The organism is Paenibacillus sp. FSL H8-0282 (genome assembly GCF_037963825.1).
GTDB lineage: Bacteria > Bacillota > Bacilli > Paenibacillales > Paenibacillaceae > Paenibacillus_AQ > Paenibacillus_AQ odorifer.
Genome location: NZ_CP150146.1, coordinates 3,114,256 through 3,171,926, shown reverse-complemented (window position 1 = coordinate 3,171,926; position 57,671 = coordinate 3,114,256). Strand labels below are relative to the sequence as shown.

General features: G+C 40.6%; 52 protein-coding genes, 1 pseudogene and 1 riboswitch (1 of these 54 running past the window's edge). Of the genes and pseudogenes, 11 read left to right on the top strand and 42 right to left on the bottom strand.

The features are described from left to right. Positions 1-26 precede the first annotated feature (26 nt). The 3 genes from NST94_RS13990 to NST94_RS13980 form a co-directional block, all read right to left on the bottom strand. Positions 27-1,826, bottom strand: a complete 1,800-nt coding sequence (locus tag NST94_RS13990) for a peptidase (protein WP_076302037.1) — start codon at positions 1,824-1,826, stop codon at positions 27-29. Positions 1,827-1,828: 2 nt separating this feature from the next. Continuing rightward, on the bottom strand, positions 1,829-2,890 hold the full coding sequence (locus tag NST94_RS13985; protein WP_076190418.1) for a MoxR family ATPase: 1,062 nt from the start codon (positions 2,888-2,890) through the stop codon (positions 1,829-1,831). Positions 2,891-3,024: 134 nt separating this feature from the next. Further along, complete coding sequence (locus tag NST94_RS13980) at positions 3,025-3,507, bottom strand: hypothetical protein (RefSeq protein ID WP_339282089.1); 483 nt, start codon at positions 3,505-3,507, stop codon at positions 3,025-3,027. A 205-nt stretch (positions 3,508-3,712) separates the two neighbouring features. Between NST94_RS13980 and NST94_RS13975 the strand changes: the two genes are divergently transcribed. Further along, entirely contained in the window at positions 3,713-4,141 is a 429-nt protein-coding gene (locus NST94_RS13975; RefSeq protein WP_036678010.1) for a MarR family transcriptional regulator, read from the top strand. Positions 4,142-4,170: 29 nt separating this feature from the next. Then, positions 4,171-5,805 (top strand): MDR family MFS transporter, encoded by a 1,635-nt coding sequence (locus NST94_RS13970; protein WP_076276465.1) that lies wholly within the window; start codon positions 4,171-4,173, stop codon positions 5,803-5,805. A 92-nt stretch (positions 5,806-5,897) separates the two neighbouring features. On the opposite strand, the gene NST94_RS13965 is transcribed toward NST94_RS13970, so the two are convergent. Next, positions 5,898-6,449: a YdhK family protein gene (locus NST94_RS13965; protein ID WP_076184534.1), complete on the bottom strand. Its 552-nt coding sequence runs from the start codon at positions 6,447-6,449 to the stop codon at positions 5,898-5,900. A gap of 223 nt (positions 6,450-6,672) precedes the next feature. Here NST94_RS13965 and sleB point away from each other — a divergent pair, with 223 nt between their 5' ends. Continuing rightward, on the top strand, positions 6,673-7,266 hold the full coding sequence (sleB, locus tag NST94_RS13960; protein ID WP_248548334.1) for a spore cortex-lytic enzyme: 594 nt from the start codon (positions 6,673-6,675) through the stop codon (positions 7,264-7,266). A gap of 190 nt (positions 7,267-7,456) precedes the next feature. Here the strand turns inward: sleB and NST94_RS13955 are convergent, their stop codons facing one another. Beyond that, complete coding sequence (locus NST94_RS13955; RefSeq protein ID WP_076184532.1) at positions 7,457-8,008, bottom strand: GNAT family N-acetyltransferase; 552 nt, start codon at positions 8,006-8,008, stop codon at positions 7,457-7,459. 326 nt (positions 8,009-8,334) lie between these two features. Here NST94_RS13955 and NST94_RS13950 point away from each other — a divergent pair. Beyond that, positions 8,335-8,975: pseudogene (locus NST94_RS13950) on the top strand (DUF2935 domain-containing protein). 53 nt (positions 8,976-9,028) lie between these two features. Then, positions 9,029-9,175 carry a hypothetical protein gene (locus NST94_RS13945; RefSeq protein WP_179089400.1) on the top strand — a complete coding sequence of 49 codons (147 nt, stop codon included), beginning with the start codon at positions 9,029-9,031 and terminating at the stop codon, positions 9,173-9,175. Between the two features lie 64 nt (positions 9,176-9,239). Here the strand turns inward: NST94_RS13945 and NST94_RS13940 are convergent, their stop codons facing one another. From NST94_RS13940 to NST94_RS13905, 8 genes are all read right to left on the bottom strand, one after another. Then, positions 9,240-9,506, bottom strand: coding sequence for a CD3324 family protein (locus tag NST94_RS13940; protein ID WP_076184530.1), 267 nt, complete (start codon positions 9,504-9,506; stop codon positions 9,240-9,242). Between the two features lie 187 nt (positions 9,507-9,693). Continuing rightward, the gene (locus NST94_RS13935; protein WP_076302035.1) at positions 9,694-11,088 is read right to left on the bottom strand and encodes a protoporphyrinogen oxidase; all 1,395 of its coding nucleotides are present in this window, start codon (positions 11,086-11,088) and stop codon (positions 9,694-9,696) included. 143 nt (positions 11,089-11,231) lie between these two features. Beyond that, on the bottom strand, positions 11,232-13,835 hold the full coding sequence (locus NST94_RS13930; protein WP_076302034.1) for an FtsX-like permease family protein: 2,604 nt from the start codon (positions 13,833-13,835) through the stop codon (positions 11,232-11,234). Next, the gene (locus NST94_RS13925) at positions 13,832-14,515 is read right to left on the bottom strand and encodes an ABC transporter ATP-binding protein (RefSeq protein ID WP_076125806.1); all 684 of its coding nucleotides are present in this window, start codon (positions 14,513-14,515) and stop codon (positions 13,832-13,834) included. The genes NST94_RS13930 and NST94_RS13925 overlap by 4 nt, the downstream gene beginning before the upstream one ends. A 95-nt stretch (positions 14,516-14,610) precedes the next feature. Next, complete coding sequence (locus NST94_RS13920; RefSeq protein ID WP_076302033.1) at positions 14,611-15,612, bottom strand: HAMP domain-containing sensor histidine kinase; 1,002 nt, start codon at positions 15,610-15,612, stop codon at positions 14,611-14,613. Next, complete coding sequence (locus NST94_RS13915) at positions 15,613-16,296, bottom strand: response regulator transcription factor (RefSeq protein WP_076125811.1); 684 nt, start codon at positions 16,294-16,296, stop codon at positions 15,613-15,615. A 35-nt stretch (positions 16,297-16,331) separates the two neighbouring features. Further along, complete coding sequence (locus NST94_RS13910) at positions 16,332-17,132, bottom strand: GNAT family N-acetyltransferase (RefSeq protein ID WP_076302032.1); 801 nt, start codon at positions 17,130-17,132, stop codon at positions 16,332-16,334. A gap of 212 nt (positions 17,133-17,344) precedes the next feature. Further along, entirely contained in the window at positions 17,345-18,112 is a 768-nt protein-coding gene (locus tag NST94_RS13905; RefSeq protein WP_076302031.1) for an SDR family NAD(P)-dependent oxidoreductase, read from the bottom strand. A gap of 257 nt (positions 18,113-18,369) precedes the next feature. Here NST94_RS13905 and NST94_RS13900 point away from each other — a divergent pair, with 257 nt between their 5' ends. Next, complete coding sequence (locus tag NST94_RS13900) at positions 18,370-18,978, top strand: TetR/AcrR family transcriptional regulator (RefSeq protein WP_076302030.1); 609 nt, start codon at positions 18,370-18,372, stop codon at positions 18,976-18,978. A gap of 99 nt (positions 18,979-19,077) precedes the next feature. Here the strand turns inward: NST94_RS13900 and NST94_RS13895 are convergent, their stop codons facing one another. The 5 genes from NST94_RS13895 to NST94_RS13875 all read right to left on the bottom strand — a co-directional run bounded on the left by NST94_RS13895 (position 19,078) and on the right by NST94_RS13875 (position 22,310). Continuing rightward, positions 19,078-19,395, bottom strand: a complete 318-nt coding sequence (locus NST94_RS13895; protein ID WP_076302029.1) for an iron-sulfur cluster biosynthesis family protein — start codon at positions 19,393-19,395, stop codon at positions 19,078-19,080. Between the two features lie 121 nt (positions 19,396-19,516). Next, positions 19,517-19,975 carry a DMT family transporter gene (locus NST94_RS13890; RefSeq protein ID WP_076125820.1) on the bottom strand — a complete coding sequence of 153 codons (459 nt, stop codon included), beginning with the start codon at positions 19,973-19,975 and terminating at the stop codon, positions 19,517-19,519. Between the two features lie 31 nt (positions 19,976-20,006). Further along, entirely contained in the window at positions 20,007-20,432 is a 426-nt protein-coding gene (locus NST94_RS13885) for a DMT family transporter (protein ID WP_076302027.1), read from the bottom strand. A gap of 190 nt (positions 20,433-20,622) precedes the next feature. Next, a complete protein-coding gene (locus NST94_RS13880) occupies positions 20,623-21,024 on the bottom strand; it encodes an NUDIX domain-containing protein (protein WP_076125824.1) in 402 nt (133 codons plus the stop codon). A 56-nt stretch (positions 21,025-21,080) separates the two neighbouring features. After that, on the bottom strand, positions 21,081-22,310 hold the full coding sequence (locus NST94_RS13875; RefSeq protein WP_076302026.1) for an MFS transporter: 1,230 nt from the start codon (positions 22,308-22,310) through the stop codon (positions 21,081-21,083). Between the two features lie 133 nt (positions 22,311-22,443). On the opposite strand from NST94_RS13875, the gene NST94_RS13870 reads away from it, so the two are divergent. Continuing rightward, positions 22,444-23,340 (top strand): LysR substrate-binding domain-containing protein, encoded by an 897-nt coding sequence (locus NST94_RS13870; protein ID WP_076302025.1) that lies wholly within the window; start codon positions 22,444-22,446, stop codon positions 23,338-23,340. Positions 23,341-23,366: 26 nt separating this feature from the next. On the opposite strand, the gene NST94_RS13865 is transcribed toward NST94_RS13870, so the two are convergent. Then, entirely contained in the window at positions 23,367-25,172 is a 1,806-nt protein-coding gene (locus NST94_RS13865; protein WP_081383274.1) for an ABC transporter ATP-binding protein, read from the bottom strand. Further along, on the bottom strand, positions 25,123-26,679 hold the full coding sequence (locus NST94_RS13860; RefSeq protein WP_339282088.1) for an ABC transporter ATP-binding protein: 1,557 nt from the start codon (positions 26,677-26,679) through the stop codon (positions 25,123-25,125). The genes NST94_RS13865 and NST94_RS13860 overlap by 50 nt, the downstream gene beginning before the upstream one ends. 315 nt (positions 26,680-26,994) lie before the next feature. On the opposite strand from NST94_RS13860, the gene NST94_RS13855 reads away from it, so the two are divergent. After that, complete coding sequence (locus NST94_RS13855) at positions 26,995-27,795, top strand: polysaccharide deacetylase family protein (protein WP_076125834.1); 801 nt, start codon at positions 26,995-26,997, stop codon at positions 27,793-27,795. A 74-nt stretch (positions 27,796-27,869) separates the two neighbouring features. Here the strand turns inward: NST94_RS13855 and NST94_RS13850 are convergent, their stop codons facing one another. The 16 genes from NST94_RS13850 to NST94_RS13775 all read right to left on the bottom strand — a co-directional run bounded on the left by NST94_RS13850 (position 27,870) and on the right by NST94_RS13775 (position 48,366). Next, on the bottom strand, positions 27,870-29,012 hold the full coding sequence (locus tag NST94_RS13850) for a copper amine oxidase N-terminal domain-containing protein (protein WP_076302022.1): 1,143 nt from the start codon (positions 29,010-29,012) through the stop codon (positions 27,870-27,872). Positions 29,013-29,080: 68 nt separating this feature from the next. Further along, positions 29,081-30,241 carry a DHHA1 domain-containing protein gene (locus NST94_RS13845; RefSeq protein ID WP_076302021.1) on the bottom strand — a complete coding sequence of 387 codons (1,161 nt, stop codon included), beginning with the start codon at positions 30,239-30,241 and terminating at the stop codon, positions 29,081-29,083. A gap of 128 nt (positions 30,242-30,369) precedes the next feature. Further along, positions 30,370-30,597 carry a hypothetical protein gene (locus NST94_RS13840; protein WP_076190427.1) on the bottom strand — a complete coding sequence of 76 codons (228 nt, stop codon included), beginning with the start codon at positions 30,595-30,597 and terminating at the stop codon, positions 30,370-30,372. An 89-nt stretch (positions 30,598-30,686) separates the two neighbouring features. After that, positions 30,687-32,312, bottom strand: coding sequence for a DUF4179 domain-containing protein (locus tag NST94_RS13835; RefSeq protein WP_076302020.1), 1,626 nt, complete (start codon positions 32,310-32,312; stop codon positions 30,687-30,689). Beyond that, positions 32,290-32,880 carry a sigma-70 family RNA polymerase sigma factor gene (locus NST94_RS13830; RefSeq protein WP_076302019.1) on the bottom strand — a complete coding sequence of 197 codons (591 nt, stop codon included), beginning with the start codon at positions 32,878-32,880 and terminating at the stop codon, positions 32,290-32,292. Before NST94_RS13830 ends, NST94_RS13835 begins: the two co-directional genes overlap by 23 nt. A gap of 169 nt (positions 32,881-33,049) precedes the next feature. Next, entirely contained in the window at positions 33,050-34,339 is a 1,290-nt protein-coding gene (locus tag NST94_RS13825; RefSeq protein ID WP_076302018.1) for an amidase, read from the bottom strand. A gap of 95 nt (positions 34,340-34,434) precedes the next feature. Beyond that, entirely contained in the window at positions 34,435-36,000 is a 1,566-nt protein-coding gene (locus NST94_RS13820; RefSeq protein WP_076302017.1) for an ABC-F family ATP-binding cassette domain-containing protein, read from the bottom strand. Positions 36,001-36,446: 446 nt separating this feature from the next. Next, a complete protein-coding gene (locus NST94_RS13815) occupies positions 36,447-37,757 on the bottom strand; it encodes a voltage-gated chloride channel family protein (protein ID WP_076302016.1) in 1,311 nt (436 codons plus the stop codon). Between the two features lie 67 nt (positions 37,758-37,824). Further along, positions 37,825-37,887: riboswitch (Fluoride riboswitch) on the bottom strand. Between the two features lie 7 nt (positions 37,888-37,894). Next, on the bottom strand, positions 37,895-38,617 hold the full coding sequence (locus tag NST94_RS13810) for a YebC/PmpR family DNA-binding transcriptional regulator (RefSeq protein WP_036678376.1): 723 nt from the start codon (positions 38,615-38,617) through the stop codon (positions 37,895-37,897). A 164-nt stretch (positions 38,618-38,781) separates the two neighbouring features. Continuing rightward, on the bottom strand, positions 38,782-39,909 hold the full coding sequence (locus NST94_RS13805; RefSeq protein ID WP_076302015.1) for a 5-methyltetrahydropteroyltriglutamate--homocysteine S-methyltransferase: 1,128 nt from the start codon (positions 39,907-39,909) through the stop codon (positions 38,782-38,784). A gap of 139 nt (positions 39,910-40,048) precedes the next feature. Further along, a complete protein-coding gene (locus tag NST94_RS13800) occupies positions 40,049-41,164 on the bottom strand; it encodes a 5-methyltetrahydropteroyltriglutamate--homocysteine S-methyltransferase (RefSeq protein WP_339282087.1) in 1,116 nt (371 codons plus the stop codon). Between the two features lie 16 nt (positions 41,165-41,180). Next, positions 41,181-42,113: a LysR family transcriptional regulator gene (locus tag NST94_RS13795; protein ID WP_339282086.1), complete on the bottom strand. Its 933-nt coding sequence runs from the start codon at positions 42,111-42,113 to the stop codon at positions 41,181-41,183. A 120-nt stretch (positions 42,114-42,233) separates the two neighbouring features. Next, the gene (locus NST94_RS13790) at positions 42,234-43,361 is read right to left on the bottom strand and encodes a phosphodiester glycosidase family protein (RefSeq protein ID WP_076125850.1); all 1,128 of its coding nucleotides are present in this window, start codon (positions 43,359-43,361) and stop codon (positions 42,234-42,236) included. 175 nt (positions 43,362-43,536) lie between these two features. Then, positions 43,537-45,069, bottom strand: coding sequence for a TPM domain-containing protein (locus tag NST94_RS13785; RefSeq protein ID WP_339282085.1), 1,533 nt, complete (start codon positions 45,067-45,069; stop codon positions 43,537-43,539). 1,229 nt (positions 45,070-46,298) lie between these two features. Further along, positions 46,299-47,231, bottom strand: a complete 933-nt coding sequence (gene cysK / locus NST94_RS13780; protein ID WP_076129370.1) for a cysteine synthase A — start codon at positions 47,229-47,231, stop codon at positions 46,299-46,301. Positions 47,232-47,343: 112 nt separating this feature from the next. After that, positions 47,344-48,366, bottom strand: a complete 1,023-nt coding sequence (locus NST94_RS13775) for a LacI family DNA-binding transcriptional regulator (protein WP_076185862.1) — start codon at positions 48,364-48,366, stop codon at positions 47,344-47,346. 315 nt (positions 48,367-48,681) lie between these two features. Here NST94_RS13775 and NST94_RS13770 point away from each other — a divergent pair, with 315 nt between their 5' ends. Then, positions 48,682-49,734: a 2,3-butanediol dehydrogenase gene (locus tag NST94_RS13770; protein WP_076129368.1), complete on the top strand. Its 1,053-nt coding sequence runs from the start codon at positions 48,682-48,684 to the stop codon at positions 49,732-49,734. 686 nt (positions 49,735-50,420) lie between these two features. Here NST94_RS13770 and NST94_RS13765 read toward each other — a convergent pair. Further along, the gene (locus tag NST94_RS13765) at positions 50,421-51,008 is read right to left on the bottom strand and encodes a GNAT family N-acetyltransferase (RefSeq protein ID WP_256721003.1); all 588 of its coding nucleotides are present in this window, start codon (positions 51,006-51,008) and stop codon (positions 50,421-50,423) included. Positions 51,009-51,013: 5 nt separating this feature from the next. Beyond that, positions 51,014-51,694 (bottom strand): HAD family hydrolase, encoded by a 681-nt coding sequence (locus NST94_RS13760; RefSeq protein ID WP_076185867.1) that lies wholly within the window; start codon positions 51,692-51,694, stop codon positions 51,014-51,016. Between the two features lie 129 nt (positions 51,695-51,823). Here NST94_RS13760 and NST94_RS13755 point away from each other — a divergent pair, with 129 nt between their 5' ends. Beyond that, a complete protein-coding gene (locus NST94_RS13755) occupies positions 51,824-52,318 on the top strand; it encodes a DUF6803 family protein (RefSeq protein WP_339282084.1) in 495 nt (164 codons plus the stop codon). Between the two features lie 78 nt (positions 52,319-52,396). Here the strand turns inward: NST94_RS13755 and NST94_RS13750 are convergent, their stop codons facing one another. Then, a complete protein-coding gene (locus tag NST94_RS13750; protein WP_076302010.1) occupies positions 52,397-53,845 on the bottom strand; it encodes an MDR family MFS transporter in 1,449 nt (482 codons plus the stop codon). Between the two features lie 153 nt (positions 53,846-53,998). Here NST94_RS13750 and NST94_RS13745 point away from each other — a divergent pair, with 153 nt between their 5' ends. Continuing rightward, complete coding sequence (locus tag NST94_RS13745) at positions 53,999-54,547, top strand: PadR family transcriptional regulator (protein WP_076302009.1); 549 nt, start codon at positions 53,999-54,001, stop codon at positions 54,545-54,547. Between the two features lie 60 nt (positions 54,548-54,607). Here the strand turns inward: NST94_RS13745 and NST94_RS13740 are convergent, their stop codons facing one another. The 3 genes from NST94_RS13740 to NST94_RS13730 form a co-directional block, all read right to left on the bottom strand. Beyond that, positions 54,608-56,005 carry a HAMP domain-containing sensor histidine kinase gene (locus NST94_RS13740; RefSeq protein ID WP_339282083.1) on the bottom strand — a complete coding sequence of 466 codons (1,398 nt, stop codon included), beginning with the start codon at positions 56,003-56,005 and terminating at the stop codon, positions 54,608-54,610. Further along, entirely contained in the window at positions 56,002-56,709 is a 708-nt protein-coding gene (locus tag NST94_RS13735; RefSeq protein WP_179086327.1) for a response regulator transcription factor, read from the bottom strand. Before NST94_RS13735 ends, NST94_RS13740 begins: the two co-directional genes overlap by 4 nt. Positions 56,710-56,806: 97 nt before the next feature. After that, on the bottom strand, positions 56,807-57,671 hold the 3' portion of the coding sequence (locus NST94_RS13730) for a cell wall-binding repeat-containing protein (RefSeq protein ID WP_339282082.1). Its footprint extends 326 nt past the window's final position; only the last 865 of its 1,191 coding nucleotides appear in the window; its start codon lies beyond the right edge, outside the window — the gene reads right to left on this strand; its stop codon occupies positions 56,807-56,809.

The following is a 57,671-nucleotide window of genomic DNA, read 5'->3' as shown; positions in this document are numbered from 1 at the left end:
ACCTCGCTCTAAATTTATTCTAAGCCCTAATTTATTCTGAATACAGGTCCTTTGGGTGAGAAAGGCAAGTCATTTCCCTTGGGCAAAATATAAGCATGGTCTCTTTTAATGGTCAGCTTGTCACAATAACCATCTGTAATAATTAGAAGTGGTCCTTTTTTCGGAAAATCCTCAGCTTGTTGAATCAAATCAATAGCTGGTTGTAAGATCGTTCCCCCTCTTCCCTTCACTTGTACCCGATCCGCGATAGCCTCCGGGGGCATGAAACCTGCATCATAAGGACAAGCATCACAAAAGATAATCCGTGCAAAAGGAACATCACGAGCCTGCGCATAACTTGAAATGGCTCCTAATGCTTTGGCCAGAAGCTTTTTATCCATTGAGCCTGAGGTATCTAAAATAACTCCAAAAGTACGGCCATCATCTGCAGCACCGCTATGAACCCACTGTGGTCGAGGGATATCAGGTGTAGAAGATTGACGTCTGCTAATTCGTGAATAAGATCTGGTCTTCTCAAGCGGTGAAAAATAATGATCAAACCACCGAGCAAGCTCTACATCCCATTTAATAGGTGGCTGGCCTAGCGCTCTAATCTCTTCAACTAGGCCTGATGGCAAAAGACCGCGGCTTTGCTCTTCATGATACATCAGTCCTTGTTGCATAGCATTTTTACAGAAATCATCTAACGTCTGTCCTTCTCTCGCATCCCAAAAACTTGATGAACCGTTATCTAAAATGTCACCAAGTCCATTCCCTCTCAAGGTCGCCAGTTTCTTATAAGTGCGGATATCTCCGACCATACGATCATAAATCGTTTCAGCAGATAAACCTTTAAGCTCAGGATCTAATAAGAGTCCAATTCGCGGATACTCCCCTACACTCATTTCTACTAGCCATAGATTTATTACGTAGTCACAAGCCACATTCCAAAGATAATGATCCCGGCCAAGACATCGCTCGTGATGCTGAAGCCCCGCGTGCAGAAGCTCATGCGCCATCACGAAAATACACTCCTCATCGTTTAGTCCGGCTGCAGGGTTCATAAATATTTTGCGCTCAATAACGTCAATGGCAGCTATGGAAATATCAAATCGCCGACATATCGCTGGATCTTCTATAATCTCAAAGCCGGCGGCAAGCGCACCTAATAAAGGATATCTGTCCATAAACCATCGTTTTGCACGTTGTGGAGCGGTTAATGAAAGTGCAGGGTCACTAATAGTATTAGCATGGCCTCCAGCAACACTTACTGCATTCGTCACAGCATTAGATAACCCATAAGCAAAATAGGCTTCCCAATCCGGTGCTTTTCCCCAGTATCTTTTGGTGGTTTCTCTAACATTCATATCCAGTTTTGAAACACCCGCAGTCCCAAAATATCTGGAGGTGTCCGGAATTCCTTTTATCATAAACTGCTCGTAAAGCTGTTGTTCATCTTTAATTGTAAGATCAATTCGCGACTCCATATCTGCGGGTACTTTCCCAAGCTTCAAGTCATTTAAAAACTTTGCTATGTACACATCACATGCAACGTTCCACGCCACTTGATTCTCTTTAATCTTTAAATGTCCAAGACCTAAATGAAGAAAACAATGTGCCAAAACGTACATCCATTCAGCAACCTCGCCACGCCTTTTAGGATGAGTGTAAATATAACCGTTATTAGTGACAATTGCCCAGCCGTCTTCAGGATAGGGACTATTTTCATTATGAATAATCGAAGCTCGAACAGATAACGGCGCAAAAATAGGATGATCCGCGATTAACGAACATGCTTCATTAAAATTTTTCAAAGCGGGATTATCTGGAGTTGTTTTTTTAGCCATATTTACCCCCGCTCTTTTATTGCAAGACGTGGTAAATCACGTACAATTTCAACCATTAACCAATCTGGAATATTATCACTTTGCTCCTGCTTAGCAACTACTAGCTGTGCAATTTCGAAGCTAATGACGGACAAGTCTTTAATCAGCTTTTTAACAGTGTGTGCAAATTGGCGATGTCCATCTCGTACGTTATCTTTAATCGGAGGGAGTTCTTTGATAATCTGGGCACGCAAGGATTGCGCCAGGAAATACAGGAGATCCCGATCTTCTGGAGCCGTTGGAAATGAGGATTTACCATCTATAATTTGATTAAGTTCATATTTTCCAGTTAGATTTTTATAAAAAGCCCTGAATTGTGTGGCGTGAGCAGGTGTCAGTGAACCATTCGCTAAAATCCCCACGGTATCCGCATTTATATCATCGCCAAACTCATGTAGTGCATCACTAAGCATATGCCAAGAGCGTGGCGTGGAGAAAGGCTCTTCAGTCTTTGGAGGTGCACTCCACAAATGATCGGGACGCAATTCCAGATATTCAATAACCATAGGATGAATGTTATGCTCATATGCCCAAGAGATCCAATTTTGAAACGATACATTTAACTGTATATGGAACATCCGATTGATAAGCGCGGAGGACATAGGTTTAACAATTGCACTATCTTGTGCACGGTTACCAGCTCCTATTACTATAGAGCCCTCAGGTAGGTGATAATCGCCTATGCGGCGTTCGTGGATGAGACTATAAAAAGCTTTTTGCACTTCTTGAGAACAGGCATTAAGCTCGTCCAGGAACAAACAATAAGGTTCATCCCGAGCAATCATTTTTGGAGGACAGAATTGGCTCTTACCGTTAACGATTTGCGGGACTCCAATGATGTCTTCAGGTGCTAATTGAGAACCTAATAGAGACACACAAGGAAGACCCACCTGATCAGCAAAAGCTTCTACTAGCGAAGATTTCCCAATACCAGGCGCCCCCCAGATAAAAACAGGGCGAATCACAGAAACGTTTAGAAGTACTTGCATAAGTTGAATAGGTGTTACAGGAGTTGCTAGATTCAAATAAATGCTCCTTTTTTAATGAAATGATAATAACGATAACTATACACAGTATAACAAATAATTCATTAGCTCAGGAACGAACTTCAACAACAGATGAATAACCCCACATCCTAAGTCGAGGGTTACTATTTATTTCAGGGGAGTCGTTGCGCAGATTTTAATAATTTCCCACCGTCATAATGTTTCCCATATTTTTTCACTATTTCTTTAATTTCATTATCTTCAGGAATTGAGTTTGAGATTTTCCATGTTAAAAAGTAAGCCTGTACTTTCCCGCCATAAAAAACCCATGAAAAAAATCTCATAGCAAATTTATGTGCACCTTTTTTCCTGAAATTATTCATGGAGCTTCCTTTTTTCCACACCGTTATAGTCTGCCCGACACCTCCCTGAAGTTGTCCAGAGAGCTCGGCATATAGGAGATTTTCATTTTTCTGAAGTTGCTTCTTAACGAAATTATTAATAGTTCCATTAATCATAATTCTGAATATATTGAAATTTTCTCCTCGTGTTACTGAGATAATCGCCGTTTGGGGTAACTCTACATCTCTATCGCCTAAAGTGAACTTTGCACCGTACTTATTGTTTGGATCTTGATGCTTAACCCATTCTCTCAATATAAACTCCCCCGATCCTTTCCCTATATATATTATCAACCCACTCTATTTCATTCGAAAAAACAAACCTTTTCTTGACGAGATATAAAAAAGGATGATATATTGTTTCACGCTTTAATAATTAAGTAGTTAATCATTTAGTTGTTATCTAAAATTTAATGGAATTACTTATTCCGCCCTATTTCATAACTTTAGGAGGCGTGATTTGGCTAATAATGAAGATTTTCTTCAGATTTCTACTATGTTCAAATCCTTTTTAAAAGGAATCTCTCAAGATTGGAACAAACAAGACTACCCCCTAAATATTACACAGTTCAAGACCCTCAGGACTTTATCTAAGAACGGTCCACAAAACGTATCACAGATTGCTGCAGCTCTTGGTATTACCTCAGCAGCAATTACAGGCGTAACAGACCAATTAATCGCTGAAGATTACGTAAATAAGGAACGCGCCAAGGATGATCGAAGGGTGGTACACATCACCATTACGCAGAAAGGAGAAGCAACGATTAAAGAGGTGCAGGAACGCCATCAAGAACTTATGGAATCTTACTTTAAGATACTGCCCGATGAAGATATTGAGCATTTAAGAAGAATTTTCGCAGTTATAATTTCTGATTTAGACAAGAGATAAAATTTAAAAAGTGGCGGGGAAACAATCGAATGGAACATTTATCCAGCAAACGAAAACTTAGTATTATGATAGCTATTATGGCTGCAATGCTGTTCGCAGCGATTAATCAGACAATTACAAGTACTGCTATGCCGCGTATAATCGCAATTCTTGATGGCATGGATTACTATACTTGGACTATTAACATTTATTTATTAACATCAACAATAGCAACCGTTCTTGTCGGTAAGTTATCTGATATGTTCGGACGTAAACCCTTTCTATTAGCAGGTATTCTATTATTTATGGTTGGGGCTTTTCTGACAGGAACATCTTCCGATGTTTATCAATTTATCATTTACCGTGGGATTCAAGGGGTAGGTGCAGGTATTATTCAATCCACCGCATTTACTGCCGTAGGCGACTTATTCCCTCCGCGTGAACGTGGTAAATGGATGGGGTTGATGATGGCAGTATTCGGCTTCTCCAGTGTGCTTGGACCAACGCTAGGAGGCTTTTTGATTGACAATATGGATTGGCATTGGCTGTTCTGGATCTTCCTACCGCTAGGTGTAGTAGCCTTCGTGATGATTCTTACCTTATTTCCTAAAGGCAAACGCGGGGAGTCAACCAGCATCGACTATTTAGGTTCCTTGCTAATGACAACCACCATCGTGCCTCTACTGCTTGCCTTCACCTGGGCAGGTACAGAATATGATTGGGGTTCTTCGCAAATTCTCGGCCTGTTGGCGGGAACTGTCGTTTCGGCACTTCTCTTTATTTTTGTCGAATCCAAAGCTAAAAATCCAATCCTTCCGCTTCATCTATTTAAGAATAGTGTAGTTACCATATCTAATATTATTGGTTTTATTATGAACTTCGGTATGATGGGAGCTATGATCTATCTTTCCTTCTTCGTACAAGGTGTTCTGGGGATCTCCGCGACATATGCAGGGTATGTTACTATGCCAATGTCGATCGTTATGGTTGTAGCCAGTGCCCTTACCGGACAAAAGATGGCAAAAAAAGGAAAGTATAAACGTTACGCATTAATTGGAATACCCATTATGATTGCTGGTATGACAATTATGGTATTTATGAATAATGTACCGATGGCTGTCCTAAGTATGATTGTGTTTGGTCTTGGGTTAGGATTGGGGATGCCAGTATTCTCACTAGCTACTCAAAATGCGGTTTCACACACAGAACTAGGTGTAGTAACGGCCTCCTCACAATTATTCCGTAATTTAGGCGGTACGATCGGTATCGCAGTCATGGGTACCGTTATGTCCAATAGTCTTACCAAAAACTTGAAGGAAGCTCTGCAATCGTCATCAGCGCCGGATTTCACACAGATAGATCCAAAACTTGCTGAGCAAATGCTCTCCTTCGCTAATCCACAGGCATTAATGAACAAACCATTGCTTGAACAGACTCAAGCTAGTCTGCCAGCCGATGTACAGCCTGTCTTCTTACAAATGATTGAGGGTATCCGTGATGCTTTAGGACAGACATTGTCATCCGTGTTCTTAACCGGGACCATTGTGCTTGTTGTAGCTTTCGTGCTTGTCTTCTTCCTGAAGGAGCTTCCACTTCGTACTTCTAACCAAATGCCAGTTCCTGAAGAAGCTGAACAGGACCTGTCAAACATGAAATCTTCAAAACTTGCAGTGGATAAAGCCTAACCGCAAATTATTTTTGAAGCTGACTATAAAACAACAAAAACTGCAACGTACTCATGCGTAACTGAGTAAGTTGCAGTTTTTGTGTTGATCTATTATTTTACAGGTGAAAGCTCATCTTCTGTTACCCACTTATGATTTTTCACTTCATCTCCACCCGTAGTAGGTTTGTAATTAATCATATAGACAGTGGTTTTTTCTGCTGAGTTAATCTGAGCCGTTGCACCCTTCATATCCTTCATATGATCAGATTCCATAATGACCTCTGAGCCTGGTTGATAGGATATATCCTCTGCTTCTTTTATTTCTTCATGAATAATCCACTTATGATTTGTGACCGGCTGACCTCCTGTAGTAGGTCTATAGGAAACATTATATGCTGTCGTCTCATAAGCTCCCACAATTGTCGCAATGGCTCCCTTCATCCCTTCCATATGGTCAGTTTGGATCACAGCTTCACTTCCTTCTTTGTAAGTAGGATTCTCCGCTACCCTCAGATCTTTTGGAACTTCACCTGAACTTGAATGTGAGTTATGTTCCATTTGTGTATCGTTAGAAGACATTTGATTGCCATAGCTATTGTCATTACTACAAGCACTTAAGCTGAAAGCAGCTGCGACGACTAGTAGAAATAATTGCTTTTTCATATAAAAGACCTCCGAAATTTTATCTGCCTATAAGTATTATTTTACCCATTTCAGAAAATCACAAACGGAACTAAGGATTCACAGTTTGTAAAACAGTAATTTATTTTCCATTAAATGAGTATTGTCTCAATGCTTAAACTATATTTATAATGTTTTCTGAAAGGAGGCTGCTATAATGAAGACTAAAATATTCACTTTGTTGCTTCTTTTGGGTCTGGTGAGCATGGCTACTATGATCGGTTCTGCTAATGCAGCTCCGGTATTAACCATAGGAAGTTCTTCAGGAGATGTATGGGATCTACAATATAGATTAAAAACCCTTGATTTCTATACTGAGCCCTTAGATGGGGTATACGGATCACAAACGAAAGCAGCGGTTGCTAAATTTCAAAAGGCCTATGGCATAAGCGCTGATGGGATTTCGGGGACAAAAACTTGGAATATTTTAAAAAAACACACGCTTAATATTAATGAAATGGATATTTTGGCTAAAGTTATCTACAGTGAGTCTCGCGGTGAGCCTTATGTTGGACAAGTTGCAGTGGGTGCAGTAGTCATGAATCGTATACAATCTAGTCAATTTCCTGACAATATCAAAGAAGTTGTATTCCAAAAAGGAGCTTTCACAGCCGTATCTGACGGCCAGTATTGGCTTACACCAAATCAGACAGCTTATTTAGCTGCTCTTGATGCTGTTCGAGGTTGGGACCCGACAAACCATTCAATCTATTATTTCAATCCCGATACAGCAACTAGTGCATGGATTTGGTCACGTCCGCAAAACTTAAAAATTGGTAAGCATATATTTGCAAGTTAAACGCATCAAATAGCTAAGATCAACAAAAGCCGATCTAACTACGATAGTTAGATCGGCTTTTATTATTAAACCTATTCGGTTGTGTTAGAATCCATTCCAAGCACTAAAGCCACCAAATATTGCAGTGAATTGTACTTATAAGCTTTTGCCTTTAGGAATGAATTCTTAAACATAACTTCGAAATCCCCTTTTATGGATTCGATAATTTTGTTTGGTTATTGAATGTAAAAATCATCTTTAATTCATCATCATATGACTTCCCGCATTCCTCTAAATAACTATCACCAGTGTATTCTTTTAAAGTTTTCCTCCAAAAATGCTGTGCTCTCCTATTTGTATCCGTGGGATTCGTTTGCAGCTCCCAGTTACCCAAATGAAGCTTAAAGACTTCCTTAGCCGCATATTCAGCGATCCCCTTACCACGGAAGGGCCGTAGAATAAAAAATTCATTCAAATAGAATTCACAAGCAGACGGTGTGTATGGTGGTGTAGCAACTAATGCAAACCCTACTGGAATATCATTTTCTTTTATTAAATAAGGATACAAAATGCCAGCTTTCTCCCACCAAATGTCGAAGACTTTATTCTGTTCCTGCAGTGACTGTGTCTCGTCCTCCTCGAATATCCCATATCGATTAGGAATCGTCCCCCATATTTCTGATAGATCGTGTAAGTATAGTGGGTAAAGGTTGTTAATAATAAACTTCGAGGCACTGTCAGTTAAGGTTATTGTGATATTCATGTCGTTCCCTCCTTACCTTCTGTCGAATTCCTGAATATATTTATGGAGATCACTCAAATATTATGGTTACTGGAACAAGCTTAATCTCCATCATACCTCCACAATTTCTTCTCAATAATTACTTCTTTTCTCAGTATAATTAGGACCTCACTCTAGTTATATGCCATATTCGATTAGAATTAATTTTTATATAATGTCACCATTTATATTTGATAATTAAGTTAAGCGTACCTACTGTACTTCTATATACTCGTCTTAACTTTTGCGGATATAGTACAAACCTCACGCATATTATAATTGTATGAAAATGGGGGGTGTACTCAGATATGCCGGATCCTTTTGTTTCGAGACCTCTAGATGAAATAAGATTCTGGTCACGAATCATCAAAGAACACTCTTTTTTTCTTAAACCTTGGGTTTCGTTGTGAAGACACGCAACTAATTAATGAAGCAAACCATTTCTATGCCACATTCGAAGCCATAGAGAATAAATCACTCGGATTTACTGTGGATTCTGATCCAGCTGTAATACGGAAGTTTAATGAGGAAGTTCATAGTGCAGCTTCACATATCTGGGCGTTTAAAAGGAAAATACTAGGTCTAATTCTACAATGTAAGCTTCCAGGCGGAACGAACTTTCCCTTACTAGTGGATCATGTCAGTGGGGAAGCCAACTATTTTCGAAATCGACTGGAAGAACTGAATCAGGGTAGGTTAGATCTTTTATCAGACGCAATTATTAATGAAAACCAAACCCCTGCTCAGTCAGCAACTTGACGAGAATAAAGTCTCAGTTAAATCTCTCCGTGACTTTAAGAAAACGGCACGTGATCTTATTGAGGAATGCCGAATAAAGAGCATCATCCATCCATTGCTTGCGGATCATGTATTCCGAGAAGCAGAACGATTCCTGTATATAATTGATGCATTTGAAGCCTCTTTGAATATGAATAAACAAATCGTATAGCATTACATGAAATCTATTTAAAAGCGATTAAGTTGCAATTAGAAGCAATGACAATGATGAAAGAAGCACTATACAAAACAAAGGTTTCTAGTACAGCTATTAATGCCGCAAATAAAAAGATGGAAGAAGGTGTGAAGTATGAAGGACAGTTTGTAGATGGGATCAATAAATATCGGAAAAAGTATGGTATTTCAGATTAAATTATAATTAAATTCCAAAAACCACGTCAGAGTTTCCTCTAACGTGGTTTTTTTGGATGATAAGCTATTTTTTTGAATAAATGATTTTCTTAATACTATCCCTAGATAGGCAATATTCATCTGAAAGCTGGTCAACCGTTGCACCCACAGCAAACCTTAGACAGATTTCGATGTTTCTAGATCTTAAGTATTTTCTGCTCCCTGACTTTTCGCCCCATTTTACATGTGATTCTTCAGGTTTAGGGATATAAACCATACCCCCGTTGATATATTTCTGAATTTCCTCTAATAATTCTTTTGGGAAAATCGTATCTGCATTTACATATTTCATAATCGCTCTGCTCCTTAAACTTTTTATGAGTTTGAAGGTAGCAAAGTCTATTCTTTAAACAACCCATGCACACTGCACTAGCGGTAAAATCAATTTTTCGCTCTATACAAACAACCGCCGTTGTTTATAAGTCTAGACTTTGCATAGAGCTGATCGCTAATCTTCTCACGATTGTACACCCTCCTTTTTAATGTGTAATTACTTGTTCCAAAATACGCTCTGCTGTTTTTTCTCCATTCGCAATACAATCTGGAATGCCTACACCATAATAGGAGCATCCAGCAAGGATAACATTAGGATACCTGTCTGTCATCTTCTTCTCTAAGGATACTACAATTTGATGATGAAGTTTATGGTAATTTGGCATTACATCATGCCATTTGGTCACATCGTAGGTAGCTGGCTGTCCTGTTATCCCGAGACTGGTCTGTATATCTTTCAAAGCCACCTTCAATAGTTCCTCTTCAGATAGCTTGATCAACGAATCATAATGAGGGTTTGAGCTTTTATAAAAGAGTCTGACAAGCAGACGCTGTTGTCCTGACGTATGCTCCCACTTGCGACTTGTCCACGTACACGCATTACATAGAACATCATCGCTGTTGGCAGTGATGAACCCTGTGCCATTCGCAGGCAGCTGACTGTCGGGGATATCAAATCCTAAATATACACTAATCATAGAACTATTATATAACTGATTGAAATCTTCATTTAGTTCTTCGTCTTGAAGTAGCGCTTGTGCAGTAGAATGCATCGTTCCAAGTACGACAACATCGGAGTCTATGATTCGTCCATCTGCCAAAGTTACCTGGTACTGCTCTCCACGCTTCTCAATTCTTTCGGCACGAATCCCTTTGATGACCTCCGAATTAGAAAGATGTTCTTCCATAGAGTCGATCAAGGCAGATACACCTCCCTTGAATGACATGAACTTCTTATCACCATTCCCTTGAAATTTGGCTTTATTTGCGGATAAGCCTTGAATAATACTGCCGTATTCATTCTTATAATCAATCAAATAAGGCAGCGTCGAGGCAATTGTAAGTTCGCTTAGCTTCCCGGAATATACACCTGAAAGAACAGGTGAAATTTGCTTCTCGACAAGTTCTTTTCCAAAAAAAGCTTCTAGAAAATCACCCACGGAATCGTTTTTCGTAAACTTATTATTGGGAGTGTAGAAATCTTTGAGTGCTTCAACCTTTCCTTCAGCTGAGATCAGTTCTGTTGTAGCAAGCGACTCCATACTGAGCGGAATGCCAAAGACTGCATCTTTAGGAATTTGCTTCAGTTTACCTTCTGTATAAATAAAGGATATTCCTGTCGCGTTATATACAACCTCATTTTGTATACCCAACTCTTCAATCAGAGGTGCAACATTCGTTTTACGGGTGACAATAGAATCTGCCCCAGACTCCATAATGAAGTCTTCTTGTTTTAGTGTTCTGATTTTGCCGCCCAGTCTATCGCTGGCTTCAACCAAAATGATTTTTACATCTAGCTTGTTATGCTCTATAGATTTCTGTAAATAGTAAGCGGTAGACAATCCAGTAATTCCCCCGCCAATCACGACAACTGTTCTCAATTCGTTGACACCTACCTCGTGGTTATAATCTGTTCAATTCAATTGTGTACATTATATCATAGGAATTTATAAGAATTTACATACCAACGTGTCAGATATGACACAAAAAAGCCGCGTTAAACGCGGCAATGTTGGGGTAATAGTTATATATTTTCCTGTTTCAATGCATCGATAATGTTCTCTTTTTTCACTTTTGAGCTTGAATATAACATGGCTGCGCTAACGATGATAAACACTGCCAATATGACACACAAGATACTCATCCACGGAAGTGTGAATCCATAAGAGAAGCTGCTCATCATTGATCTATAAATCAAGTACATAATAACGATACTAATCGGAAGCCCATATAGTAGTGACTTTATTCCATAAAAAACACTTTCGTAATTAATCATTTTATTAAAACCATTTGGCGTCATGCCCACAGACTTCAGCATCGCAAACTCTCTTTTACGAAGAGATATGCTAGTTGATATCGTATTAAAAATATTCGCAATTGATATTAAAGTAATCAAAGCAATAAAACCATAGGTGAAAATAGACATTAACATGATCATCTGCTCACTATTTTGTCTATTTTGATACACATTTTGAACATAGATATTCCGCTCTTTCATTTCCTCTATGGCTTGTTGTGTTGCTAATGGGTTTGTGCTGTTCAAGTTAAGCCGGCTTTGAATATCTTTGCTCATCGCATCATTTGTTAGTTTATCGAAGACTTGTTCAGAGACGATGATGTTTATTCCACCAACCATTGCTGAATGTACTCCCATTGGACGTTTATCAGTTAAAGCGACAATTTTTACTGGTGATAAATCCGTCTCTTTTTTGGTATCCCAATCCGTATAAATAAGCTCAAGCTTTTGGCCGACTTCAGAGTGAAAAGCTTTGGTCTCAACAATTTTTTTGGCTTTCTCATCCTCAAAGGTAACCGTATCATTCACAATAGCAGTCATCTGATCAAGCTTCGTTAGATGTTCATAATTTATACCGACCGTTTCTGCATAGGTTTTCAAACTCTGTTCATTTAGTGCAAAGATCTGAATATAGTAAGGATATTTCCCGTTCTTTAGAACACTCTTATCCGCCTGCACAATCTCTTGCAATTCTTTTGCCATATTTTTCTCATCAATCCATGAACTCACACTGAGTTCCCTAGTCACATTATATTCCGTTATATTAGGTAATTTGGATATCGAGTTCGTCAACCGGTCCACTTTTTGAGCGTCCTCAGTCCCCATATATACTTGAATATCATAGTTCAAACCATCCTGTGAGAGTTCTACCGACCTTCTCATATTAGAAGTGAACGCTGATACAGATAAAAACAAAACAATACTAATGACAAGTGAGAACACGGTTGCTTGGTACCTGCGTTTATTTCTCTTTAAATTCTTCAAACCAATTTCTGCTTCAATACCAAACAATCTGCGCACGAACTTGGATGTTTTCACCGCTTTACCTGAGAGCTTAACATCGGTTGTTTGTCTGATCGCATCAATTGCCGAGATCTTTGAAGCCTTTCTGGCTGGAAGATAGGTGGATATAAAAATTGTCAGTATTGAAACTAAACAAGCGGTTAGTAGAGACAGAGGTGTAACAATCAACGTTAATCTCTCAGTTATCCCTAATACATCTTGAATCATCGAATTGATAAACATAAAAGTGATCCCGATGCCTGCTATACCGCAAATGATCCCAATTGGAATACTAATTAAACCGATAATCATTCCTTCAAAAAACACTGAATTCTGCTTTTGCCACTTTGTAGCCCCTACACTGGAGAGCATCCCTAAATGACGTGCACGCTCCGAGACAGAGATCGCAAAAGCATTATAGATTAAAGAAACGGAACCAATGATAATCACAACCATAATAATTACTGACAATGAAAGAAGTGTGTTACGTAAGCCATCGTTATTCGTCACACCATAATAGCGGAGCAGACTATTATTATAAGAGATCGACTCGATCTTATTTTCTTTTGCTAATTCCTCTGCATGCTTGTATATGGAGCTGTCCACCTTTTTTAATACAACCGTCGCTGTGGTTTTTTCAGCTGCTCCAATCATGCTTTCATCCACATAACTTATGGCAGTATAACCCGGAGACCATGTTGGTTCCCAAGTAGGACGTTTTATCACTCCCACAATCGTATAGTTCATTGATTTTTTATGAATAATCTTTTCAAGCAAGGTATCCTCTTCAGTTCGTAATCGTTCATTCTGAGATAGGGGTTGGCCACTATTTTCATCATCGCTAGTGACACGTTCACCCACATCAAGCGTTAAAGTTTCACCAATCTTGTAAGAGACTTTTGCATTCTTTGCAATCTCCTCAGAAATGACTACTTCGTGGTTTGTCTTCGGGAGTCTACCTTCCAGCAGTTCAATCGGAAATTGTTTAAAACCAGCTGCATTATATTCCTTGATATACCAATAGGGTTTATTCTCATTCTTCCCACCCTCTAAAGGGGCGTAGCCACGATCGTTGGAGATCACTAGGGCTTTTGTCGCATCATCTGTTTCTATCGCTTTGAGCTGAGCTTTAGTAACATTTCTATATTGGACATGCCATTCTCCATTTGTAGAGATACTTTGCTTCTTCATTAATTCCATAAAAGAAAAACCTAACGTCGCCACAGCCGTTACCATAGCTACTGAAATGATAACTCCAATGATAGTTACCAATGTTCTTCGCTTATTCTGTTTCAAATGTCTTATAGTTAATTTGTTTACGATATTCACGGACGAATCACCTCATCTTTAGCGATCCTTCCATCTTCAATAGTAATGACCCGATCTGCTTGCAAGGCAATACGTTCATCGTGAGTAATCACAATCAGTGTTTGATTATACGTTTTATTAAACATTTTTAATAATTCAATAATTTCACTGCTATTCTTGCTGTCAAGATTACCAGTTGGCTCATCTGCCAGCATAATTGCAGGGTTACTAATTAATGCTCTGCCTATGGATACCCGCTGCTGCTGTCCGCCTGATAGCTGATTCGGCAGATGGTTTAAACGATTTTCCAAATTTAACGCCTTCACGGTATCTGCAAATTGCTTCTTATCCACTTTATGCTGATCGAGCAGCAACGGAAGTGTGATATTCTCTTCAACCGTCAGCACCGGTATGAGATTATAGAACTGATAAATAAGACCAATTTGTCTGCGTCTAAAGATCGCCAGCTGTGTTTCATTCAAATCATAAATATCCGTGTTATCTACAAATACTTTACCACTTGTCGGTCTATCCACCCCACCTAATAAATGCAGAATCGTTGATTTTCCTGAGCCGGATGGTCCAATAATCGCTACGAATTCACCTTTTTTAATTGAAAAAGATACATCATCCAGAGCCTTTACTGCGGTCTCGCCTTTACCATATGTTTTAGACAGATGTTCAATCTTTAAAATATCCATTGTTAGACCCCCATTTGTTGATGAGATCAGTATATCTGTCTACAATGACTCTTCAGTGACTCTTAAGTGACATTCTAGTCACTAAGCCATAAGTGTTAAATCACTTGCTTGTAAAATTTGATCCGAAATTGTGTACCCTTTCCTACTTCACTCACCACATCAATCGTGCCGTTTTGTTCAGTGATAATACTTTGCGCCAAGGCAAGTCCAATTCCAACGCTGTCTTCGTTTGCATTTGTACCCTTGTAGAATCGTTTGAAAATATAGGGGATCTCTGCCTTAGGAATTCCTTTGCCATTATCAGTAATGACAATTTCCGTGAACAGCGTGTTTTCTGCAAAAGAAATCGTAATCTCTCCCCCAGCAGGTGTATGCTCTACACAGTTTTTCAGAATATTAATCATCGCCTCAGTTGTCCAATTGTAATCGCCTATTAATGAGGTAGCGTCTTCACCTTCGATTAGGATCCGTTGCTCCTTAATATCCATTGGAATCAGTATGGGCTCCATAGATTTCTGAACAAGCTTCTTTACTTTTATTGAATCTTTTTTAAATTGAATGGTTCCGGCATCGATCTTTGAGAACTTTAATAATGAAGAAACCAGCCAGCCAACCCGATCGAGCTGAAGGCTGATTTTCCGCGTAAATTCTATTCTTTTCTCAACGTCCAGATCAGGATCGCTTAATAAATCTGCCATCACGGTCATGGAGGTAAGTGGTGTTTTGAGCTGATGGGAGATGTCGGAGATCGCATTGGTAAGCTTTATTTTATCCTCTTGCAAAAGCAAACGCTGCTCCGATAACATCAACGTCACCTTATAAATATCATTTTTCAGGATACTAAGCTCGCCTTCCTGATTATCACGAACATCGAGCGAATAATTACCACTGCTAATTTGACGTAGATACCCTGAAAGCTTCTCAATTTCGCGGTATCTCCAGCGGGTAAATAATAAACAACAACCTATAAGCAGAACTGAAGTTACCGCCGTGATCCCCATCGCTGCTGATGAAATAAATGCCGTTCCTATAATCGCCAGAAGGCTGATCGTAGTCATCGTTAGTAATAACCATCTAAATTCTCTGTTTCGTAACATCTAATCACCAACCTTATACCCTAAACCGCGTACTGTTTTGATCAGTGTGGGTTCTTGCGGGTTATCCTCTAACTTTTCCCTTAAGCGTTTAATATACACAGACAATGTATTATCATTTACAAATTCTCCGGCGACATCCCAAATCCGCTCTAACAGCTGATTTCTGGAAAGGACTTGTCCCACATGATTAGCAAATATCAGAAGCAGACGATATTCTAATGCTGTTAGCAGAACTTCATCGCCGTTCTTATAAACTTTTCCTTCAAGCGTATTAATCCGTATATTCTCTAGTTCAAAATTAGATGGAGTTTGAGCCTGCTTGTTATATCTCCTTAACACCGATTTAATGCGTGATAACAGCTCGCGAATCCGAAATGGCTTAGTTATGTAATCGTCTGCTCCCATATCAAGTCCCATCACTACATTAACTTCGTCATCAATCGCAGTTAAAAAGATGACCGGAATATCGCTCCGCTCCTTCACGATCTTACACAGATCATATCCGCTGCCATCCGGTAGAGAGAGATCAAAAATGCAAAGTGTTACTTCAGATAACCGCTCCGCCAACACCCTCCTAGCAGAGGTTGCATCATAACATAAAATAGTTTCAAAATGATCCTGCTGCAAGGAATATTCAAGTCCTGAAGCAATCGTTCTATCGTCCTCTACGAGCAATATTCTCATCAATGTTCATCCTAACCTAATAATTTGCGAAACTGTCATATTGAAAAAGCACTACACTTATATTGATGAATTTGCTGAAATCCTAAACGGAGCGCTAGCTTTCGGGAAGCTTCATTATCTAATGAACAGTCCCAGTAAGGTGTAAAACCATTTGTAAGTATATCCTCCGCTACTAAGGCCGCTAAATTAGTCCCCACTCCTCTATTCTGATACTTGGAGAGAGTTTCAATTCCGATAGCATGAGTATCTTCCGTAACGAAACTAGAATAACACACACCCATAATCTCAGTTCCATCAACAGCAGCATATCCATAGCCTTTTGCCCTAAAGTCTTCTTTCGATGACCAGAATAAATCAATATTGTCATGTACAAATTCTATATTCTTTAGATCTAAGTCCTCCCAGTCCAGCATTTTAAGATTTATAATTCTAATCGCATTATTAAGGGACTCAACGGGCTTGTGGAATAACTTGAACACCATTTGTTCAAAAGGATATAGCTTCCTAGAAGGAAACATCAATGCCAGATTCCATTCATTGTGTTGACCTGAGACTTCAAAATACTCCAGCCCAAGCTTTTTCATCCTCGGTACAATCTGACTGGATACATAACTATCTAAGCTTTTAATAAATATCTCATTGGTGTGATCGCCTATAATATAAAATCCTTGCATCCCCTTACTCCATACCAACGCGCTTTTTGGTGTTACAAGTTGATCTACAAAAATCCAACCCGGATTATTTCCCTCGATAATGGAGAGAATTTCAGGATGAATAGGAGCACCTGTAAGTAACGGTTTCACTTCATTAAAATCCTGTTGAGATAACTCATGCATATGAACACTCCTCGCCAACAATTTATCTAAATCACTGATCAATACTTAAAAAGATTAAATCCCCTTTGTATATTCTATAAGATAATTCAGCAAATTGCTTATTATAAAATCCGATCCGGGTATCCTAAATAAAAAAAGAATTGGACCCAATGCTTGACGCACAGGCCCAATCCTTTATTTGAAGTATCCTTAATGATCGAAATCAGCTTGCATTATTGACCTATCATACCACCATCGACTGTATATAGAGAACCCGTTACGAATGAAGCCTCATCCGACAGAAGGAAGTTCATCACAGCGGCAACCTCTTGCGGTTCTCCGTAGCGTCCCATAGGTGTTGCAGCTTCGTTAGCTGCCTTGTATTCTTCTGCGCTTCCAAAATTATTTTCAATTTTACGCATCATTTGTGTATTGATCGTTCCTGGGAGTACCGCATTTACACGAATACCAAGTGGTGCAAGCTCATTTGCAGCTACGCGAGTCAGACCAATTACAGCATGCTTAGACATAATATAAGGGGCCATACCTGGTGCACCCATGAGTCCTGCCAGAGATGAAGTGTTCAGAATAGCACCTGAGTTTTGTTTTTTCATCACAGGAATTACATAATGTAGTCCAAGAAATACACCACGTACATTGACGTTATATACAAGATCAAGTGCTTTAACGTTAAGCTCTTCGATTTGACCTGCCGGACCTTCAATTCCGGCATTGTTTGCAAAATAATCAATGGTTCCAAATTTTTCTACCGCTTTATTAACATAATTCTGAACGTCTTCTTCATTAGAGACATCCGCAGCTACAGCTAAAGAGTTAGATTCATTTAAGCCTAAATCTTGGATGACATTTTTTATCGCTTCTTCATTCAGATCGACAAGTACAAGATTCAGTTTACGATCAGACAATCGACGGGCAAGCTCTTTACCGATTCCACCTGCAGCTCCAGTAATTACAGCAGTTTTTACATATGATTCACTCATTGTATGTTCGCATCCTTTGTTATGAATTGGCTATATATTATAGTCTTAGGAGATGGGATAACCTATCTCTATTACTAGAGTACACCCCATTAGTTAACCTGTTCAATAATCAGAATTTTAAGTAATGTCGCCTAACCAACATACTTGCTCTACGTGTTTACTTATGTCTAAATCTTGAACATTAGCTGATCTTTTGTTACTTTTAAAGTAAGAACTATAAATGAACGATAAAAAGATCATAGCTGGAGGTAGTTTTTTTGATACAGGAAGAAAATGAAGACAGAAGAACCAGAAGAACACGCCAAGCTCTGAAATCTGCATTCGTTGAGCTAATATTGGAAAATAGCTATGATTCAGTTACGATATTGGACGTGACTAATCGAGCGGATTACAATCGAGGGACTTTTTATAAACATTTTGAGAGTAAAGAGGCTTTGCTTAAGGAAATACATGATGAATTTCTACAGGGTATAGGTGAGGCGCTATTAGAACCTTATGAGGGATTGGAACGTATTGAGGCAACGGAGGTCTTCCCTTCCATTCTGCAGCTGTTCGAATATATTGAGGAGTATAAAGCGGAGTTTTTAGCCTTATCCGCAGTGGAACGAGGGAAAATGACTGTTGAACTGTTCGACCGTTTACGGGAATCCATGCGTGAGGATATGCGAATTGAGATAGAAGCTGATGCTGCTCCTGTGGATTATGAAATTATGTTGAGTTACCAAATGTCTGCTACAGTAGGTGTCATTATGCACTGGGCTGAAGTCAATTTCAAATATTCGGCGAGCTATATGGCAGAACAGTTAATTACACTGGTGAACAGCAAAATAGACCATATAGCTTTTATGAAAAAATCTAATGGGTAAGAAATGAATTGCAAGTGCCATATATAGGAACGAAATTTAAAAAACCAGCGCATTGAGAGATGATCTCAAATGCGCTGGTTTTTAGTAGCAGTGCTCTACTCAGCGAATATCTTTTACTCGAATATTGCTTCCTAACAGGCCCGAATCACTACTTAATCTGAATGACGGGTAATTCTCATCTGCTTCAAGTCGCATCTGTTCATCAAATAAAGATTCCTGTTGACGGTCCACAAAAAAAGTAAAGGGCTCTTTCTGAACTTCCATATCTGTAGCATGGGGTTCACTAATAATCTGAATTACGATCACGCCATTACAACCACAGCCCTCTGTATCGAAGAACAATTTAAAATAACCTGGTCGTTCACCAAGGTTTTCATTTAACTTTTCTGTAGTTAGAGAGTTCAATTGTATGAACATTGGATGATCTGCTCCTTATTTATAATTGAGTTACTACTTTCCCAAAGTATAGATTGATTTGCTTTCACTCTCGTGTGACTGCCATCACTTCTATTTTGACAAACATGAGTCTGAGGATAAATTAAGCCGACTTTTGAGTCTCCCGGGCACCACCTAGCTTAAACACTAGAATACCGCCAACAATCACAAGTACTCCGACCAACTGCTTCCAGGTGAATGGAACCTTTTCAAGCCCTAACCAGCCGAGGGAATCCCACAATAAAGCAAACCCAAGCTGAGAGATTAATACGATCGAGATCGCATAGGTTGGCCCAAGACGTTTGGTGCCTTGCACGAGACAGATTACTACACCCACCCCGATCAATCCGCTGATCCAGTACCAAGGCTCCATATTTCGCAAAGTAAATATTCGGCCGCCTTCAAAGATAAGACTCATGATAAAGGAAGCCAGAAAACCCAACCCTAATACTAACGTCGTTGTGGCCCAAGATCCAACCTTTTGATTAACCTTCGTATTAAAAATATTTTGTAAACTAACGAATGAACCCGCGACAAGCGCTAATATTAACCCTAAAATCATAACGTAACTCCTCCAGTTGTTGAATGTATTCTCAGAATTTCAAAATCACTACTCCCGCAATCATCAACCCTATCCCAATAAACTGTGGGAGTCTCATTTGTCGTTTTTCCATCCCAAACCAGCCTTTAATATCAATTAAGAAGGTCAAGCATAGCTGTGCAATCAGCAATGTCGATATAGTAAAAGTAACGCCAATCTGTTGAATGGCAGTGACTTCACTGAAAATTACGACTGCGGCAAAAGATCCGCCAATTAGATATAATGGTTTTACTTCTTTTATTCCTTGCCATTTCCCATCTCTAGCAAATAAGAGGATTAGTAACGACATGATAAATCCTGTTAACTGTGTAATTGTCGCAGCTTGCCAAGTCCCAATATCTTGACTAATTCGAGCATTAGATACTCCTTGCAGAGTGATACAAGCCCCCGCTAAAAACGCAAATATAATTCCTCTCATTTCTCTCTCTCCTCAACTTCGATCTCTTACATATTAAAAAGCAATTCAGGCCTTTAAAAAAGGACATCTGTCCTAAACCAAAATAAACGATGTTGTTGCCCCTATAAGCCTTTCGTATATTTTCAAAAAAAAGACCGCCTCAAGCCATCTCTTAGGCTTAAAACGGGCTTTCAGAACTTTAAATTGTGAATTAGGAAAGTAATTTATGCTCATGCAATTGATCGAAAATGATCTGTGTAACGACTGAAACACGATTTCGATCCTTATAAGATAACCAGGATAACTCTTCAATTTCCGACGCAGGACTAAGTGTACCTTCAAAATCCGCGATATAACATGTCATTTTAACTATGACGCCTTCAGCTTTACCGTGAGCTTCCGCTTCAAAGGTTCCAAAATAGGAGATGGTTTCTGGTTTAATACGAACAGAGATCTCTTCCTCGATTTCGCGCACGAGCGTCTCCTCGTCTGTTTCTCCAGCTTCTCTTTTTCCTCCAGGCAAATAATAGGTATCTTTCCCTTTGGAACGCGCACACAAAACTTGTCCATTCTGAATATGAATCCATGCAATTTTATCAATGATTGTAGTCATACAGTTCTCCCCATATTTTTTTCTAATAATTATATCATACAGCCAAGACCATCTATTTATACAACGTCTATATTTGATTTTTGTATGTGCAGCTTAGCTTTGGCCTGAGGTACATGATGAAGCAAATAGTACGCAGCAAGAGAAAGAAGTGTTACTCCCCCCGCAACCTCATACATCATTCGGTAATCCGTATAAGAAGCAATTAAACCCATGAAATACGAGCCCGCTCCATAACCCAAATCAAATAACAAGAAAAAGGTCCCATTCGCACTACCTCTACGATCTTTAGCCGCTAATTTAAGCGCAATAGTCTGGAAACATGGCATAAGTGCACCATATCCAATTCCCATAATGACACCAGACATCATTAACATCAAACCAGACCGAGCTTGACTTAAACTAAGCAATCCAACGGCGAAGATTAGAATTCCGGGATAGATGAGAATATGCTCATTATATTTATCGAATACTTTACCTATAACCGGGCGAAACAATACAATCATAATTGCAAAAGCCACAAAAAAATAACCAGTAAGCTGTGATTGATGAATTTCTTTCGTAAAAGAAGCTATAAATCCAGACAAGGAGCTGTAGGAAAAAGCAAGCGTAAATCCGACAAGTGATATCGGCAAGGCTTTCGGCTCGATTACGTCTCTCCAGCGAAGCCCTTTTCGCGTCTTAGCAGGTTTCTTAACAGCTTCAATAACGTTAGCCTTATCTTCTTTTGGCATCCGAACACCTAACGTGAATAACAGCGAGAGAGCGGCAATCACACACACGCCTAACAGTAGTACATTAATATTCTCATCTTTCCAGAGAAAAAGACCCAATGCGGGTCCAATGACCATAGCAATGCTCATAAACATGCTAAAATAACCGATGCCTTCTCCTTGACGTGAATAAGGAATTAGCGTCGAGGCTATTGTACTAGTAGCTGTCGAGGCAACAGCATAACTCATTCCGTGTAGGAAACGAATTACCAGGAATAATACAATTCCATTAGATCCGAAGTAACCAATACAGGCGATTAGAAATATGGTTAGCCCAATAACCGCCATTTTCTTTTTGCCGAATTTATCGACCCATTGTCCCGAAAAAGGACGGATCAAAACTCCCCCTATTACATAGATAGTAATCGCTAACCCCATTTGCTGCTGATTCCCGTGTAAGCTTTCCTTTACGTATAACGGGAATGCAGTTGCCAGAATGTAAAAGGTCAGGAACATAAAAAAACTACTTAAGCAAACAACAATAAAATTCCGGGTCCATATTTTCTCTCTAATCACAACAGACTCTCTCCATCCTACCTATAACTTTTTATATGTTACAATAGTATAGGACTGAAAATTAATTAAGTAAAATACATATTATATGATCGATAGATCACATTAGAGTTATAAGTAAAGTGAGGTTTTTGTTATGGAATTCCTTCAGCTTCAATATTTTCAGGCAGTTGCACGCCATGAACACATGACTAAGGCCGCAAAAGAATTAAATGTATCTCAGCCCTCCCTTAGTAATTCCATACAGCGTTTAGAGAAAAACTTAGGTGTTCCCTTATTCGAGCGACAAGGCAGAAATATAAAATTGAACGAATTCGGAAAAACCTATCTGCAACGTGTCGAGCAAGCTTTTATGGAACTTGAAGAAGGACAGCGTGAGCTCACAGATATGGCTGGACTTGAACATGGTGTAATTTCCATTGCGGCCACACTCCCGTATGTATTGCCCACTTTACTAAAAGAATTTCTTACCCTTCATCCGCATGTACGGATCATCCAACGTCAGCTCGGCTCTGCGTTAGAAATGAGAAATGATTTAGAGAGTGCAGCGATTGATTTTTGCATATCATCTACACCTGTTACCGGACCAGATATCGAGTGGCTTACCTTAGCAGAAGAAGAATTATGTTTAACTGTGCCCAAGAATCATCGCTTTGCTAATCGAAAGAGTATTTCTTTGATAGAAGCTGCAGGTGAGAATTTCATTTCTTTATCTTCTAGATATAATTTCCGTGAAATTTCAGATGAATTTTGCCGACAAGCTGGATTTGAACCTCAAATTACGTTCGAGCTTGAAGAAGTAAGCGCCATTCAAACCCTAGTAGAAATGGGACTAGGAATCACCTTCACCCTCCCTCTCTCCTTAGGCAGAAGAAGTCAAAATACAGAAATTGTTCAATTAAAAATAACAGAACCACTATGTCAACGCTCTTTTGGCATCGCATGGAGCAGAAAGCACTTTTTATCGCAAGCAGCTATACATTTCCGGAAATTTGCTGTGGATTTTTTCAGTAAACCTCATGAATATAATTAAGGTAAAAACTACTATGCTAAGCATTTTTAGTTATACCAAGATGATTGTAAAACGTACATATCTGCATAAATCCCTTTATTATTTATTAAGTCTTGATGCTGCCCCACTTCAGCTATACTTCCATTATCAATAACATAGATCGTATCAACATTTTTCGCCCAGCCCAGTCTATGTGAAATGAAGATGGCAGCTTTATCTTGGCAGATATCTAATAATTGTGTATAGATCTGCATCTCAGCATTCGGATCAATCGCAGAAGTAGGTTCGTCAAACACTATAAGATCCGCATCATTATATAACGCACGCGCTATCGCCAGCTTTTGCCACTGTCCGCCTGATAGCTGCCTGCTTCCTTCAAGCATTTGACCTAACCTTACATCTAGTCCCCCTAATTCGTAAAACAAATCCATCAGCTCACATTTTTCCAGAATACTTAGTATTTTCACATCGTCCGCCGAAGATTTGGCATCACCCAACAGGATGTTTTCTCTTAGTGTCATTTCGAATTTAATAGAATGCTGGTACACGACGGATACTTTACCTTGAGGTTCTGGACTGTCTTTCCAGTAAATAGATCCAGAACTAGCAGTGTACTGCCCTAATAACAATTTGATCAAGGTAGACTTTCCTGCTCCATTTTCTCCAACGATGGCTATTTTCTCACCGGGCTTTATGACCATATTGATGTTAGATAAAACATACTTACTGGATTTGGCGTATTTAAAATAGACATTTGAAACGGTAATAGGAAGCATAGCTTCAGAGCTGTTATTGATATTATTTTTTTGGAAATCTCTATTTTTATAGGTAAGCACTTCATTTAAGTCATATAATTTACTGCTGCTGATGTAAAGCTTGCTTAGCGGCCAAGTCAAACTCATGATTTTACCACCACAAGTTAACAAAGCCAGAAATAATACTGAGATTGTCCCCACAGTAACTGTATTTGACTCCCCCATTTTACTTAACAGATAGACCAATACGATAAAAATAGCACTCGTCTGAACCATAGCCACAATCATCCCTGTTTTGATTTCGAATTTCCTCGCACTATACCTTTTATCATGCTGCTTCTTCATAAGCTTTGCCCAGAGATCCGTAAAATAGGAGATAGAGTTATAGATTCGCATTTCCCTAATCGCATTAGGATCTTCCAAAGTTACAGCTAGATAATCCCCCATTCTTCCGTCAAAAGTAAGCTCTCGCCCTGTTCTTCTAACTTTAATCTCAGTAAACATTCGAAAAGATAAAGTAGATACGATCATTAAACCCACCACCAGTGTGACTAAAAAATATCCACTTGTAGCCGATAACCAGATGATACTTATAAGTCCTGAGATATTTCCTACACTGGACACCAAAAAACCAGTAATTCCCTCTAAATCTTCTCCAACTATTGTTTTAGCTCTTTGCAGCTTGTTCCCAAACTCTTCATCATCAAAATCCTCAAAGTCAACTTGGTTTGCAATATCTATCAGCTCGGATTGGAAAGCGAGAGTTAGTTCCGCATTCATTCGACTTTTCATTATGTTGGTTATACTCAATGAACAGGCTTGTACTCCATGAATTAAAACAAACCATAGAATCGGAATAAAGGTTATCGCACCAGCAGCTACTGCATTAATGATATGAACTTGAACAGAATACGAGTAAAAAGTTAATAATCCACTGATTATAGGAACTATGATCGTTATTGTTGAGATTACTGGACTTTTTCCAATCATCCGTGCCAGTATCGTTAAAATATTCTTAAGGTCTCTTCTCAGCAGAATCTCTCCTTTCTCAGCCATATAAAGAGGACTGGCGGTTAAACATTCCCCTGTACTTACCATCCAATATCATTAATTCTTCATGTGTTCCACTTTCAACGATCTCTCCATGCTCAAACAGAAAAATTCTATCAACAAATTTGGACATATATAGCCGATGTGTCACAATAATGGAGGTCTGCTGCTCTCCTAATTTCATAAAGGTTTCAAACGCCTGCTGTTCCGCGTAAGGATCAAGGGCTGCAGTAGGTTCATCAAAAATCGTAAGCGAGCCGTTGTTGAGGTAAGCACGTGCAATCGCAAGTCTTTGCCATTGTCCACCAGACAGATCGATCCCCCCAAACTGTGGACCTACTAAAGTGTCCAACGCAACACCATAAGAATCGGCTTCTGCTTTTCTCATCGCAGTTAATAATCTTGAATCGTCATACATGGCAGCAATATTCCCCATGGCTATGTTTTCTCGAATTGGTCTATGTAATTTAGTGAAATCCTGAAATACAACTCTCACACCCTTTGTGACGTTATGAGCCAGAACTTCCTGCTCTCCATTAAACCATTGGATGTTTCCCGCTGTTGGATGGTATAACCCTGCTATCAGCTTGATGAGCGTGGATTTTCCTGAACCATTCTCACCTACAAAAGCAACTCGTTCACCAGGTTTGAGGGTCATGTTTATATTTTTAAGCGTGTCCTGTGCATTGGTTGCATAACGATAATTCAACTGCTGAATTGTGATCTGCATCGCATCGGTATTCCTTATGGAATCTTCCGGATCTCTTTGAACTTGCTCTTCAAGTTCCAAATACGCACTATACTCATTGAAGCGCACGCGACTTTTGGTCAGATCAGAATACATCCTTGTTAGTGCAGGAATGACAATAAATAATTGACTAGATATCTGAAGTAATAATACGAAAAGTCCGGCGCTCTGCCCGCTACCTCCAAGCGTAATTGCTAAAATAGCAATCGTAAGCCCGTTTAATAAAGTCATAATTATACTTTGGGAGAAGCTTAAGGTCTCAGATAAAATAACTTTTCGGTGCATTTGTTTGAAATTTCCATTAAAGAGCTCTTTCATTGTGGTAACCAAGTAGGAGGACATTCCGTACATTCTTACTTCCGGGAGGGTATTTCTACTAACCAGCAAATCAACGATATAATTAATCATTCGTACAGAGGAGGTTTGATTCGCTGAAATGGCCTCTACTTTCCGAGACATCCATCTGATGAGGTAAAGCTGCAGAATTTGTACTACTAAAATGAACATTGCCAGGATATAAAAGCCATAACAGGATAGGACTACGATTAGTGCGATCAATGTTATAAAGTGGATTGTCACCCCGGTCCATTGATCTAACAAATCGATCAGGGAAAGCCGTTTTGCTTTTTCTCTAATCGTTTTTGTTGCGGGATCTTCCAATAAAGCCGTCGATAATTTAGAGGTCTTAGCCAAAATACTATGTTCCAGTTCATAAATACTGGTTGCCGTTAAATTGGTTACAGAAATGGCTCGAAGAGAACCATTGATGCCAGCCAGATATAAAATTAACATCAGTGAACTTACCAATAGTAAGATATGTAGGTAGGCGTTAGTCGTGAAGTTCTGAATGAGGTCAACCACATATTTCGTTATGAACAGCTCTGCAAATAGAATTGGTGGGCTCAGCAGGTTAGTGATAAAATATAAAAGTGAGTTTCTTTTGTCTTTTACATAGAGTAGCTTTACAACGTAGAGAAAGTCAGGCAGATAGCATCTCTCCTTAAGTGTATATTTTTCACTGAAAACTCTTTCCTTTTCAAACGTGGAATCTGATTATAACGTTAATTGTTTATAATTGGAAGAAGTACTTTCAAGCTCACCAAATTATAGGAGTGTGAATTCATGAAACTTCAATTCAACTTATTCCCAGGCGGATTATCAAAGGCGCTCACTATGAGCTATGATGACGGCCAGAAACACGATATCCGCTTGGCTGGTATTTTTGATCAATATGGAATTAAAGGGACCTTCCATTTAAATAGTGCAATGATCAATGCACCTGGGTTCTTATCGCCCGCTGATGTTAAGCATTCGCTCAGGAATCATGAAGTGTCCGCCCATTCCGTTACTCACCCACATCTAGAGCGTCTTCCTTTACCGATGGTAATTGAAGAGTTGTTCGAAGACCGTAAACGATTGGAAAAGCTGGTGGATTATCCAGTGCGAGGCATGTCCTACCCCTACGGTACATACTCTCAGGAGATAATTGCACCACTTCAGTCCGTTGGAATTGAATACAGCCGCACTGTTCACTCTACCAAACAGTTTGATATGCCTCTTAATTTCATGGAATGGCATCCAACCTGCCACCATATTGAAGATCTGCATCAGGTTTGGGAGCGATTCACAATGGAAGGACCCTCCCAGAAACTAAGACTCTGTTATGTTTGGGGCCATAGCTATGAGTTCGCACAGCAGAACAATTGGGAGTTAATCGAAACTTTTTGCCAACAAGCAGGTGGACATTCAGATATTTGGTACGCTACTAATATTGAGATTTATGATTATGTCACTGCCCTGTATTCACTGAAATTAAGTGCCGACAAAACGATTATCCGCAACAATTCTGCCATAGATGTTTGGGTATCTATAAATGATCAACCCGTTCAGATTAAGGGTGGAAGTATGATGACAACGAAATAATCATAAATACATAAAAAAGAGCGATGTTCAACATCGCTCCTTTTTTGTACTAATTATATTGATGTGATTCCGAATTATTTCGCTAGAAGTGTATATGTCACTGTTTTTGCTTTTTCCTCAAGGATTGGCGTATAGGTGAATGTCAGCACATTCCCCTTACGGCTTTTCATCCCTAACATTCTGCTCAGAATGTATTGATCTCTGCCATCATTTACTTTATCCCATTCTTTACGATCCTCACTAGTAATCAGTTGTTCACTGAGATTGACGATTTCTCCTGTACTGCTGTAGACAATATATAATTGTGTTGTATCTAATAAGCGAACAAGTGCCACATCCTCCGCGGCGTACTCCACTATGAAATCACCGGTTGCCCCGGTTAATTTCTCCATCTCAAACAACTTGCCCAAACCGCCATCCTTAGTAATATACTGAACATTCTTCCCATCGGTCATATACACCTGAGTGGAAGGTACTTGAGGCGCATGTGGATAAGCAGAAATCATATAATGATAATCCATTTGCTTAATTATTGTACCTGCTTGAACTAATACCTGATAGCTGTTGCTGAAATCATTAAACATTGCATAGTGATTGTCCGTTAACTGGAGTAAGTCCGTGCCATTTCCAAGTTTTTTAATCTCAAATCCATGATTGTAAGCTGACTCCTTAAGGGGTAGTTGGCCAATAATTACTGGTTTCCCGGCTGCCGTAGCCCGGTAATATAAATTAGCGTTTTTTTGAGATATCCAATAGGATCTACCTTCTACAGAAGCAGCAACAAATCTAGGTTCATCTACGATTTGGATAACCCCATCCGTTTTATTGAGCGCGGTTTTACCCCCGAGTACACTGACTGCAGAGACCAATGGCAAGTACAACGAACCTTTTATGATACGAGGAGATTTTGTTAATGCCATCGCTGCCCCGTTCACTTTTGACGTTGCAGCACCCGCGGTGAAGATGACTTCACGCTCTGGACGTACCAGCTTGGCCATTTTGGATTTTTGATCCCACGATAACGTATAACCCATAGCATCTGCGAGTGATTTCAAGGGTACAAAAGTTGTATTCTCCGCGATCACTTGTTTACTGCTGATTCCAATTTCTTTATAGTTAAATTGAATTTGCTTGTCTGCTTGCGCAGATACCGATCCATATCCAGTACTTAAAATCAAAACAGCAAAGATCCCTAGCGTTACCTTCCATTTATTCATATCTATCCGTCTCCTTCGACATTATAATCATATGTAATTAGACGGAAGATAATGGAAAAAGTTTCTTCTCACCCTCTAGCAAACTCATAAAATGCCAAAGCATCCTCCCAAGTTGGGAATCCTGCTTGCGCCAGTTTATCGCTGCCCCCGCCTTTACCATTATAGCTGCCTAGATGAGCTTTGAAAAAAGCTCCACAGGAAATCTCCGTGCTCCCATTCTGCGCAAAAACAACCTTATTCTCCGCAGAAGTAGCTAATAATACAGGAAGATCACATTTCGAAGTCAGCTTATTTGCTAAGCTCTGTAGATCTTTTAGAGATTTACCCTCAAATACTTGTGCGATCATCTTTCCCGCTTGCTCATTTAAAAGCTCTTGCACAACATAGTCGTCATTTTTTTCTTTAAGCAGGTAAATTTCAGCTTGCAGCAGCTTTTGTTCATTTTCCCATTTTTCAATTCGATCAATAATCTCATCTTTGCCTGTGTTGAATTTGGAAGACAGTGTTCCAAGGATTTGCAGACTAGTATTAAATTCCTCTAAAGCACGATATCCACATTTAAAATAAATCCGCGTGTTCGCTTTTATTTTCTCAGCTTTCAAAAGCTTAATTATCCCAATTTCACCCGTTGAGGACACATGTGTCCCCCCACAAGCGTTGTATTCAACATCTTTGATCTCAACAATCCGGATGTTCTCTGTCACTTTTGGCTGTTTAACCAATTTAAGCTGTGAAGCCTCTTCCCCTGTTACGAAATAGCTGAGAATATTGTGATTTAAGTAAATCTGCCGATTAACTTCTCTCTCTATGGAGTACAGTTGATCAGCAGACAGTTCTGGCACTTCTATATCAATAGTGCAATAGTCCTCACCTAAATGAAAGCTTAAGGTCATAAAGTTATGTTTTTCTAGACAAACCGCTGAGAGCAAATGCTGGCCACTATGCTGCTGCATATGGTCAAATCTTCTATTCCAATCAATCTGACAAGTTACCGATTCCTCATTAGGTAAACGTTCCAGCTTATGCAGTACAAGCTCTTCCTCACTGATTACATCAAGCACAGGAATTCCCTGAATAGCTCCAAGATCACAGGGTTGTCCACCACCATGCGGATAAAAAGCCGTCTCCTCCAAAAGAACATAAAGCCCATCTTCTCGTTCTATGGTTTCAGTCACACGGGTTGGCCAATCAGTCAGGTATGTAGAATTGTAGTATAGTTTGTTGGTCATAATGGTTTCCTCTCTTTTTTACGTTATCGACATTTTAAGTTTATAGTATCATAACGGATAGTGTGAATCTTATTATTTCAAAAAAACCAGCTCCACGCAAAAACTGCGTAGAACTGGTATTAGGGTAATTAACAAGAACAAGTAGCATCTTTTAAATTTCTAATGGCAATTGCATTTAGTCGAAGCGCTTCTACTATTGAGTCTCTTACTGCTAACAATTCAAATCTTTCACGACTGCCAATAGGCAACCTGCAAAGAATGGCTTCAATTCTTTTAAGACTTTCTTTCAGAACCACTCTTTGCTTACGCAATGCGTTCAAAGCTCTTTGAATTTTTCTCTTCTCTGCAGCAGTCATAAACTACCACCTCTTTTCGATTGTGATAGTATATGAGATGCTTATTCCCCCTTATTTGCTTGTACAATCCGGAAACCAAATAACTATATTTACTCTTTTTTGCTAGCTTCCATGATAGGAACGGACCAGTCTACATTAGAATACATTCGATTGTTTATCGTGCGCACTAATTGAAGCTGCTCGGGAATTTGTGTAAGGCCATCGGCACGGAATTGGAAATATTTCTTTTGATTATTTGACTGAGACTCGATAAATTCAATATAACCATCTTTCCATCCTACCCCTTTAGTAGTAAAAGCTCCTTGTTCAGTGAGTTTGTACTCCTTGCCATCTAGTGTCTTAAATATCCATTCACTATTTAAAAACTCATTTCTCAATCTTCCTCTAAAATGTAATACACCTTCCTTCGCTGATACATTGTTATCGGGAGATGACTCCACTGTAAAATCATTTAACATCAGTTCATCCCCGTCAAATGCAAAGGGAATCGGCTGTTCTTTCAACTTGGCAGGCTCAAATTGCACACTAGAACCATCCTTCTCTGGGATGAAATATCCATCCAATACGAAAGTATAAGGCGTATCCTGAGGTAAATATTTAAACGTATAGCTCCAGTGCATAAGTCCCTTTGTTGCCCCGGGAAGGTTAGAGTAGGACATCACGCTATTTTTATTAGGAAACTTTCTAGCATTAACACTGTGAATCTCTTCGCCTGCTGTATCCTCAAAATGGAATTTCAAGCCCTGTTGCTTCCATAGTTCGTCAGGAGAACGGGTCAATGCCTCTTCACTCAATTGCGTATCAAACTCAAAACGAACACCTTGCACCATATGAGTTAATTTTTTCAAGGTCACTGTTAAACCGTCCGGGGAGGTGTAGCTACCCGTTAGTGGCATGGAGGTTGTTTGTTTATTCGCTTCTGTCATATCCATCGAAAAATTGAAATTCCAATCCCCTTTAAGAGTAGGGATGTTCTTGTGTTCACTTCCCAATTCAGTAATATGACCTTCGACCGTAATTCGATCAGTTTGCAGAGGTTCAGTGAAATTAGCGATCAAATAGTAAAAGTCACTGGTAAATCCTATATCGTATAACTCCCCAACAACCTTCCCTTGATCATCCTTAATCGCAATACTGTTCCCATCATTAAGGGCCAACCGCTTTTTATCATGCTTTCCATCTGGTCCAAACAACTGTAACGCAACAATTACCCGTGTAGGATCTGCAACTGCTTCATCTATTTTGATTGTGTAGCCCTTATCCTTCACCTTAATATTAGGATGCTCTACCAACCCAAATTCTTGTGCTCGTAGAAGGCCAATGTCCATGTTGTTTTTTACAAAAAGAGAACGTAAAGTCTCTGCCAGTGTAGGAACGGAATATAAGATCACGGCACTTAGCACAACCAGTAACAACGCCGCACCCATAAATAATCTCAGCAACTTATTGCGCTTCGGATGCTTGCGATTCCTTTGTGTTGGAGTAAATTCCTCAAGCTCTACTTGTTCCAAAGAAGCCATTACTTGAGCAGTAAATGAATCTGGTAAGCGCTCTTCATACATAGCCTGCGACCATTCAGCTTGTTCCTCAAGCTCTGCTTCGTAGATCATATTACAATGCGTACAAGTTGCCATATGTTCAGCTACGGCTTGATCTCGAAAGATAGATTTGCTTAAAATATATTCTTCGATCTCATAGGAATTTAAGCACCTCATCGGTCTTCACCTCCTGGAGTGTAATTAGCTGCTTCAAACGCTGTTTAGCCCGGTATAAATCATTTTGAATCTTGCTTAATGGAACATCTAGAACCATACACATTTCTTCATAGCTTAAATCATTGGTATAACGAAGCAGTAAAGCCGTACGATAATTAGACGGGAGCTTCTGCATCAGGTGAAGCAGCTCTGTGCGATGCTCCGATCGCATTAATTCTTCTTCTGGATTATCCGAAAGAGAATATTCGGCATTGTCGTCCGGCAAACTCGCTGTCGGTCGGTCTTTTTTCCACAAATCCTTCAGTAAATTAGTCGCGATAGCATATAGCCACGCCGCAAAATTCTTATCCAAATCATGTGAGGCCAACTTGCGGTAAGCTTTAATAAACGTCTCCTGCGTTATGTCTTGTGCATCTTGATGATTGGCTCCCATTCCTCGCAAAAGCCCATAAATTTTATTCTTATATCGATTTACAAGATACGAATAGTCTTCTTTATGTCCATCGAGAACATTTTGGATCCATAGCCTCTCATCCTCTTTTTCAACTTTCGGTACATGTCCCTTCACCCTGAAGCCTCCTTGAAGCACGATACTATATAGACGATCCCTATTAAAAAAACTCTCACTTTATACAAAAAAAAGTAGATCTTCAAATAAAACGAAGACCTACTGTGTAATCTACCGATTACGTTTTAGAACAAAATACAACAATTGATCCATTTCTAAAGCCATAGAATCACTGAAGCGCTAAAGAAACCACTTTACTCCAATAAATTAACTCTTCATCCCTACCATATGCCCCGATACATTGAAATCCTAATGGCATGTTGTTTATAGAGGCAGCTGGAATACTCACCGCAGGCGCTCCAGCATATGACCAAATGGCCGTCATTCCGGTCCATCCGGTTCGTGAACCCCACAGCGGAGCTGTTCCTGCCTGAGCCGGCGAAACCCACAGATCAATCCCCTGTGACTTCTGCACATCTAATAGATCATTTCTGAGCTTGATTTGTCCGCTACGATATCCTTCCAGTTCTTCCTCAGTGATGGTTCGTCCAGATAAAATAGCCTGCCGTACGGTATCCTCATAAAGATCTTTATAAATATCAAATAGTGAATGATGGACTTGCGCCATTTCTCCGTGAACAAACCGCACCATGGCATCTCCGTAGATAAAGCTATCTTCCCACGGCATCGCAACTGTTTTTATGCTGAACCCTGCTTCCTCAAGCTTCTTAAGCTGCTTCTGAAAGGTTATCTTGGTGTCATCCTCCAATAATGTCATGTATACACCTTCGGGTATCCCTAGCACAGGTTTACGAGCTTCATTAAATGGTTTCCATTCTGTTACTAGCTCCGCGGCGAGAAAGTCCATACCCTCCATATCCTGAGTGAAAAATCCAAACGTATCAAAAGATGGCGACATCAATTGGACACCATCTATAGGGATACGCGCATAACTAGGTTTAAAGCCGACCACTCCGCAAAATGAAGCAGGTGCCATAACAGAACGCAAGGTTTGTGTACCTATCGCAAATGGACAGATACCCGCGGCAACCGCAGCAGCAGAGCCTGCACTAGAGCCGCCAGGCGTATGATCCAGCTGATGAGGATTGCGGGTTGTGATAGGTCCGGCATAAGCAAATTCCTCCGTCACTGTTTTGCCGGTGAACCAAACCCCTTTTTGCCGAAGCTTTTGAATAAAACTGCCCTCAGACTTCGTCAAAGCTTGTGGGGGAAGGTTCGACCCTGCACGGGTAGGCAACCCGTCTAAGTGAATTAAATCTTTGATTCCAACAGGTATTCCATATAGCGATGGTTTAGGAAATTCCGAATACTTCTCTTTTACCCTAGCCACTTCATTTTTTATTCTATCTGCTCGGTTCTCCTCTGGCACAAAAGCACGCACGTGTGGTTCTACCTTATCGTAAAGATCTAAATATTGTGTAAGATATCTATCCATGGTCACATCTGAGGTCTTATTGCCCTGAGCAAACTGAGCTAACGAAGATTTATTAATGTACATGTCTGATTGGAGCCCTCCTTAATATTCACTTAAACCAGGAAGCCATTTGAAGACGATTGTATTAATTTGGAACAACTTTATGTTACTAGTTAACCTTATCTATGGCTATACTTTAGTTCTCTATTTCTATTTTCATCCACAATATTGATTACACGATCCACCCACCCTTGATAAAATTGCTCCTCATGAGAAACTAGAATCACTGTACCTTTAAATTGGATTAAAGCATTCTGTAAAGCATCTTTTGTTTCGGCATCTAAGTGATTAGTGGGCTCATCTAAGATTAAGAAATTACATGCTGTAAGCAATAAAAGACACAGCTTAACTTTGGATTGTTCGCCACCGCTGAGTGTACGGATAGGCTGTGTAACGTGACTATCTTTTACAACACATAATGCTAGATGACGACGTATTTCCTTAATAGTCAATTTTGGATAAAACGATGCGACGATTTCTATAGGTGTCATGTTATCGTTTTCCCAAATTAAATCTTGCTCGTAGTAACCAATAGAGACTTGTTCGGCAAAGCGGAATGCCCCGTCAACACTGGGGATTTGACCAACTAATGTTTTCAGCAATGTTGATTTTCCGATGCCGTTAAAGCCTGCTATGACTATCTTTTGTCCTCCTCGAATGGAAAATGTTAATTTGGGCAGCAGCGGCTTATCGTAACCAACCACAAGATGGTCTACTCTAAGCGCAACTTGTGCAGTAACAGGAAGCTCTTGAAAACGGATAGATGCTTTAGTGACAAACGTCGGTACAGCGATTCTCTCCATACGATCCAGCTGCTTCTGACGGCCACGGGCAATTCTAGAATTAACACCAGCACCATTTTTCCGGATATATTGCTCAGTGGCTTCAATTTTTTTCTGCTGTGCATGGTACTGCCGGAAATGGCTTTCTCGAAAATGCTCCTTCTGTCTCAAAAAATCAGCATATTTGCCATGATATTTTTTAATCGTTTCCCCTTCAATATCGCAAATGCTTGTTGATATTTTATCGAGAAAAGTGTAGTTATGAGAGACCACAATAAAGGCTTGATCGAACGCTATCAGATATTCAGCAAGCCAGTTAATATGCGTGGTGTCGAGATAATTGGTGGGCTCGTCGAGCAATAACACATCAGGTTGTTCAAGCAACAGCTTTGCCAATATAACTTTGGTTCGCTGCCCCCCACTAAGCTGATCAATAGGACGGTCCATCCCCATTGCATTTAATCCTAGCCCCGTAACCACTTTACTGATATTGCTCTCGATAGAATAATAGTCGAGCGCCTCAAGTCGTTCCTGAAGGTCTGCTGCCTTCTGCAAAAGCACTTCATTGCCAGAAACAGCACATTCCGCATAAAGTGCATTCATCTTTTCTTCCATTTCGTATAATTCAGTGAACGCTCTCCTTAAATAACTTTGAACGGTACTTGACCCATCAATAACCGCGTATTGATCAAGATGACCTATTTTGATATTGGGCTGCCATTTAATCGTTCCACCATCAGGAATCACCTCGCCCGTCAGAATACCAATCAATGTGCTTTTCCCTGTTCCATTCTGACCCACTACACCTACATGCTCCCCTTTGTAGACTTCCAAAGAAACCTGTTTATACAGCACTTTATCTCCAAAAGCATGTGATACATTAGAAACCTCAAGTAAACTCATTTGCTTTCCTCTTTTCTATAATTGTTTTTAAGCACAAAAAAAAGCAGAAGACACCGCGCCCTTGGGCGCAAGCCTTCTGCTTATTAGTGCACGAATAGACGGCACAAATAGATAATTGTCAGTTTGGAAACTGAACATTATAAACACAAAAGGCTGTAGACGAAAATTGTCTACAGCCTCTTAATCATTAACATCGGAAGATGGCGTAATCAAATAAGCATGAATAATCACACTAAAATGACCTAGCTATCTTTCGATGATATAAAAAGCGATTCGCTTTTTGATTAAGCTCCGGACAACGTTTCATCGTTTGTATCCGATTGTTCGGAGCAGCTTCTGGTATATAATTTTTCAGTTTCCACATGAATCATGTTGAACCATCCCTTCGTTTGGCTACATTTTAAATCGTGTAACCGCACTTGTCAACCATCATCCGAGAGGTCCTCTTATTTTTTGCGGGGGCGTTTGACCGTACCGATCCTAGTTCCTTGAGGAATTGTAATGAACTGGCTCTTCGATACACCGATAAGCTGTGAAGTATAAATACTACTATGTCCGGAGAATAAATAACTCACCACACAAGCGATAAACATGTATATGGCTCCTTCCGAACCAAACAGCTCGATCCCCATTAAGAAGCAAGCGATAGGCGTGCTAGTAGCTCCACAGAAGACAGCAATAAAACCGAGGGCAGCTAAAAAGGGTCCATACAAATGTAATATTCCAGCCAAAGCATTGCCTAGTGTGGCACCAATCGTAAATAACGGAGTAACCTCACCACCCTGAAATCCTGTTCCTAAGGTAAAGGCGGTAAAGATCAGCTTCCATAAAAAAGCGAACGGCGAGACATCTCCCTCAAAAGAATCCTTGATTAATGGAATTCCGAGGCCTAAGTAATCACGAGACCCTACAAGGAATACTAAGGCAATGATAATTAATCCACCTACGGCACCTTTTATCATTGGATTGCTTATCCTGGCGGTGAAGATTCTTTTTAGAAAATGAGTCAGTTCACTGAAAAGCATACTCACGAGACCAAAAATTACAGAGGCCAATACCACTTTTAGAATAATCATTAAACTTAAAGCTGGAAATTCATTCACTACATAGTGTGTATGATGAACACCCCACAATCGAGTGGTGACCAGATCACCAACAAAGCTAGCCACAAAACATGGAAGTAATGCCTGTTGGCTAATAAGTCCAATGGTTACTACCTCTAGACCAAATAAGGTTCCAGCCAGCGGTGTTCCGAAAATAGAACCAAAGCCTGCACTGATCCCGCACATTAACAGTATCTTACGATCCAGAGGACTGATTTTAATCAGCTTTCCGAACCATTCCGCAAGGCTTCCGCCCATTTGAACAGCTGTCCCTTCACGCCCAGCGGATCCACCAAATAAGTGGGTTACCAGTGTCCCGAACAATACTAAGGGTGCCATCCGTAATGGAATGGTCTCGTTACCATCCTGAATTTGTTCTATAATAAGGTTATTTCCTTTAGCGCTGTTTTTTCCGTAACGCATATATAGGAAACTAACAAATACTCCCCCAAGAGGCAACAAATAAAGTAGCCCTGGATGCTCTAAACGTACATCTGTTACGTAATCCAAGCTTTTTAGAAAAAAAGCAGAGGCGGTGCCGGATAAAATACCAACTACACTGCCGAGCACAATCCATTTGATAAATGTACTCCAAAGTGCAAAATAACTTCGCTTCTTAGTGATTTCAAACCATCGGGTAGACCATGGATTCATCTCGACAGCTCCTAAGGACAAAATAAATTAGTCTCAACAATAAAACAGACTCCTACCAGGGAAGCTCGCACTGGTAGGAGTCATTAGTCTCAGAGAGACAGTTACGGCGAACTCCATCGCCCTTTATAAAACTTAAATTATTCTTCTTCTGAATCTACGTTATGATACACTTGTTGAACATCTTCCAGGTCTTCCAAAGCATCAATCAATTTCTCGAATTGAGCTTGAGCATCTTCTGGGAGTGCCACATAGTTTTGTGGAAGCATGTTTAACTCAGCTACAGTGAATTCAGTGATGCCTGCATTCTTGAATACTTCTTGTACTGCATTGAACTGATCAGGTTCTGCATAAACAATAACTGCATCATCCTCTTCCAGCACATCGCGTACATCAAGTTCTGCATCAAACATCATTTCAATTACTTCATCAGCAGTTTTACCTTCCACACCTATAACGGCCGTAGAGTCAAACATGTAAGCTACTGATCCGCTGACACCCATATTTCCGCCATTCTTACTGAAGGTTGAACGGATCAATGGAGCTGTCCGATTAACGTTATTTGTGAGCGCATCAACGATGATCATTGAACCGCTAGGTCCAAATCCTTCATAACGAAGCTCTTCATAATTTTCTTCAGCGCTACCTTTAGCCTTATCAAGCGCACGGTCAATGATCGCTTTTGGTACATTGTAAGTTTTTGCACGTTCTAATACAACTTTCAGGGCCCGGTTCGCTTCTGGATCGGGTTCGCCCTTCTTTGCTGCTACATAAATCTCAACACCAAACTTTGCATAAACACGACTTGTGTTTGCGTCTTTGGAAGCTTTCTTTTCTTTAATATTATTCCACTTACGACCCATATTGTTCCCGCTCTCTTTCAACATGAATTAAAAACAATTGTTACTTATTATACCCTTCTTCGATAGCTCTAGTAAAGTGCAGTAGTAGGTTAATCCTCTAAGCTGTCACAATACAGATAGAAAAAGCCCCTGATTCAATCAGGAGCCTGCTAATTTTTTATAGATTACTGCCAAATTTCATCTGCAATCTCTTTAATAAACTGCAGTTTATCCCATTGCTGTTGATCTGTCAGATGGTTTCCTTCTTCCGTAGAGGCAAAACCACATTGTGGGCTCAGGCACAACTGATTGATATCCACATATTGCGAAGCTTCTTTAATCCGTCCAATGATTTCTTCTTTATTCTCAAGCTCACCTGACTTCGAACTGAACAAACCTAAAACTACTTGTTGATCTTTAATAAATCTAAGGGGTGCAAAGTCTCCGGCCCGATCCGTATCGAACTCCAGATAGAAACCATCTACATCCACCGTTCCAAATAACACTTCTGCGATAGGCTCGTATCCGCCGGATGCTGCCCAAGTGGACGCGTAGTTCCCACGGCATACATGCATCGTGATAACCATATCTGCTGGATGATCTTTTATCGCTTCGTTATTTACAAATGCATATAACTTAGCGATTTCGTTAACATCTACACCCTCTTTTTGACGGGCTTTCCAATACCCTTTATCACAGAGCATACCCCATGTGCAGTCGTCCAATTGCAGATTACGGCAACCTGCCTCATAGAAATCACGAATAACTTCACGATAAGCTGCAGCAATATCAGCCACAAGTTCATCCTGCTTGTCGTAAACAGCTACAGTAGTCTTTTGATTGCGCTGAAGTTCAGCAAGGAACTGCGCTGGCGAAGGAATCGTTTGGCGCGCTACTACATCATTTCCCGCTATGCTAACCAATTGTCTGTAGTCAGCGATCATCGGATGCTTAGTCCCACGGATTTTACCGGATAATTCTGCAGTTTCCGCTCTGGTCTCTACACCATTAAACAGGTAGCCCACTGGGCTGACTTTCTTTGTTACCCCTTCAAGGCCCCACATAAAATCTAAATGCCACCAGGAGCGGCGGAACTCTCCATCCGTTACACCTTTTAATCCGACCGCTTTTTGTTTTTTCACAACTCTGGCAATCTCTGTATCTTCTACCTTGCGCAATTCATCAGCGGAGATTTCATTATTTTGATATTGGACACGAGCTCTCTTAATCGTTTCCGGACGTAAGAAGCTGCCAACGATATCTACTCTGAATGGCACTTCAGTTCTTTGTTTTCCTTTTTGGATGGTACTCATAGGGGTTCGTCCTCCTTCATTGTCTGTGCTTTTCTGTTGAATTCACTATAGCACTGTACAATCAGGACAGGGTAACTCCTAAAAACTATGGCCTACCATAAGCTTACGCTATAGCAGGCCACCAAATTAGCTTATTTAATTATAACCAGACCTCTCGGGCGGTTTCGATCACAAGGCGTATTTTATCCCACTGCTCTTCTTCAGTTAGAATATTTCCTTCCTCCGTAGAAGCAAATCCACACTGAGGGCTTAGGCACAGCTTTTCAATATCTACATATTGTGCGGCTTCTTCGATTCTTGCCTTAAGCTGCTCTTTACTCTCCAGACCCCCATGTTTGGTCGTTACTAATCCCAACACTACAAATTGGTCTTTAATAAATCGTAAGGGCTCGAAATCGCCAGCTCGTTCATTATCATATTCCAAGAAAAAGGCATCAACTTTGGTATTGGAAAAAAGCACCTCGGCAACAGGCTCATAACCGCCAGCAGCGAACCAAGTGGAGCGAAAATTACCTCGGCAAACGTGCAGCGCGATGGTCATATCATGCGGACGATTCGCAATACTCTCATTGATCAGCCTAACGTAATCCTTCGCTAACTGATCGGGATCTGTACCTCTACTGCGCAAATGTGCGCGATGTCGGCCACTGCTCAGCGTTCCCCAAGTTGTGTCGTCTAACTGAAGGTAACGGCAGCCTGCATCATAAAAGGCTTGAATCGCAGTTTGGTAAACCGCTATGATATCTTGAAATAGAGTTTCCTTATCAGGGTAAACTTCATTTCCATTAAACTCCTCCACAAAGTGAAATAGGGCAGGTGATGGAATCGTCATTTTGGGTATCCGGTCTCCCGCCATTTCCTTGAGCTTTATAAATTGCTGTAGCATGGGATGATCTTCAAAGGAAATCCGGTCAACAATTCGGAATGATTCTGCACGCTGAACCGTTTCGGCTCTTCCATTCCCTTGGTTTAAGTTAATCTTTTCAGTTCCTTTAATTCCGACAAAGAAATCAAGATGCCACCAGGAACGGCGAAACTCACCATCTGTTACTGCTAATAATCCTACTTCCTTTTCTAATTCCAGTAGTTTAGCAATCTCAATATTCTCTATTTCATAAAGCTCACTACCTGTAATTTCACCATTCTCATATTGGAGGCGGGCTGCTTTAATCTCTTCCGTACGCAAGAAGCTGCCGACGATATCATAGCGAAAGGGTGGAGCATTTCTCTGGGTGCCAGTTACGGGTCTAATCATACCGATCCTCCTACAGCTATAGTAAAAAATGATTTAGATCAAAATAACTTCCGGAAACCAAGTCATTTAAGATTTCTATATACTTGGATGCCATCACACTAGGTCTACGATCTTTATGCGCAATCCAACCAACCGTGAATACTTCATTACTCTCAAATGGAATCGTCTTCAGTCCATTACCGTTCAGATCGGATGCCATGATTCCTGTACCCACTGTATAACCGTCCGTGCCCATTAATAAATTGGTCAAGGTTGCCCGGTCATTCACTTTAATATTCTTCTCAATCTGAGAAAAACTTAACATTTCCTCCGAGAAGTGAAGTGAATTGTTCTCACCCTGTTCAAAAGTAATATACGGAAAAGGTAAAATATCGTCCTGCGAGATCCTTTCCTTCTGGGCAAGCGGATGTCCAGTTCTAACATAAAGATGTGGGTCAGTATTAAAGAGTGGCGTGAATTTCAGATTACCGTCACTGAACAGCTTATTCATATGCTTATAGTTGCTCTCGTTAATATAAAGAATCCCCAAATCGCTACGGAGAGTACGCACATCTTCGATGATTTCGTAGGTTTGCGTCTCTCTCAAGCTGAAGTTGTACTCTGAGACATCACTTTGCTTCATGAGACTCACAAAAGCATCTACCACAAAAGCATAATGCTGAGTCGAAATGGAAAAATAGATTGGGCTACGCTTTTTCCCAGTATAACGATTCTCCATAAGCTCTGTTTGTTCAATGATTTGACGGGCATATCCGAGAAATTCCATTCCTTCTACAGAAATGCTGATTCCACGGTTCGTCCTTTCAAAGATGGTAATCCCAAGTTCATTTTCAAGCTCTTTAATAGCGTTGGACAGGCTCGGTTGAGAAACAAAGAGTTTCTTTGCCGCCTCATTCATGGAGCCACTATTTGCAATTTCGATAGCGTAGCGGAGCTGCTGCAACGTCACTCCTATTCCCCCTGTTCCAGACCTATTCGTACTACATTCTGTTTCATACTAGCTGATATCGTAGCATAAATACACATCTCATTCCAAGATAATCCTTAATATGTGCCCAATAACGCGTACTTATTGTGTTCTCTTTTTCCCAGCATCAATCTTGGCAGGATCTAGTCCTTTCCAGATATTTGGCATATCAACCTGTTCTGGATGCTCAAAAACTAAAAAAGCTGTAGGCAAATACCGCTCACCATATTGGGATGAGGGTTTATTCATAATCTCATTGTCTTTTACTAGTACCGTAGAAGAACCACCATCCAGATTAGCCGCTATCACGGCTCCATGCTTAAGCAAAATCTGCTGCACATCATAGAGATTTGCTCCAATACTATAAGTAGGCTGTCGACCGTCAATTACTACAAAAATAATAGCGCCATCTGCCCGCTGACCCATTGCTGTTCTAGGTGCAATCCCCCAACCTTCCGCTGCATTCTTAATCAATCCTTTGCCATTGACGATTAGCCGCGGGCTAAAAGTAACTGCCTCCTGAACCCCCATTTTACTAATCTCATCTAGCGTATAATTCCCTGCAACCATTTTTCCTTGTTTATCCAGACCAACAATCTGTGTAGATTTTTTACCGCCAAGACCGTTGTAATATAACTTACCTTGTGAGACTACAATTCCTATGGGTTTAAACCCGTTACCTTTCCAGTTCGGATCAGCGAACCCACCACCGTTAACTCCAGCGATAGCGCCTGTACGCTTCACCATACTGGTTACTTTTTCACCTGAACCAATCTTATTAGGTATTCCTAGCCGGACTTTGGTTGGATCATTAACAATCATTACATATCCGGTATAGCCACTGCCTGAGACATTCTCAATCTCGACAAGCGGCTTCTCTACCACCTCAGGTTCGGGAGCGATCGTATGTGTATCTATTTCGTCCCCCATCTCTTCAAAACGGGCGGTATATTCGGTTACCCGGTCCTTCAGTTGATCTTCACCTATAATATATTTAGCCATATAGCGATGTTGTGTTGTAATTAGCGTATCTGCGATTGTATAACGTAAGTTCTGAGCCGAGGGTGCAAAATAAAGCCATCCACCAGCAGCGATCATTAAGAATAAGCAGAATAAAAAAACTTTGGATAAGGTGCGAAAAAAACTCCGTTTCTTCCGCTTTTTTATTGGTTTCTTTACAGGTTTCTTATTGCGTGCATTGGAACGTTGAGGTAATGATGAAGTGCTCACTTCTGAGTATTCCTCCCTAAATATTACTAATTTGATAATATGTACAACTCGTCCTTATCATAGACGATGATTTTCGTTAAAAGTTTCTGTTTGAGTAATAGTCAGCATTCAAAAACAAAAAAACGAGCAGGTTTCCAATATCTTGGCTACCTGCTCACATATAGCTAATCAAATTCTAATGTCTTCCTACTCCCCCGCCGCCGCTAGCGCTACCGCCGCCACCTGATGAGCCACCACCGCCGGAATAACCGCCACCACCTGATGAGCCTCTATCATCATCATCATCTGAGTAGCTGCGGCTGGATGAGCTTGAAGAATGTCTTCCTGCTCCTCCACCACTGCTGGAACCTCCACCACCATGGTTCTCGTTGCTTGAGGAATACCGTCCTGCACCGCCACCGTTAGTAGAGCCTCCGCCACCACTGTTTCCCCAGAAACTTGATTGCGAATTGTTTGTATTCCTATGGTGGTGATGATAATAACGTCTGTGCCAGCGTCTGCCATAACCGTAATCCGCTTGACCATGCCAAGGACCATAACGGCGTATATTCCTTTGGCTATATGGATTAAATGGCAAACCATACATTTCTATATATCTATTGCGTCGTGAAGCAGTAAATCCAAATAAGATAAGCGAACCAAAAATCGCTGAGAAAATTAGAAAAGCCTTGCTTTTACTAACCGCCTCACCTCCACTTGTAGCTGTAGTAGAGGAAGTACCAGAATTCGTTGTAGTTCCAGGATTAACTTTGTTTCCGTTGTTTCCTGTGACTCCTTGCGGATGATCCGCTCTCGCTAACAAGAAGCTGTAGAACGAATTAACTGTCGTTGTAGCTCCCGTTCCGTAATCTTTTTTCACAAATTGGGGTTCAAGCACGGTATTTAAAATATTACTAATAGCCTCATTGGTTAAAACCTTGTCGATATCCTTGCCTTGTAGAACATGATAGTTGTCTCCGCCTATGTCCAATACCAGCATAACATCCTTAGGACCCGCACCTACCGAAGCAAACTTCATATAGGTATAGTCCTGCAATGTTTTATCTCCAGCATTTTTTACGGTGACCACATAAATTCCACTTCCGGTTGTTGTTTTATATCTGTTGCTGGAATCGTTCAGATAGTCTTTAGTTACTTTTTTGAGCACACCCGCATTATCGGATACGTAATTTTTGGTGCCAACATTTTCTGCCCAAGTGCCGCCCATAGCTTGAATAAAAGCTCCATACGTCTTCCTAGCACCATTACTGTATGTTTTAGCTGCGAAATCCGGCTCAAGATATTGTGAAAGAATCTCTTTAATCTTACTGTTAGGCAATGATTCCTCTATACCTTTACCTTGTACCGCCCAATAATCATCATCTTTTATAGAAAGGAGCAGCAGCAGACCGTTATTTTTATCCGCAGCCCCCACACCCCAGCTATTGAAAAGCGATTTTGCATACTCTTCCATCGAAACCCCTTCAGTAGAATCCACAGTTACAAGCACAACTTGAGCTCCAGTAGCCTGATGTAATCGAATGCCGTAGTTCACCATGTAATTCTCTGCTTTCTCGTCAATCACATTCGCAAAATCATTCACATAAAATGACCCTGTATGCTTAGGTACAGCAGTTTTGGCTAAACTTACGGCCGGCAAAAGCAATACACTTAACAATAAGGCAGCAAGTGTGGTATGTAGCAGTATTTTTAGAGTTCTCGTGTTCATATGTACCTCCTGATCTATCATTATCTCTCTTATTTATCGGTTACGCGCGGTTAGTGGAATAGTTCCATTTTATTCTAAACTGGAAATTACACAACAGGAAAAAACGCTTAGAGTTTGTGAGGCGGGTGATTTGAGGCGTGCAAGTCGCTTTAGGGGCAATCATCGTGTTGTGTTGATGGATCACACTCAAGATCATTGGAGATTTGGAACCCCCTGCTGGATAACATACTTTTCGCCGATGGATCGGACTCAGGAGTCGTTATTTTGTTCATTTGCGGGTTTGCGGCAGGCTATCGGACTCAGTTGCAGCTATTTACTCAAAACCACACTGTTTATCCACAAAAGTTGGCCAATAAGTGATATACAGTCCGATAACGCAGCAAAATGAGATTAAAAGCCGAAATAGCTGCAATACGGTTCGTAACACACTGAACTTCCATAGCTTCTTGAGATAATGGGAGTTTTGGAATCCCCTGCTGGATAACATACTTTTCGCCGATGGATCGGACTCAGGAGACGTTATTTTGTTCATTCGAGCGTTTGCGGCAGGCTATCGGACTCAGTTGCAGCTATTTACTCAAAACCACACCACTTATCCGCAAATGTTGGCCTATAAGTGCTATGCAGTCCGATACCTCGGCAAAATGAGCTGAAATGCTGAAATAGCTGCAATACGGTCCTTAACACACTGAACTCTCTTAGTTACTTGAAATAATGGGAGTTTTGGAATCCCTCTTAAACTTCCTAAGCTACTTGAGGTACATTGGAGGTTTGGAATCCCCCTGCTGGATAACATACTTTTCGCCGATTCATCGGACTCAGGAGACGTTATTCTGTTTATTTGAGCGTTTGCGGCAGGCTATCGGACTCAGTTGCAGCTATTTGCTCAAAACCACACTGTTTATCCACAAAAGTTGGCCAATAAGTGCCATACAGTCCGATAACGCAGCAAAATGAGATTAAATGGCGAAATAGCTGCAATACGGTCCGTAACACACTGAACTTCCTTGGCTACTATACAAAATGGGAGATTTGGAATCCCCCTTGAACTTCTTAGCTACTTATAATAATGGGAGTTTTTGAATCCCTCTTAAACTTCTTAGTTACTTGAGATACCCGTTATCTGGAGATATACAGCCAATACTCCAACAACAAAAAGGCTCAGCCTATAGCTGAACCTTTTGCTTGCTTTTTAAAGCCAATTCCTTGGATCTAGCGCTCATGTTCCGTTAAAAATCAAACAGCGTAGTGGTTAAGTAACGTTCACCGGTATCCGGCAGAATCACCACGATGGTCTTGTCCTTATTCTCAGGACGCTTAGCGATTTGTGTAGCTGCGTAAACAGCTGCTCCGGAGGAGATACCCACCAGCAATCCTTCTGTTCGCGCAAGTGCACGTGATACGCTATAGGCATCATCATTTTTCACCTGAAAAATCTCATCCACTACTTCATTATCGTAATTCTCAGGAATAAAGTTTGCTCCAATGCCCTGAATCCCATGTCCCTTAGGACGGCCTCCTGATAAAACAGGAGAGTCAAACGGCTCGATGGCGACAATTTGGACTGCGGGGTTCTTTTCTTTCAACGCTTTCCCAACACCCGAGATAGTGCCTCCAGAACCAACACCCGCTATGAAAATATCAACATCTCCATCGGTATCCCGCCAAATCTCCTCTGCTGTAGTCGTTCTGTGTATTTCCGGGTTCGCAGGATTGCTGAATTGTTGGGGAATAAATGAATTTGGAATTTCCGCAGCTAATTGTTCTGCCTTTCTTACAGCTCCGCTCATTCCTTCAGTTCCCGGTGTTAACACAAGCTCAGCACCTAATGCCAGCATTAATTTACGGCGTTCAATACTAAATGTATCTGGTAGGACGATGATCAGTGAATACCCTAAGCTAGCAGCTGCAAAAGCAAGTCCTATCCCAGTGTTTCCACTAGTAGGCTCAATAATGACAGAATCTTTATTAATGAGACCTCTCTCTTCCGCATCTTTGATCATTGCATATCCAATACGATCTTTAACACTACCTGCAGGATTAAAAGATTCCAGCTTGGCAAGAACCCTTGCTTCTACGTTTTGGGTTTTACTATACTTTGAAATCTCTAATAACGGTGTATTTCCGATCAGATCGGTTAAGCTCTTATAAATATTAGCCATAATGATCCGCACCTCATTTCTTAATTTCCAATCAAATTACTCTGTATTAAGTCTAGCAGGATTTAAAGGATTTACAACCTATTCATTCTTAGTAGTCGCAAACTTAAGGTCTTTAATTCGTACTACGTCTAACCGAAACACTTGACTCTCGCACGATTAATCGCGGATCAAGCTGCACCCTTTGATACTCCCCGGTAATATTATCCTGAATACGTTGCAAAAGAAGCTGTGTGGCTAATCGTGCCACTTCATTCCCCATGATGGAAACTGAACTAATCTGAGGCGTTGTGATAGTAGTCCATGCGTTATTATCTACCCCAACCACCGCCACATCTTCTGGAACACGAACGCCTAATTCTTTAAACCGATTCACAATACCTATGGCCACCATGTCATTCACTGCATAAATAGCGTCTGGCATATGCGTCAGGCTGTAGAAATAGTCAGCGGCTTGTAGTCCAGTTTGCAAGGAAAAGTCTTCTCCAAAATAAACAAGCGAAATATCCACTTGATTTAAAGCTTGCTGATAAGCAAGATAACGATCTTCAATAAGATCTTTTTGTGCCCCTGCATATGCAATTCTAGAACGACCGATATTGATTAAATGCTCCATCACTAATTGTCCTTCAAAACGTGACAAACTAACGACGTCAGCTTTCACATTTTCTGTGATTCTTTTCCCGTAGTTAATGATGGAGACCGGAACACTCGATTTATTAATTAACTCTACCATGGTCTTTGGATAAGCAAGAGGCATGATAATGAGTCCATCTACATGTAATTTTTTGACCTCTCGAATCGTTTCGAGCTCAGTGCGCGGGTTGCCAGAAGTATTAATTTGAATTACCCGATAGCTATGTTGTTTGGCGGCTTGCTCTACGGACCAGGCGATATCCGGAATAATTGCGTTGCGAATGTCAGGAACGGCCAGAGCAATCTGCTTCGTTTGGCGGATTTTGAGGCTTTGCGCAGAGGTATTTGGAGTGAAACCCATCTCCTCAATCACTTGCAGTACTAGCGCCTTAGTCTTGGAACTAATTCCCTCTGAATTATTAATGGCTCTTGAGACAGTAGCAATACCTACCCCCGCCCGTTTCGCTACATCCTCTATGGTTACTTTGTTTTTATTAGCCACTCTGATAGTCCCCTTATTTCCGGAATCGTTTTCGTATTTATCTCTATTCCACTCATCTAAAATCAAAATTCCAATGTATAGATTATAACATAATAGTACATAGAAGAATACTTATCTCAGCTGCCACTGTGAGCCTAAAGGCTTGATATAACTCTGTTTTAGTGAAATATTTCACTAATTTTCGATATTAATATTTTCATTATTTAAATTTGACAATATGAAAATTATGTGACATATTTGTTCTCGGAAACGTTTCCTCTTTTCCAGAAATAAAATACTATTTATTATCAATTATTAATCTAGGAGATGAATGATATGCAAGCATTAAGATGGCATAACGTCAAAGATCTACGGTTAGAAACGATTGAAGAACCAGCAGCCCTTGAAGGAAAAGTGAAAATCAAAATCGAATGGTGCGGAATTTGTGGCAGCGATCTTCACGAATATGTAGCCGGTCCTATTTTCATTCCCCAAGGAACAGATCATCCCCTTACTGGTGAAAAAGCTCCAGTCGTAATGGGACATGAATTCTCTGGACAAATCGTAGAAGTAGGTCAAGGCGTTAGCAAGTTTAATGTTGGTGATCGCGTCGTCGTAGAGCCTGTTTTTGCATGTGGTGAATGTGTGGCTTGTCGACAAGGTAAATATAATCTTTGTGAAAAAATGGGCTTCCTAGGTTTGGCTGGTGGTGGCGGTGGATTCTCAGAATACGTCGCAGCAGACCAACATATGGTGCACAAAATTCCAGACAGCTTATCCTATGAACAAGGTGCTCTGGTGGAACCTTCTGCCGTTGCTCTACACGCTGTTCGTTCCAGTCAACTGAAGGTTGGAGATAAAGCTGTAGTATTCGGTGCTGGCCCAATCGGTTTGCTGGTCATTGAAGCTTTGAAAGCATCCGGCGCAGCTGAAATCTATGTAGTAGAACTTTCCGAGGAACGTAAGAGTAAAGCTGAAGAACTTGGTGGTATTGTAATCGATCCTAAACAATATGATGTGGTCGAAGAAATTCAAAAACGTACCGATGGTGGCGTAGATGTTGCGTTTGAAGTGACAGGTGTACCTCCCGTTCTAACCCAAGCCATTAATTCCACTAAATTGAGTGGACAAATCATGATCGTTAGTATTTTCGAAAAAGATGCTACGATTACTCCAAACAATATCGTACTTAAAGAACGCAACTTAACTGGTATCATTGGTTACCGTGATGTTTTCCCAGCTGTAATTAGCTTGATGGAACAAGGGTACTTCCCTGCTGAAAAACTTGTTACTAAGAGAATTAAACTGAATGAAGTGATTGATCACGGGTTTGAGGCTCTTTTGAAAGAAAAAAATCAAGTGAAAATCCTTGTAAGTCCTAAACAATAACCATAAGCAGCCTATTGGCTGAATCATAAAAGAAGGCGCTGCTCCAAGCAGCTCTTTCTAGAATTTGTAGCGGTCTCTGTTATTAAAAAAAACCAGGCAGCGATTCTCCGGGATTGGAGTATCACTGCCTGGTGTTTTTGATCTGTGGGGGGTGTTTAAGCAAATTTATGGGCAAATCCTTATACGCTCTGGCTTAACTCGCTTAATCATCCGCTGATCCACCAAGTATATTCATCCTCACTAAGCAGGAGTTGCAAGTCTGATGCCTTGAAGAAATCCTTTCAGACAGAACGTAGCTTCCGGTGCATCCCCTCTTGTTATACTTCTAGCACCTAATTTAAAGGATTCGAATGAGATAATGGAGAGTGATATAGGGTAAATGTGAAATAACTGTATTCTGTACACTTATTCCGTATGCAAAAGTAACTATTCTTGTTTTAATTGTATTCTGTACAATTAAAACCCTGAAAATCCACCTATAAGAAATTAAATGAGGAATATAGATGTACTAAATACAGTTATATCTATACCCCGACCAATTAAGGAATTATAGTTGTACAAAATACAATTAAACACTCACTCTGCTTTAACAAATTGCTTCCGTCGCCACTCTGATTCCTCAATTATAGATGAAGTGTAGCTCCCTATGGAACGGCCCCTAGCCCGTTTGTTTGCTTCATCTATACTTATGCGTATTTATCATTTATCAAATAATGCAGATTCTCTTTTACAGCAGGCCATTCGGTATCCAATATGCTAAAGACCACATTATCATGAATCGATCCGTCAGACTTGATTCTATGCTTGCGCAGAACCCCTTCTTTAACCGCCCCTATTCGTTCTACTGCTCTTTGTGACCTCAAGTTGTTCGCGACCACTGCAAATTCTACGCGGATCAGCTTTAGTTCTTCAAAACAATAGTGTAGCAGCAGCGACTTGCCTTCTGTGTTCACACTAGTTCTCCAATAGTCTGGTGAGATCCAGGTACATCCAATTTCAGCGTTACGATGAACCAAATCCGGATGCATAATACGAGTGGTTCCGATAATTCGCTCCGTTGCTTTATCAATGATAGTAAAGGTAATTTGTGAACCGTTCTTTTGATTCGCTAAAGCTGTTGAGATTAATCCTTGCACCTGCTCGTCCGACGTTATTTTTCGCCAGGTAAATTCCCAGATGTCTGGATTTCTTAACACTTTCGCCAATCCTTCTGCATGACTTTCATCTGTTGGAACCAGCTTAATCGATTTCCCGTCAAGTATTACAGTATTCATAACACTCATTTGGTGCACCGTTCTCTCAATGAAATATGCTGAATGATATCTGCAATTTCTTCCACACGAAAGGCGATATGGTCTGCTCCGGCTTGTTCAAGCTCCTCCTTGGGACCATAACCAAAAGTCACTCCAATAGATTCGACACCACAGCCAATAGCACCGATGATATCATGCTTACGATCTCCTATCATTACCGCTTCCTCTGGATGTATGTCATTCTCATCAAGCACGTACTGAATAACCTCTTGCTTCTTAGAACGGGTACCGTCCAGATTACTTCCTCCGATATGTTTGAAATAATGATCGAGCTTATAATGCTCAAGAATCTGTGCTGCAAAAACAGTCGGTTTGGAGGTTGCTACATACAATGAGTATCCATTCGTCTTAAGTCCCTCCAGCAATTGGGGTATACCTTCAATCACCATATTCTCAAATAATCCCGTGGCACTGTAACGCTCCCGGTAAAAAGCAACCGCTTGAAGCGCTTGTTCCTCAGTGAAATGGTGCAGCTCGATAAATGAATCATATAACGGAGGACCTATGTAAGGAAGAAGCTCATCCAAATGTTCGATCTGTATATCAAATTTGTTCAAAGCATATTCTACGCTTTTGGTGATGCCTTCTTTGGGGTCTGTTAAAGTACCATCTAAATCAAATAAAATGTTTTGTAATCCTCTTCCCACGGTTGTCTTGCTCCCCTCGACTGTTATTATTGCATATATTTATCATACCTTCGTTTCCACATACTTTCCACATACTTCTCGAATACGATAAGTAACTGAAGCTATTACATATTATCGGAGGAGTATCTTATGAACATGACGCATTACATGTCTTTGCTAGCGGACAACCAGCCTTGGAACTTGATTATATTCATGGCAATCCCCGTGATTTTTGCTGAGACGATTACCATTACAGAGTTTATTATTTTGTTCACCAAGAATCTAACAGGCCCACTACGATCCTTCAACAAAGTCTGCAGCATACTCGCAGGGATATATTTCACAGGTGTATTCCTCTACTTGTTTCCAACTTCGTTTATTCCTTTGTCTGTGAATGGGGAATGGCACACATGGGTTGATATCGTAGCCGTGGGCTTCTATTTAAGCGGAGTACTCTTCTTATTGCCACTGGCTTTGTTAGATCTTGGTCTGATTGCCCGTAAACGATCGGAAGAGTATAAGATGAAGCTGCATTTTCTGCTTATTAGTGGATTCTTGGTCGTGGCGCATATCGCGATGATCTTCGGGATGATTAATCCGGAAATTGTAGGGAGTATGGGTGGAATGGACGATATGATGCATTAAAGTTTATTAACAAAACGTAATCTAAGACAAAAAGCAGATCAAGGATAAAACCTTGATCTGCTTTTTGTATCGTACCGGTTATCCTGCGTTTTGTACAGTTACCACAGTACGCTTCTTGCGTAATAAAAACATCAGTGGAAATCCAAACAACACAATAATGGAACCTACCACAAAAACATCATTCACACCCATCGTGAACGATAGCAAACGTATCGAATCTGTATTACTTGCACCGGAGCTGATCAACTCTTTAGAGTGGAGTAAGGATCTACTCGACAGCAGTGAGGTGAATACTGCAATCCCAAGTGAGCTTAACACATTGCGAACCCAGTTGTTGATCGACGTAGCATGCCCAGACCATTCGACAGGAATTTCCTCCATTGAGGCTGTACTGCTTGGAACATTGGCTAGTCCAATGCCGAGATTACGAACGACCATCGCCCACATAATAAAGCTATAAGATATGTTCGTTTGCAGCCGACTAAGCATGAATAAACCGATGAATATAAATAAAATACCCGCAGAAATCAACTTCACAGGTCCGAACTTTGGATACAGCTTACCTACGATTGGACTCAGCAAGGCAAGGAGGATCGAGGACGGCAATAAAATCAGCCCTGTTTTAAGCGTTGTAGCCCCTTCTACCGTTTGTAAGAACAAAGGGGTTAAATAGGTTCCGGCATACATCGCAATCGTAACCAAACTATAGATACTTAGCATGGCGGTAAAACGGCGATTACGGAATACACGCAAATTCAGCAGAGGTACCTCCGCCTTCAGCTCGCGCAAAACAAACAAAACTAACAACACAACTCCCAAAAGGATTAACGATAAGGTTTTCCACGAAGTCCATCCCCAGCTATTGCCTTGGCTAAATGCAGTTAATAATGATAAACTACCGAGGACAACGGTAAGGAAACCAGGAATATCAAATGACTTCGGAATATTCATTCGATAATATGGAATTAACGTTAGGGTTAGAATAACAGCTATGATTCCAATAGGGATGTTAATTAAGAATAACCAATGCCAGCTGGCATATTGGAGCAGCCACCCGCTAAACGTTGGTCCTATGGCTGGCGCGACCATCGCGGATAGCGACCAGAGGCTTACTGCAAAAGGTCTGCGCTCTCCCGGTATTACTTGAAATATGATGGTCATCGTACAAGCCATGATGAGACCGCTGCACGAACCCTGAAGCATCCGAAATACAATTAATGATGTTGGATCCCATGCCAAAGCACAAAGCAAAGAGAACATGGTAAATCCCATCAAGGCGAAAAGATAAAGCCTTTTATAGCTGAATCTTCCTCCGAGATATCCCGCGAGTGGTGCGGTTACTCCTGTCGCCAGCATAAAACCCGTGACCATCCATTGCATGGTGTTCAGACTCGTATTGAAATGATCCATTAAAAGAGGAACAGCAATGTTGATCGTCGTTGTACTTAAGACAGAGACGAAATTTCCGAAGAATATGGCAATCATGATCGGCCAAAAATGTATTTTGCTTGCTTGATTTTCTTCCATGCTTCCCCTCCTCATTATTTTTTATATGTCTACTTTTACATATATAAGGTGACTTGAATAATGTTATAATCGTACGATCAATATGTCAATGATGACATATGCCCGAAAAATTCAATGAAAACGGATTTATAATAACTGGAGGGCTTTATAGTAATGAATACACTGTCTTATGGACTTCTAGCTTTACTTAGCGCTAACTCATTGTCTGGATATGAATTAACTCAGAATATCAAGCCGCTCTGGCGTGCTGGACATAGTCAGATCTACCCTCTATTAATGAGCATGGAGCAGCAAGGTTATATCACCTTTAAGCTCATTGAACAGACCGATAAACCGGATAAAAAAGAATACTCCATTACGAAAGCAGGACTGGAGCAATTGCGGCAATGGGTGGAAACTACTGCAGAGCCTCCGGTGCTGCGGGATGAGCTGCATTTTAAGCTGTATAGCTTATGGCTATCCAACCCGGAAGAAGCCAAGGACCTATTGCTAAAACGTGCAGAGTTTTGTAAAAGTGAGCTGGAGCGATACAAGGTTTTGCTCAAAGCAAACGAAGTCTTGCGTGATGAATGCGGTGAGACTCGTGAGTTAAAAGCCACCACTTTTGGACGTTATTTACTGATCCACAAACGTGTGCTTGATATGGAGAGCTCTATACAATTTTGCGAATGGGCACTTGAAGAGCTTGAGTCGAATCAATAACATTATAAACAAGCAAAAAAGAGACCTCATTTTGTATCTGAAGTCTCTTTTTACTTACATTTATTCGGATTTAGATAGATTAAATAGTTGCACCTCGCAACGAGTACCCGCTCCAGGCTGACTCATCATTCGAATCTTGCCTCCATGCAATTCCACCAGCTTTTTAACAATGGAAAGCCCCAGACCTGAACCACCGTATTGTCTTGAACGTGATTTCTCTACCCGGTAGAAACGTTCGAAGATATAGGGAAGCTCTTTCTCAGGAATACCTATTCCTGTATCTTCAACTATTAGAGTTGCAGCATCCGCTGCAAATTCCACATGAACAATAATCTCGCCTTCATCCGTATAACGAATTGCATTTTCCAGAAGGTTCATTATAATCTGTTCCATACGTTTTTGATCTCCACGGATCATATACGCATCTCCGCTAAGCTGAAGCTTCAGGTGTAATCCCTTCTCTTTTGCTTTCAGTTCAACTCTGCGCACGGCTTGTTCCGCTAGCTTACTGAGATCGATCCACTCTTGGGTAAGTGTAACCTTTCCTTCCTCCATCTTTGCCAGTTCAAATAAATCATCCACCAGATGCTGGAGCCGATGTGCTTCCTGATGAATGATGTCCAGGTATAGATCTCTTTCCCCTTCGGTCTCGTAAAGTCCATCTTTTATAACCTTGGTGTACCCCTCCAAATATGTAATGGGCGTTCTCAGTTCATGTGAGATATTTGCCAGAAATTCCTGCCTTGTATCCCTGTATCGTTGTAGATCGACAGCCAGATCATTTATGGCTGCAGCCAAAAAACCAATCTCATCGTTACTACGTATAGAAAGTCTCGTTTCCAGCTCGCCAGCCGCGATTTTCCGGGTTGCCTTTTGCATCTTGATCAGAGGTCTGGACAAAATCATGGCGATCACACCAGTGATCCCTAAAGCCAATATAAAAGCCCCCATTCCTGCAATCAGCAGGAGGTTCCGGATGGAAGCCAAAGATTGCTTCATACTCTCTGTAGAGGACATTACATAAAGTGCAGACTGAGTTGTATCCCCCTCCATTATTGGTTTTCCAATGATAAAATAAGAATATCCAGCAGGATCTTTATACTCAAAATCAACACTTTTCCCAGCGAAAATCCTACTAACATCCGAAGCATGGATGAATGAACGATCCAAACGATCATGTACACCCGAGTGGAGTATCACATTGCCATCCTTTGAGATATTAAAGATACTGACATCCGAAAATTCTGCAAAGGTACTCATCATCTGCTCGTTTGAACTATCCTGCGATTCCGCCATTCCAATAAAATGTGAGGTGAGTTCCTCCGTCTCTTTTTGCATCTCGTTGTAATAAAAGTTTGTAAACATCCGCTCTATAGTAACTCCAAGGACAAGCAAAACAACTACAAAAACAGACATAATAACAAAACCAAGCTTAAGTCCGATGATGTTATGTTTCATACCTGATTACCGGGAGCATGAAATTTATAACCTAATCCCCACACCGTCTGAACCGGATTATAGGCTAGCCCTGCTTTATGTAGTTTCTCGCGGATATTCTTAATATGGGTGTCAATAACACGATTCTCCCCCTCATAATTATTCCCCCATAATCGCTCCACCAGTTCTTCTCTCGTAAAAACCCGGGTAGTATTTTGCGCCAAAGTGGCCAGTAGATCAAACTCCTTGAGTGTGAATTCAATGGATGTATCCTGAATATGTACCTCCCTAGCTTCTGGGTATATTTTAAAATTAGGGTATGTGAGCACCTTTTCCTGAGGTTGTTGAACAAAAGTAAGTGTTGAACGCCGCAGCAGAGAATAAATCCTAGCCACTAATTCTTCCGGCTCAAACGGTTTAGTAAGATAATCATCTGCACCTATACCGAGACCACGTACCTTATCCTTGGTTTCAGAACGTGCGGTTAGCATTAGAATTGGGATAGAGCTTGTCTCCCTCACCAGCTTGCAGACCTGCCAGCCATCCATATCCGGCATCATCACATCCAGCAAGATTAGGTCAAAGCTGTGTTGTTTCAACAGTTGGAGTGCCTCATGACCCGTTGACGCCTCTTTTGTAGACATCCCTTCTTTACTTAAATAAATCCGCAATAAATTCCGCATGTTCCATTCATCATCTACGATCAGTATCTGTAGCTTATTCAAGCCGTTCACCCTCTTTATGACCTAGTTCTTCTCATTATACAAAAAAACACAGAACAAGCCGACATCATCCCTAAATGATGCCAGCCTGTGATTATGGTTAGTGGCCGGAATGCAGATTGCCTCCTGCAGCAGGTGAGATTTCTAGCATGTCATCGATTTCACTTTGTGCTCGCTCATTTATTGTAAGGTTATCCCCAGTTATCCAAGCATGATTGTAAGGACCTTCTGCTGGTGAATCTTGAAATTTAGGTTGAAGCTCCATCATATACTCCATTACTGAATCTGGCAGCCCGTCTTTTTCCGTAAAAATAAGCGGCGCATGTTTCCCCAAATGAGAAAAAGGCGCAGCGGCGATAGCTATCATCGTTGAATCCGTGGTTAACAAAGACAGGTTATGACCGGGTGTATTGATTCCCCAGCCGAATCCGTTATTGGCATCCTTAAAACTTGCAAAAGCTATAGCGTTCTTAAAAACATCTTCTCCAGCTATACGGAGAACTGTTCCGTATTCTTTTAATTGCTTTTCTACATCTGCTGAGACAATGTCTTCTGGTCCTAGGATGTAAATGGTTGCGCTACCTCCACGTTCTTTTAAAGCCTCGACCGTTGAGTTAGGAATTTCGTCTTTGGTTACAAAGAGAAGAGGTTCAGGCATATGTGCGATCCAATTCACTGCTGGCAACGTGTACTCAGGGCTATCCATAGAACCAATAATGACCGACTTTGGAAGTTCACCCGCTGCTTTGGCGTAATAAGTATCTATAGCCTGAGCTACTGCCGCTGGCTCATCCCCTTCTATCCGGTCTACTTTTAAATCAATGGCCTTTAATTGTTGTTCGACATTGGATGCCATAGGCCCAACAAGCACTACCTGAACCCCTTTATTGCCTTCAGCACCTATTGGATTCAGTCGCTTAAGTTCAGCGAGAGTAACCTCAGGAACCCCTTCTTTTGTGGTATAC

Coding starts and splice junctions, on each gene's coding strand:
- NST94_RS13990 (WP_076302037.1), bottom strand. CDS start 1,826: ATGGCTAAAAAAACAACTCCAGATAATCCCGCTTTGAAAAATTTTAAT.
- NST94_RS13970 (WP_076276465.1), top strand. CDS start 4,171: ATGGAACATTTATCCAGCAAACGAAAACTTAGTATTATGATAGCTATT.
- NST94_RS13965 (WP_076184534.1), bottom strand. CDS start 6,449: ATGAAAAAGCAATTATTTCTACTAGTCGTCGCAGCTGCTTTCAGCTTA.
- sleB (WP_248548334.1), top strand. CDS start 6,673: ATGGCTACTATGATCGGTTCTGCTAATGCAGCTCCGGTATTAACCATA.
- NST94_RS13955 (WP_076184532.1), bottom strand. CDS start 8,008: ATGAATATCACAATAACCTTAACTGACAGTGCCTCGAAGTTTATTATT.
- NST94_RS13945 (WP_179089400.1), top strand. CDS start 9,029: ATGATGAAAGAAGCACTATACAAAACAAAGGTTTCTAGTACAGCTATT.
- NST94_RS13940 (WP_076184530.1), bottom strand. CDS start 9,506: ATGAAATATGTAAATGCAGATACGATTTTCCCAAAAGAATTATTAGAG.
- NST94_RS13925 (WP_076125806.1), bottom strand. CDS start 14,515: ATGGATATTTTAAAGATTGAACATCTGTCTAAAACATATGGTAAAGGC.
- NST94_RS13920 (WP_076302033.1), bottom strand. CDS start 15,612: ATGTTACGAAACAGAGAATTTAGATGGTTATTACTAACGATGACTACG.
- NST94_RS13915 (WP_076125811.1), bottom strand. CDS start 16,296: ATGAGAATATTGCTCGTAGAGGACGATAGAACGATTGCTTCAGGACTT.
- NST94_RS13910 (WP_076302032.1), bottom strand. CDS start 17,132: ATGCATGAGTTATCTCAACAGGATTTTAATGAAGTGAAACCGTTACTT.
- NST94_RS13905 (WP_076302031.1), bottom strand. CDS start 18,112: ATGAGTGAATCATATGTAAAAACTGCTGTAATTACTGGAGCTGCAGGT.
- NST94_RS13895 (WP_076302029.1), bottom strand. CDS start 19,395: ATGTTCATACAATTGAACTCTCTAACTACAGAAAAGTTAAATGAAAAC.
- NST94_RS13890 (WP_076125820.1), bottom strand. CDS start 19,975: ATGATTTTAGGGTTAATATTAGCGCTTGTCGCGGGTTCATTCGTTAGT.
- NST94_RS13885 (WP_076302027.1), bottom strand. CDS start 20,432: ATGAGAGGAATTATATTTGCGTTTTTAGCGGGGGCTTGTATCACTCTG.
- NST94_RS13880 (WP_076125824.1), bottom strand. CDS start 21,024: ATGACTACAATCATTGATAAAATTGCATGGATTCATATTCAGAATGGA.
- NST94_RS13870 (WP_076302025.1), top strand. CDS start 22,444: ATGGAATTCCTTCAGCTTCAATATTTTCAGGCAGTTGCACGCCATGAA.
- NST94_RS13865 (WP_081383274.1), bottom strand. CDS start 25,172: ATGGTAAGTACAGGGGAATGTTTAACCGCCAGTCCTCTTTATATGGCT.
- NST94_RS13855 (WP_076125834.1), top strand. CDS start 26,995: ATGAAACTTCAATTCAACTTATTCCCAGGCGGATTATCAAAGGCGCTC.
- NST94_RS13850 (WP_076302022.1), bottom strand. CDS start 29,012: ATGAATAAATGGAAGGTAACGCTAGGGATCTTTGCTGTTTTGATTTTA.
- NST94_RS13845 (WP_076302021.1), bottom strand. CDS start 30,241: ATGACCAACAAACTATACTACAATTCTACATACCTGACTGATTGGCCA.
- NST94_RS13840 (WP_076190427.1), bottom strand. CDS start 30,597: ATGACTGCTGCAGAGAAGAGAAAAATTCAAAGAGCTTTGAACGCATTG.
- NST94_RS13835 (WP_076302020.1), bottom strand. CDS start 32,312: ATGAGGTGCTTAAATTCCTATGAGATCGAAGAATATATTTTAAGCAAA.
- NST94_RS13825 (WP_076302018.1), bottom strand. CDS start 34,339: ATGTACATTAATAAATCTTCGTTAGCTCAGTTTGCTCAGGGCAATAAG.
- NST94_RS13820 (WP_076302017.1), bottom strand. CDS start 36,000: ATGAGTTTACTTGAGGTTTCTAATGTATCACATGCTTTTGGAGATAAA.
- NST94_RS13815 (WP_076302016.1), bottom strand. CDS start 37,757: ATGAATCCATGGTCTACCCGATGGTTTGAAATCACTAAGAAGCGAAGT.
- NST94_RS13810 (WP_036678376.1), bottom strand. CDS start 38,617: ATGGGTCGTAAGTGGAATAATATTAAAGAAAAGAAAGCTTCCAAAGAC.
- NST94_RS13805 (WP_076302015.1), bottom strand. CDS start 39,909: ATGAGTACCATCCAAAAAGGAAAACAAAGAACTGAAGTGCCATTCAGA.
- NST94_RS13800 (WP_339282087.1), bottom strand. CDS start 41,164: ATGATTAGACCCGTAACTGGCACCCAGAGAAATGCTCCACCCTTTCGC.
- NST94_RS13785 (WP_339282085.1), bottom strand. CDS start 45,069: ATGAACACGAGAACTCTAAAAATACTGCTACATACCACACTTGCTGCC.
- cysK (WP_076129370.1), bottom strand. CDS start 47,231: ATGGCTAATATTTATAAGAGCTTAACCGATCTGATCGGAAATACACCG.
- NST94_RS13770 (WP_076129368.1), top strand. CDS start 48,682: ATGCAAGCATTAAGATGGCATAACGTCAAAGATCTACGGTTAGAAACG.
- NST94_RS13765 (WP_256721003.1), bottom strand. CDS start 51,008: ATGAATACTGTAATACTTGACGGGAAATCGATTAAGCTGGTTCCAACA.
- NST94_RS13755 (WP_339282084.1), top strand. CDS start 51,824: ATGAACATGACGCATTACATGTCTTTGCTAGCGGACAACCAGCCTTGG.
- NST94_RS13750 (WP_076302010.1), bottom strand. CDS start 53,845: ATGGAAGAAAATCAAGCAAGCAAAATACATTTTTGGCCGATCATGATT.
- NST94_RS13745 (WP_076302009.1), top strand. CDS start 53,999: ATGAATACACTGTCTTATGGACTTCTAGCTTTACTTAGCGCTAACTCA.
- NST94_RS13740 (WP_339282083.1), bottom strand. CDS start 56,005: ATGAAACATAACATCATCGGACTTAAGCTTGGTTTTGTTATTATGTCT.